Annotated in this window: 51 protein-coding genes and 1 tRNA gene (2 of these 52 running past the window's edge); 36 read left to right on the top strand and 16 right to left on the bottom strand. The window is 71.2% G+C overall.

The genetic code is table 11. The features are described from left to right. The 4 genes from lon to ABZ079_RS26630 form a co-directional block, all read left to right on the top strand. Positions 1–2013, top strand: partial view of an endopeptidase La gene (lon, locus tag ABZ079_RS26615; protein ID WP_356941966.1) — the 3' portion only. Its footprint begins 408 nt before the window's first position; 2013 of the gene's 2421 nt are visible here — the last part of the coding sequence; its start codon lies off the left edge, out of view; the stop codon is at positions 2011–2013. A gap of 140 nt (positions 2014–2153) precedes the next feature. Continuing rightward, complete coding sequence (locus tag ABZ079_RS26620) at positions 2154–3203, top strand: serine/threonine-protein kinase (protein WP_356941967.1); 1050 nt, start codon at positions 2154–2156, stop codon at positions 3201–3203. Positions 3204–3366: 163 nt separating this feature from the next. Continuing rightward, the gene (locus ABZ079_RS26625; protein WP_356941968.1) at positions 3367–3933 is read left to right on the top strand and encodes a hypothetical protein; all 567 of its coding nucleotides are present in this window, start codon (positions 3367–3369) and stop codon (positions 3931–3933) included. A 508-nt stretch (positions 3934–4441) separates the two neighbouring features. Next, on the top strand, positions 4442–5020 hold the full coding sequence (locus ABZ079_RS26630) for a hypothetical protein (protein WP_356941969.1): 579 nt from the start codon (positions 4442–4444) through the stop codon (positions 5018–5020). A gap of 81 nt (positions 5021–5101) precedes the next feature. On the opposite strand, the gene ABZ079_RS26635 is transcribed toward ABZ079_RS26630, so the two are convergent. After that, entirely contained in the window at positions 5102–7462 is a 2361-nt protein-coding gene (locus tag ABZ079_RS26635; RefSeq protein ID WP_356941970.1) for a SpoIIE family protein phosphatase, read from the bottom strand. A gap of 270 nt (positions 7463–7732) precedes the next feature. After that, entirely contained in the window at positions 7733–8557 is an 825-nt protein-coding gene (locus tag ABZ079_RS26640) for a lysozyme (protein ID WP_356941971.1), read from the bottom strand. Positions 8558–8810: 253 nt separating this feature from the next. On the opposite strand from ABZ079_RS26640, the gene ABZ079_RS26645 reads away from it, so the two are divergent. Continuing rightward, complete coding sequence (locus ABZ079_RS26645; RefSeq protein ID WP_356941972.1) at positions 8811–9302, top strand: MarR family transcriptional regulator; 492 nt, start codon at positions 8811–8813, stop codon at positions 9300–9302. A gap of 16 nt (positions 9303–9318) precedes the next feature. Here ABZ079_RS26645 and ABZ079_RS26650 read toward each other — a convergent pair whose 3' ends face one another. Then, positions 9319–10107, bottom strand: coding sequence for a protein phosphatase 2C domain-containing protein (locus ABZ079_RS26650; RefSeq protein WP_356941973.1), 789 nt, complete (start codon positions 10105–10107; stop codon positions 9319–9321). 384 nt (positions 10108–10491) lie between these two features. Between ABZ079_RS26650 and ABZ079_RS26655 the strand changes: the two genes are divergently transcribed. The 5 genes from ABZ079_RS26655 to ABZ079_RS26675 are packed head-to-tail and all read left to right on the top strand — an operon-like array spanning position 10492 to position 16304. Continuing rightward, positions 10492–13482, top strand: coding sequence for a nitrate- and nitrite sensing domain-containing protein (locus tag ABZ079_RS26655; RefSeq protein WP_356941974.1), 2991 nt, complete (start codon positions 10492–10494; stop codon positions 13480–13482). Further along, positions 13479–13982: a roadblock/LC7 domain-containing protein gene (locus ABZ079_RS26660; protein WP_356941975.1), complete on the top strand. Its 504-nt coding sequence runs from the start codon at positions 13479–13481 to the stop codon at positions 13980–13982. Before ABZ079_RS26655 ends, ABZ079_RS26660 begins: the two co-directional genes overlap by 4 nt. Beyond that, positions 13979–14386 (top strand): DUF742 domain-containing protein, encoded by a 408-nt coding sequence (locus tag ABZ079_RS26665; protein ID WP_356941976.1) that lies wholly within the window; start codon positions 13979–13981, stop codon positions 14384–14386. Before ABZ079_RS26660 ends, ABZ079_RS26665 begins: the two co-directional genes overlap by 4 nt. Then, a complete protein-coding gene (locus ABZ079_RS26670; RefSeq protein ID WP_356941977.1) occupies positions 14367–15023 on the top strand; it encodes an ATP/GTP-binding protein in 657 nt (218 codons plus the stop codon). The genes ABZ079_RS26665 and ABZ079_RS26670 overlap by 20 nt, the downstream gene beginning before the upstream one ends. A 27-nt stretch (positions 15024–15050) precedes the next feature. After that, a complete protein-coding gene (locus ABZ079_RS26675; RefSeq protein WP_356941978.1) occupies positions 15051–16304 on the top strand; it encodes a styrene monooxygenase/indole monooxygenase family protein in 1254 nt (417 codons plus the stop codon). Between the two features lie 49 nt (positions 16305–16353). On the opposite strand, the gene ABZ079_RS26680 is transcribed toward ABZ079_RS26675, so the two are convergent. The 4 genes from ABZ079_RS26680 to ABZ079_RS26695 all read right to left on the bottom strand — a co-directional run bounded on the left by ABZ079_RS26680 (position 16354) and on the right by ABZ079_RS26695 (position 19485). Further along, complete coding sequence (locus ABZ079_RS26680) at positions 16354–17406, bottom strand: NlpC/P60 family protein (RefSeq protein WP_356941979.1); 1053 nt, start codon at positions 17404–17406, stop codon at positions 16354–16356. A 112-nt stretch (positions 17407–17518) separates the two neighbouring features. Beyond that, on the bottom strand, positions 17519–17821 hold the full coding sequence (locus ABZ079_RS26685; protein ID WP_356941980.1) for a hypothetical protein: 303 nt from the start codon (positions 17819–17821) through the stop codon (positions 17519–17521). A 10-nt stretch (positions 17822–17831) separates the two neighbouring features. Continuing rightward, positions 17832–18482 (bottom strand): TetR/AcrR family transcriptional regulator, encoded by a 651-nt coding sequence (locus ABZ079_RS26690; protein WP_356941981.1) that lies wholly within the window; start codon positions 18480–18482, stop codon positions 17832–17834. A gap of 64 nt (positions 18483–18546) precedes the next feature. Continuing rightward, entirely contained in the window at positions 18547–19485 is a 939-nt protein-coding gene (locus tag ABZ079_RS26695) for a diiron oxygenase (RefSeq protein WP_356941982.1), read from the bottom strand. A 123-nt stretch (positions 19486–19608) separates the two neighbouring features. On the opposite strand from ABZ079_RS26695, the gene ABZ079_RS26700 reads away from it, so the two are divergent. Continuing rightward, positions 19609–20718, top strand: coding sequence for a ferritin-like domain-containing protein (locus ABZ079_RS26700; protein ID WP_356941983.1), 1110 nt, complete (start codon positions 19609–19611; stop codon positions 20716–20718). A gap of 59 nt (positions 20719–20777) precedes the next feature. Then, a complete protein-coding gene (locus ABZ079_RS26705) occupies positions 20778–21578 on the top strand; it encodes a hypothetical protein (RefSeq protein WP_356942024.1) in 801 nt (266 codons plus the stop codon). Here the strand turns inward: ABZ079_RS26705 and ABZ079_RS26710 are convergent. The 6 genes from ABZ079_RS26710 to ABZ079_RS26735 form a co-directional block, all read right to left on the bottom strand. Further along, a complete protein-coding gene (locus ABZ079_RS26710) occupies positions 21562–22056 on the bottom strand; it encodes a DUF3291 domain-containing protein (protein ID WP_356941984.1) in 495 nt (164 codons plus the stop codon). The genes ABZ079_RS26705 and ABZ079_RS26710 overlap by 17 nt on opposite strands. Positions 22057–22100: 44 nt before the next feature. Continuing rightward, the gene (locus ABZ079_RS26715; RefSeq protein ID WP_356942025.1) at positions 22101–23558 is read right to left on the bottom strand and encodes a penicillin-binding transpeptidase domain-containing protein; all 1458 of its coding nucleotides are present in this window, start codon (positions 23556–23558) and stop codon (positions 22101–22103) included. Between the two features lie 23 nt (positions 23559–23581). Beyond that, positions 23582–24943, bottom strand: coding sequence for an FtsW/RodA/SpoVE family cell cycle protein (locus ABZ079_RS26720; protein WP_356941985.1), 1362 nt, complete (start codon positions 24941–24943; stop codon positions 23582–23584). Between the two features lie 130 nt (positions 24944–25073). Then, on the bottom strand, positions 25074–26327 hold the full coding sequence (locus ABZ079_RS26725) for a HAMP domain-containing sensor histidine kinase (RefSeq protein WP_356941986.1): 1254 nt from the start codon (positions 26325–26327) through the stop codon (positions 25074–25076). After that, positions 26324–27064 (bottom strand): hypothetical protein, encoded by a 741-nt coding sequence (locus ABZ079_RS26730; protein ID WP_356941987.1) that lies wholly within the window; start codon positions 27062–27064, stop codon positions 26324–26326. Before ABZ079_RS26730 ends, ABZ079_RS26725 begins: the two co-directional genes overlap by 4 nt. 120 nt (positions 27065–27184) lie before the next feature. Next, positions 27185–27691, bottom strand: coding sequence for a protein phosphatase (locus ABZ079_RS26735; protein WP_356941988.1), 507 nt, complete (start codon positions 27689–27691; stop codon positions 27185–27187). A 98-nt stretch (positions 27692–27789) separates the two neighbouring features. Between ABZ079_RS26735 and ABZ079_RS26740 the strand changes: the two genes are divergently transcribed. Beyond that, positions 27790–28593, top strand: a complete 804-nt coding sequence (locus ABZ079_RS26740) for a nuclease-related domain-containing protein (protein WP_356941989.1) — start codon at positions 27790–27792, stop codon at positions 28591–28593. A gap of 1 nt (position 28594) precedes the next feature. Here ABZ079_RS26740 and ligD read toward each other — a convergent pair whose 3' ends face one another. Next, entirely contained in the window at positions 28595–29482 is an 888-nt protein-coding gene (gene ligD / locus ABZ079_RS26745) for a non-homologous end-joining DNA ligase (protein ID WP_356941990.1), read from the bottom strand. A gap of 53 nt (positions 29483–29535) precedes the next feature. Between ligD and ABZ079_RS26750 the strand changes: the two genes are divergently transcribed. Further along, positions 29536–30573, top strand: a complete 1038-nt coding sequence (locus ABZ079_RS26750) for a Ku protein (RefSeq protein WP_356941991.1) — start codon at positions 29536–29538, stop codon at positions 30571–30573. Positions 30574–30716: 143 nt separating this feature from the next. On the opposite strand, the gene ABZ079_RS26755 is transcribed toward ABZ079_RS26750, so the two are convergent. Further along, positions 30717–31967, bottom strand: a complete 1251-nt coding sequence (locus ABZ079_RS26755) for an MFS transporter (protein WP_356941992.1) — start codon at positions 31965–31967, stop codon at positions 30717–30719. 127 nt (positions 31968–32094) lie between these two features. On the opposite strand from ABZ079_RS26755, the gene ABZ079_RS26760 reads away from it, so the two are divergent. The 6 genes from ABZ079_RS26760 (at position 32095) to ABZ079_RS26785 (ending at position 38483) form a co-directional block, all read left to right on the top strand. Continuing rightward, entirely contained in the window at positions 32095–32490 is a 396-nt protein-coding gene (locus ABZ079_RS26760) for a helix-turn-helix domain-containing protein (RefSeq protein ID WP_356941993.1), read from the top strand. 187 nt (positions 32491–32677) lie between these two features. Next, positions 32678–34750, top strand: coding sequence for a TerD family protein (locus tag ABZ079_RS26765; protein ID WP_356941994.1), 2073 nt, complete (start codon positions 32678–32680; stop codon positions 34748–34750). 258 nt (positions 34751–35008) lie between these two features. After that, the gene (locus ABZ079_RS26770) at positions 35009–35923 is read left to right on the top strand and encodes a hypothetical protein (RefSeq protein ID WP_356941995.1); all 915 of its coding nucleotides are present in this window, start codon (positions 35009–35011) and stop codon (positions 35921–35923) included. A gap of 420 nt (positions 35924–36343) precedes the next feature. Continuing rightward, the gene (locus tag ABZ079_RS26775; protein ID WP_356941996.1) at positions 36344–36544 is read left to right on the top strand and encodes a hypothetical protein; all 201 of its coding nucleotides are present in this window, start codon (positions 36344–36346) and stop codon (positions 36542–36544) included. A gap of 134 nt (positions 36545–36678) precedes the next feature. Next, positions 36679–36972 carry a hypothetical protein gene (locus ABZ079_RS26780; protein ID WP_356941997.1) on the top strand — a complete coding sequence of 98 codons (294 nt, stop codon included), beginning with the start codon at positions 36679–36681 and terminating at the stop codon, positions 36970–36972. Positions 36973–37787: 815 nt separating this feature from the next. Beyond that, a complete protein-coding gene (locus tag ABZ079_RS26785) occupies positions 37788–38483 on the top strand; it encodes a hypothetical protein (protein ID WP_356941998.1) in 696 nt (231 codons plus the stop codon). Positions 38484–39003: 520 nt separating this feature from the next. Here the strand turns inward: ABZ079_RS26785 and ABZ079_RS26790 are convergent. Continuing rightward, positions 39004–39075, bottom strand: a tRNA-Arg gene (locus ABZ079_RS26790). A gap of 112 nt (positions 39076–39187) precedes the next feature. On the opposite strand from ABZ079_RS26790, the gene ABZ079_RS26795 reads away from it, so the two are divergent. From ABZ079_RS26795 to ABZ079_RS26870, 16 genes are all read left to right on the top strand, one after another. Then, the gene (locus tag ABZ079_RS26795) at positions 39188–39805 is read left to right on the top strand and encodes a response regulator (protein ID WP_356941999.1); all 618 of its coding nucleotides are present in this window, start codon (positions 39188–39190) and stop codon (positions 39803–39805) included. Positions 39806–40123: 318 nt separating this feature from the next. Further along, entirely contained in the window at positions 40124–41428 is a 1305-nt protein-coding gene (gene nrtL / locus ABZ079_RS26800; RefSeq protein WP_356942000.1) for an ArgS-related anticodon-binding protein NrtL, read from the top strand. Between the two features lie 54 nt (positions 41429–41482). Then, positions 41483–42874 carry a diaminopimelate decarboxylase gene (gene lysA / locus ABZ079_RS26805; RefSeq protein ID WP_356942001.1) on the top strand — a complete coding sequence of 464 codons (1392 nt, stop codon included), beginning with the start codon at positions 41483–41485 and terminating at the stop codon, positions 42872–42874. A 158-nt stretch (positions 42875–43032) separates the two neighbouring features. Continuing rightward, entirely contained in the window at positions 43033–44325 is a 1293-nt protein-coding gene (locus ABZ079_RS26810; RefSeq protein ID WP_356942002.1) for a homoserine dehydrogenase, read from the top strand. A gap of 6 nt (positions 44326–44331) precedes the next feature. Beyond that, positions 44332–45390 (top strand): threonine synthase, encoded by a 1059-nt coding sequence (thrC, locus tag ABZ079_RS26815; protein WP_356942003.1) that lies wholly within the window; start codon positions 44332–44334, stop codon positions 45388–45390. Between the two features lie 378 nt (positions 45391–45768). Beyond that, positions 45769–46686 carry a homoserine kinase gene (thrB, locus tag ABZ079_RS26820; RefSeq protein WP_356942004.1) on the top strand — a complete coding sequence of 306 codons (918 nt, stop codon included), beginning with the start codon at positions 45769–45771 and terminating at the stop codon, positions 46684–46686. A 404-nt stretch (positions 46687–47090) separates the two neighbouring features. Beyond that, on the top strand, positions 47091–49073 hold the full coding sequence (rho, locus tag ABZ079_RS26825) for a transcription termination factor Rho (RefSeq protein ID WP_356942005.1): 1983 nt from the start codon (positions 47091–47093) through the stop codon (positions 49071–49073). Positions 49074–49398: 325 nt separating this feature from the next. Further along, a complete protein-coding gene (locus ABZ079_RS26830; RefSeq protein WP_356942006.1) occupies positions 49399–50532 on the top strand; it encodes an LCP family protein in 1134 nt (377 codons plus the stop codon). 141 nt (positions 50533–50673) lie between these two features. After that, entirely contained in the window at positions 50674–50898 is a 225-nt protein-coding gene (gene rpmE, locus ABZ079_RS26835; protein WP_014675000.1) for a 50S ribosomal protein L31, read from the top strand. 106 nt (positions 50899–51004) lie between these two features. Further along, the gene (gene prfA / locus ABZ079_RS26840) at positions 51005–52072 is read left to right on the top strand and encodes a peptide chain release factor 1 (RefSeq protein ID WP_356942007.1); all 1068 of its coding nucleotides are present in this window, start codon (positions 51005–51007) and stop codon (positions 52070–52072) included. Between the two features lie 39 nt (positions 52073–52111). Beyond that, complete coding sequence (gene prmC, locus ABZ079_RS26845) at positions 52112–52957, top strand: peptide chain release factor N(5)-glutamine methyltransferase (RefSeq protein WP_356942008.1); 846 nt, start codon at positions 52112–52114, stop codon at positions 52955–52957. A 49-nt stretch (positions 52958–53006) separates the two neighbouring features. Further along, the gene (locus tag ABZ079_RS26850) at positions 53007–53654 is read left to right on the top strand and encodes an L-threonylcarbamoyladenylate synthase (protein ID WP_356942009.1); all 648 of its coding nucleotides are present in this window, start codon (positions 53007–53009) and stop codon (positions 53652–53654) included. After that, a complete protein-coding gene (locus ABZ079_RS26855) occupies positions 53651–54328 on the top strand; it encodes a protein-tyrosine-phosphatase (protein ID WP_356942010.1) in 678 nt (225 codons plus the stop codon). The genes ABZ079_RS26850 and ABZ079_RS26855 overlap by 4 nt, the downstream gene beginning before the upstream one ends. 193 nt (positions 54329–54521) lie before the next feature. Further along, positions 54522–55760, top strand: coding sequence for a serine hydroxymethyltransferase (gene glyA, locus ABZ079_RS26860; RefSeq protein ID WP_356942011.1), 1239 nt, complete (start codon positions 54522–54524; stop codon positions 55758–55760). 130 nt (positions 55761–55890) lie between these two features. After that, positions 55891–57258 carry an MraY family glycosyltransferase gene (locus ABZ079_RS26865; protein WP_356942012.1) on the top strand — a complete coding sequence of 456 codons (1368 nt, stop codon included), beginning with the start codon at positions 55891–55893 and terminating at the stop codon, positions 57256–57258. Positions 57259–57360: 102 nt separating this feature from the next. Continuing rightward, positions 57361–57671: the 5' portion of a class I SAM-dependent methyltransferase gene (locus ABZ079_RS26870; protein ID WP_356942013.1), read on the top strand. 358 nt of this gene lie beyond the right edge of the window; only the first 311 of its 669 coding nucleotides appear in the window; it begins with the start codon at positions 57361–57363; its stop codon lies off the right edge, out of view.

Below are 57671 nucleotides of genomic sequence, written 5' to 3' on the forward strand. Positions count from 1 at the left end.
AAGGCGCTCGCCACCGCCTGGCTGAAGAAGCGCGGCGCCTGGCAGGTCGTGGACCGCGTCCAGGCCATCGACGACGTCTCCGCGCTCGCCGACAACTCCGGTTACTCGCCGTTCCTCACCACCGAGCAGAAGGTCGAACTGCTCGAGACCGCCGACCCGGTGGCCCGACTCAAGCTCGCCACGCAGCAGCTGCGGGACCACCTCGCCGAGCAGGAGGTGGCCGAGACCATCGCCAAGGACGTCCAGGAGGGCGTCGACAAGCAGCAGCGGGAGTTCCTGCTGCGCCGTCAGCTCGAGGCCGTCCGCAAGGAGCTGCGCGAGCTGAACGGCGAGCAGGAGGGTGAGGAGTCCGACGACTACCGCTCCCGCGTGGAGGCCGCCGATCTGCCGGAGAAGGTCCGCGAGGCCGCCCTGAAGGAGGTCGACAAGCTGGAGCGGGCCTCCGACCAGTCGCCCGAGGGCTCCTGGATCCGCACCTGGCTGGACACCGTCCTGGAGATGCCGTGGAACGAGCGGACCGAGGACGCCTACGACATCCAGGGCGCCAAGGCCGTCCTCGACGCCGAGCACGCCGGACTCGAGGACGTGAAGGAGCGCATCACCGAGTACCTGGCGGTGCGCAAGCGGCGCGGCGACCGGGGTCTGGGTGTCATCGGCGGGCGGCGCGGCGGTGCCGTGCTGGCCCTCGTCGGCCCGCCCGGTGTCGGCAAGACCAGCCTCGGTGAGTCCGTCGCGCACGCGATGGGGCGCAAGTTCGTGCGGGTCGCCCTCGGCGGCGTCCGGGACGAGGCCGAGGTCCGCGGCCACCGGCGTACGTACGTCGGCGCGCTGCCCGGCCGGATCGTGCGCGCCATCAAGGAGGCCGGGTCCATGAACCCGGTGGTCCTGCTGGACGAGATCGACAAGGTGGGCTCCGATTTCCGCGGCGACCCGGCCGCGGCCCTGCTGGAGGTTCTGGACCCGGCGCAGAACCACACCTTCCGGGACCACTACCTGGAGGTCGAACTCGACCTGTCCGACGTGGTCTTCCTCGCCACCGCCAACGTCCTGGAGGCCATCCCGGAGGCTTTGGCGGACCGTATGGAGATCGTCCGCCTGGACGGCTACACCGAGGACGAGAAGGTCGTCATCGCCCGTGACCACCTGCTCCCGCGCCAGCTGGAGCGGGCCGGCCTGGACAAGGACGAGGTCACCCTCGACGAGAGCGCGCTGCGCAAGCTCGCCGGCGAGTACACCCGCGAGGCGGGCGTGCGCACCCTGGAGCGGTCCCTCGCGCGGCTGCTGCGCAAGGTCGCCGCTCAGCACGAACTGGGTGAGCGCGAGCTGCCGTTCACCGTGCGGGACGAGGACCTGCGCGGACTGATCGGGCGCCCGCACCATGTGCCCGAGTCCGCCCAGGACCCGGCCGAGCGCCGCACGGCCGTCCCCGGTGTGGCCACCGGCCTCGCGGTCACCGGCGCCGGTGGCGACGTGCTCTTCGTCGAGGCGTCCCTCGCCGACCCGGAGACCGGCGCGGCCGGCCTGACCCTGACCGGTCAGCTGGGCGACGTGATGAAGGAGTCGGCGCAGATCGCGCTGAGTTTCCTGCGTAGTCACGGCGCCGAACTGGAGCTGCCCGTGGGCGACCTGAAGGACCGGGGCGTGCACATCCACTTCCCGGCGGGCGCGGTCCCGAAGGACGGCCCGAGCGCCGGCATCACGATGACGACGGCCCTCGCGTCGCTCCTGTCCGGCCGCCTGGTCCGCACGGACGTGGCCATGACCGGCGAGGTCTCGCTGACCGGCCGGGTGCTGCCCATCGGCGGCGTGAAGCAGAAGCTGCTCGCCGCCCACCGCGCCGGGGTGACCACCGTGATCATCCCCAAGCGCAACGAGCCGGACCTGGACGACGTCCCGGCCGAGGTGCTGGACAAGCTCGACGTCCACGCCGTGACCGACGTCCGCCAGGTCCTGGAGCTGGCGCTCGCGCCCGCCACGAACGGCGCGACGCCGGAGGTTCCCGTGGCGGCGTGACGGACGTCATGGGATGAGTGAAGGCCCGGGTCCCCTGAGGGAGGCCCGGGCCTTCGCCGGCCGGGTCCCGTGCCCTGTCCCCTGTGCCCACCCGAGCCGTGAGCAGGCGCGCGCAAGGATCAGATCGATAGAATTCGGGCGTGAGCGGGCAGGGTGGCGGGCCCTCCGATCTGATCGGGAGGGAGATCGCGGGCTACCGGGTCGAGCGCGAACTCGGCCGCGGTGGCATGGCCGTCGTCTACTGCGCCAAGGACCTGCGCCTCGGCCGGACGGTCGCCCTCAAGCTGCTGGCCCCCGAGTACACCCGCAACGACGCCTTCCGCCGCCGCTTCGCCCAGGAGTCGCGGGTCGCCGCCGCCATCGACCATCCCAACATCGTCCCCGTCTTCGAGGCCGGGGAGGCCGACGGGATCCTCTACATCGCCATGTGCTTCGTCTCCGGCCTCGATCTGCGCGCCCTGATCGACCGGGAGGGCCCGCTGCCGGTGGCCACCGCGCTGCGCGTCGCGGCCCAGCTGGCGTCCGCGCTCGACGCGGCCCACGCCCGTGACCTGGTGCACCGGGACGTCAAACCCGGCAACGTCCTGGTGGCCGAGGGCGTCGACAGCGACCATCCCGAGCACGTCTACCTCACCGACTTCGGGCTGGCGAAGAAGTCCCTGTCACTCACCGGATTCACCACCGCCGGCGAGTTCGTCGGCACCCTCGACTACGTGGCGCCCGAGCGGATCGCCGGCCGCCCGGTCGACGGCAGGTCCGACCTGTACAGCCTCGCCTGTGTGGTCCACGAGACCCTCACCGGTGCCCCGCCCTTCCACTGCGCGGACCACCTCGACCTGCTCTGGGCCCACCAGTACGACCCGCCGCCCGCGCTGAGCGAGGAGCGGCCGGACATCCCGCCGGCCGCCGACGACGTCCTCAAGCGGGCCCTGGCGAAGATCCCGGACGACCGCTACGGCTCCTGCCTGGAATTCGTGGCGGCCCTGCGCGCCGCGACCGGCGAGGTCAGCCCGCGCGGCCGTACGCCGACGCTGGTGGACCCCCGGGTGGCCACCGCCTCCGCGGATCCCGCGGCGGGCCCCTGTGGCGCCCCTTGCGCGGACACCCTGCTGGACTCCGGCCCGGTGCCCGAGCCGCCCGCCTGGGCCGGACCCGTCCTCAGGGGTCCGGCCGCCGGAAAGCGCAACTGATCCGCCACCGGTCCGCGCCCTGCTAGCGGGCGCATTCCACTCCGTCAAGTCCCGAGTCCTCGGAACGTGACCGCGCCACGCCGCTCCGGCCTACTTGAAGTGCGGGCCCCACCGGAAATACCGGAAACCGAAAAGGGCCCCACGCAATGAGGAGGAGCAAACCATGAAGCGCACGAACGAGAACCGTGATGAAAACCGTACGAAGCGGGGACTGCGTCTCGCGGCGAAGGCCGCTGCGGCCGCGGCCATCGCAGGAGGAGTGATGCTGCCGGCCGTCACGGCGACGGCGGCCCCGATGCCGCAGTCGTCGGCGGTGGCCCAGGCACTGACCGGCCACGACAAGGACCATCACCACAAGGACTACAGGGATCACTGGCACTACAAGCACCACAACGAGGACCACGACAAGGGCCACCGCAACGACCACGACAAGGACCACTCGGACCACCACAAGGACCACAACAAGGGCAAGGAGACCGACAAGGGCAAGGGAGGCACCGGTGGCAACGGCGGCAACGGCGGCAACGGTGGGGTCCAGGGCGGCGACGGCGGCAACGGCGGTAAGGGCGGCACGACCGGCGGTGACGGTGGTGACGGCGGCGCCGGGGGTGTCCTGGGCGGTGCCGGCGGCAACGGCGGCGACGGCGGGACCACGGCCGGTGACGGCGGCGACGGCGGGGCCGGCGGTGTCGTAGGCGGCAACGGCGGCGACGGCGGCAACGCGGTCTGAGCGACGGAACCGGCGGCCCGGGCGGAATCAGGACGCCCGGGCCGCTCCGTCTCGCACCCATCTCCCCAGGAGAAGCCCATGTCCAGGAGTCTCTGGCGGCGAGCGGTCCGCCTCGTGGCCGCCACCCTCGCCCTCACGGCGGGCGCCGGGTGCGTCGCCCGGGCCGCGCCGGGCCCCGCGCCCCAGCAGCGGCCCCCCGCCCGCCACACCGCCCAGGCCCCGGCCGGCTCGGAGGACTGCGGCTCGGGCGGATCCGGCGGCCAGGGCGGCGACGGCGGTGAGAGCGGCCGCCCCGGTGAGCCCGGCAAGCCCGGTACACACGCCTGCGACCGGTACGCCGATCTGCCGGACAAGCCCAAGGACGCCCTCACCCTGGCCGACAAGGTCCGTGTCGTGCTGGTCCTACCTCAATGCCGACTGGTCCGCGCTGATGGTCAACGGCTGACACGAAAGAGACCGGAAAGAAACCCGGAAAACATCCACGAAAAAGACCGGAAAAGAGAGCCCCATGCATCACGACACCCGCAAGAACTCCCTGGCCGCGGCCGCCGCCATCGTTTTTTTCGCCGTCGGCGGCGCGCTGGTCCCGGCGGGCTCGGTCGTCGCGGCACCGCACGGCCGCGCCGATCCCGTCAGCGTCGCGGTGGACAAGCATCACGACCGCCACCAAGGCCACGACAACCATGACGACCGCGACGACGACCGGCACGATCGCCGTCACCGGCACCGCCACGGACACCACGACGACGATCACCGCTGGTCCGACGACGACGGCGACTGCCGGCGGGGCGACGGCGGCGACGGCGGCAACGGAGGCGACGGAACGGGCACCACCCCTGTCTGTACGGCTCCGGGCCAGAGCGGCACCGGGGGCGCGGGCGGGCGCGGCGGCCGGGGCGGCTGCGGCGGCCGGGACGGCGGCGACGGGCGCGGCGGCAACGGTGGCGGTGGCGGCGGGGCTCCCTGCCCCGAGCCGACCCCGGACCCGGCCCCGCCCGGCACGGACGGCGGGGACCATCGCCCCGACCCGGGATCCGCCCCCGAAGCTCCCGCCGGGGACGACTCCGGAGGTGTCGTCGTCAAGTGAGACCGGCCGGACCGGCCCACCGGACCAGCCGACCGCCCCGCCGCATCCCGCGGCGGGGCGGTCGGCACGCGGGTCAGGTACTCACAGCGTCGTGACCGACTGCTCCGCCCACACCGTCTTGCCGACCCGGTCGTGCCGGGTGCCCCAGTGCTCGGCGAGCTGGGCGACCAGCAGCAGACCCCGGCCACCCTCGTCGAAGATCCGGGCCCGCCGCATGTGCGGGGTGGTGCCGCTGGAGTCGTACACCTCGCTGATCAGCTTGTCGCCCTGGTGGATCAGCCGGAGCCGGATGGGTGGGCGGCCGTAGCGGATGGCGTTGGTGACGAGCTCGCTGACCATCAGCTCCGTGGTGAACGCGACCTCGTCCAGGCCCCACCCGGACAGCTGCTCGCGGGCGTGGCCGCGGGCGAGGGAGACGACGCTGGGCTCGTTGTCCAGCTCCCAGGAGGCGACCCGGTCCTGGTGCAGGGCCCGGGTACGGGCCACCAGCAGGGCGATGTCGTCGTCGGGGCGATGGGACAGCAGCTCGGAGAGCACCCGGTCGCAGACGGAGTCCAGCGACTTCGCGGGGCGGCCCAGCGCGGCGAACATCTTGTCCAGCGCCTCATCGATGTCATGCTTGCGGGCCTCGAACAACCCGTCCGTGTAGAGGGCCAGCAGACTGCCCTCGGGCAGTTCGGTCTCGACGGCCTCGAAGGGCAGCCCGCCGAGCCCGAGCGGCGGTCCCGCGGGCACGTCGAGGAAGCGGACGGTGCCGTCCGGGGTGACCACGGCCGGCGGCGGATGACCGGCCCGGGCCACGGTGCAGTGGCGCGAGACCGGGTCGTAGACCGCGTACAGGCAGGTGGTGCCGATGCCGCCGGCGGTCTCGGCGGCCGGGTCCGCGCTGCCCTCGTCGGCGGCGAGCCGCAGGACCAGGTCGTCGAGGTGGGTGAGGAGTTCATCGGCCGGCAGGTCGACGTCGGCGAGGGTGCGCACCGCCGTGCGCAGCCGGCCCATGGTCGCGGAGGCGCGGATGCCGTGGCCCACCACGTCGCCCACGACGAGCGCCACCCGGGCCCCGGACAGCGGGATCACGTCGAACCAGTCACCGCCCACACCGGCCCGGGTCGCGGCGGGAAGATAACGGGTGGCGATCTCCAGGGCCCCCTGGTCGGGCAGCGTGTGCGGCAGCAGGCTGCGTTGCAGGGCCATCGTGGTGGTGCGGGCCCGCGGGTAGGCGCGGGCCTGCTGGATGCCGGTGGCCGCCTTGGTCGTGAACTCCTCGGCGAGCCGCAGATCCTCCGGGCCGAACGGCGCCCGGTCCCGGTGGCGGCCGAAGAGGGCCACGCCGAGGGTGTCGCCCTGGGCGAGCAGCGGCACCGCGAGCAGCGACCGGGCGCCGGACGCGCGCAGCCACGAGGCGCCCGGATCCAGCGCCGCCCACTCGGCGACGGCCGGGTCCGTCGTGTCGTACAGGAGCGGACGGCCCGCCGTCAGGCAGCGCGCCGGAGGGGAGTCCGCCGGGCAGACGATCGCCTCGCCCACGCCGGTGCCGTACCCGGGCCCGTCGCCGTCCGGGACCGCGCGCAGGGCGGCGCGGCGCAGTACGACCGGGCCCGGCCGCGCGGCAGGGTCCTCGGCGCCGGTACGGGGGGAGTCGAGCAGGTCGACCGCCATGACGTCGGCCAGCCGGGGGACCGTGACCTCGCCGAGTTCCTGCGCGGCACGGGCCTGGTCCGCCACCACGCCGACGCGCGAGCCGGTCTCACCGGAGGGGCGCTGCCGTGCCGCGGAATCCTGGGCGGGCTGCTGTGTGGACAGGCAGACGGCCCGCACCCGGCCGCCGGCGTCCTTGAGGGGGGTGAGGACGGCGGCACGGCCCAGCTCCGGGCCGAGGCGGACGCGCACCTCCTGCGGCCGTCCGGACTCAAGCGCCGGCCGCATCGAGCGCTCGGTCTCCTCGCTCGCCGCACCGGGCACGATGTGGGCGAGGCGCAGCCCGCGCATCGCCGCCTCGGGCAGGGCGAGGGCGTGCTCCATCCGGCGGTTGGCGCGCACCAGCCGCAGATCCGCGTCGAAGATGGCCAGCGGGAAGGGCGACTGCAGGAACGTCCACTCCTCCAGCGGCTCGCCCCGGGGCGGCTGGGACCGGGCCGTCACGGCGCTCACCACCAGCCACTCGGTGACCCCCGTGGCCGAGGTCCGCCGGTGCGCCAGCACGCCCAGCTCCAGGCACCGGCCGTCCCGGTGCCTGAGCGGCACGGTGCCGTTCCAGCGTTCCCGCCCGGCCAGCGCCCGCCGGACCGCCGCGCCGTCGGTGGCGAGCAGCGCGGTGGCGGGCCGTCCGACGACGGCCGAGGAGTCGTAGCCGAGCAGCCGCCGGGCGCCCTCGCTCCAGTTCGTGAGGACGCCGCGCTCATCGATGGTGGCCGTGGCCGTGTACGTCGACTGTCGCTCCATCGCCGCTCATCTCGCCTTGCTCGGCAGGCTCTCCCTGACCAGCATGATCCCGGCCGGCGCGGAGCACCAACGCAGGGACGGGCGGAGAGAAGGGGGACCTGAGGAGAGGGGCGGAGAGTCTCCCTGGGCCTGTGACCCCTGCCTCGCACGACAGGGGTCACGGCGCGGGCGGCTCACCGCGGAGCCGGGCCTGCACCCGGTCCAGGGACCCGTTGCCGTGCTTGTCCGGGGTACCCCGGGGCCCCCGGCCGGGCGGGTCTCGCGCCGGCGCTAGCCGTTGGCCAGGGCCTGCACCCGGTCCAGGGCCCCGTTGAACTTGTCGTGGTCGCCGACGGTCGGGCCGGAGGAGGTGTACTGCCACATCGTGTAGTACGACCAGCCGGCCGGCAGCGTCCCCGGGTCCGAGGCGTAGCGGGCGATCCACAGGGGGTTGTTCACGGCGAAGCCGCCGTAGTTGCCGGTGCACTGGGTCCACCAGCTGGTGGCGGTGTAGATCACGGGGTACCGGCCGGTGCGCGCCTTGTAGGCGTTGATGAAGTCGGCGATCCAGCTGACCATCTGGCTCGCCGTCTTGCCGTAGCAGGCGGCGCCGTAGGGGTTCCACTCGATGTCGAGGGCGCCGGGCAGGGTCTTGCCGTCCCGGGACCAGCCGCCGCCGTGGTCGACGAAGTAGTTGGCCTGGGTGGCGCCGCTGGTGGTGTCCGGGGTCGCGAAGTGGTAGGCGCCGCGGATCATGCCCACGTTGTAGGAACCGTTGTACTGCTGGGCGAAGTACGGGTTCGTGTAGTACGTGCCCTCGGTGCCCTTCGTGTACGCCCAGCGCACTCCGCTGCTCCACAGGGTGGACCAGGCGACGTTGCCCTGGTGACCGGAGACGTCCACGCCCTCCGTCTGGGTGGCGTCACCCTTTCTGGGCGTGCCGTTCCGGCCGTCGTGCGCGAGGACGCCCATGCCCATGCGGGCGGAGCCGCGGCTGGGTGTGGTCGCGGCCTGGGCGGAGGTGAGGGGAACCGTGAGGGCGAGCGCCGCGAGCAGGGCCGTGACAAGGACGGCGAGGGGGCGCGGGCGGATGGGGACAGGTCTGTGCACGGGCATGACGTGCCTCCGGGGGAGTGAGGTGGGGAGACCGTGGCGGTGGCCGTTGAGGTGGGGGGGGGGGGGGGCCGGCACCACTGGCGTGGGCATGCCATTGGTTGCCCGATAAAGAAGCTACGCACGTAGATGACGGCGTGGGAAGGGGGTCCGGACGCCGCCGTTGGTCTACGCCTGCGAAATACTTACGGAGCTGCGGCAATGACGACAATTGACGGAAACTTTCAGGACCGCGAAACCGATCAGAGGTGCTGACGTGCACGAGGACGGAAACGGCGACGCACATCGCGTCGCCGGCCAGGTGGCGCCCAGTGGTGCAGACCAGGAATTCCTGGAACTGGAGCGCGAGTTGACCGTGCTGCTCCGGCGCGCCCGGGCCAACCAGGGCGAGATGGCCCGCGAGGTCCACCCCGACCTGGAGTCCGCCGCGTACGGACTGCTCATCCGGCTGGACGAGCTGGGCGGCCAGCGGGCCACCGAACTCGCCGCCTACATCGGCGTCGGCAAGGCCACCATGTCCCGCCAGCTGCGCGCCCTGGAGGACCTGGGCCTGATCGCCCGCCAACCCGACCCCGCCGACGGCCGCGCCTGGCTCGTCACCCTCACCGACGAGGGGCGCGGCCGGGTCGGCAAGGTCCGCGAGGCCCGCCGTGCCCGCTATGTCAGCCAGCTCGCCCACTGGGACCGCCGCGAGGTCGCGGAACTGGCCCGGCTGCTGCACCAGCTGAACGGCGTCATGGAGAGATAGACCCCTTCGTGGGGCCTCACAGCTCCACGTACACCACCGTCGCGTCGTCGTGCGTCTTGCTCCGCCCCAGGAACGCCCGCTCCTCCCGGTCCGCCGTCTCCAGCTCCCGTACCCGCTCGACCAGCGACCGGGCACCCTCCTTCGCGACCACGTCGAACAGGGCCGTCCAGTCGCCCTCCTGGAACTTCTCCGTCCAGCGGGTCGCGCCGTCCGTCAGCGCGGCCAGCGCGCGGACCTCGCGCCGGGGCAGGGTGCCGGTGACCGCGCGGGCGGCCACCGAGGGGTCGGCGGCCGCGGTGAAGAAGCCGCCCTCCTTGTTGCGCAGGGTGGCGTCCACCAGGGCGTCGGTGGCGAGCGCGGAACGGGGAAGCCGGTCCAGCCGGTCGTCCAGCACCGGGGTGACCGTGCCGTCGGTGCCCCGCAGCAGCAACGCCGAATCCGACAGCACCAGGTACTCGACCGTGTCGGCGGACCAGCGGGTCAGGACGACGGTTGCCTGAGGCGTCCGCGGGTGAGAAAGCTCACAGGTGTCCGCATGCGCCTCGGCGGTGCGCCCGATCGCCCGCTCGAGAATCTCCGGGAGCGTCAGATCTCGGCAGGAAAGGGTCAGTTCGGTCAGTGCGCCGCCGAGCCGCGCGGTGAACCAGGGAACGGAATGCAGACAGCCCGTCGTGCCGCTGGGTGGCGTCACCCCGTCCAGGACGACCACACAACCTCCCTGTCCGGAGGCGGGTAGTCCGACCCCGGCGAAGTCCTCGTTGGGGCGAACGGCGGTGCCGGGTTCCGAGACGAGATCAGTGCGCATCCGGCCAGTCTGCACCAGGCCTTCACAGGCTTCGCCGAAGGCTGGCAAGCGCCGTCGGACAAGCACGACTCCGCAGGTCAGGCGCCTGTTTTGGGGGGGATTGAGCCACTCCGGGAAGGCGTGGTGGCGAATACTGCCAAAGCCTGCCGCGTGCGTCCAACCGGCCCGCCGCACAAGAGCACCGCACGCGCCAGAGGAACTTGCCCGCCAACTCCCCTCCGATGTTCACTCCTTCGGGTGGCGGGTCAGGTGATGCGCGACCACTGCCCACCGGCGCTGGGAGGGTCGGGAACCGTACGAACCGGGTGTACGCACCACTTGGCACCGACATGGCGGGGCGCCACCCGGGCCCCTGGGTATACGAGTTCAGGATTGCGAGCACCGGTGCAGAAGAAGCGGCCTCGGCGCACAGGCAGGCAGACGGCCCCCGCGGGGACCGACCCGCAGACCCCCGTGGGCACCGGCCGCCCCACCCATGTGCGCACCCGGCTGATCGTCGCCGTCGCCGTGGTGGCCGCCGCCGTCGCGGGGGCGGGCGCGCCCGCCCTGCTCACCGCCTCCCAGGACGTCAGCGACTCCCAGGAGCTGGTGACGCTGGCCGCCCGCACCCAGGACGCGCTCTCCCTCGCCCACTCGCTCGCCGACGAGCGCGACGAGGTCACCTCCTACATCGCGGCCGGCCGCCCCAAGTCCAAGGCGCCCTCCGAGGACCGCGGCGCCCGCGTGGACCGTCAGGTCGAGGACCTGCGCGCGGACACCGACACCCCGGCGAGCCTGCGCACCGACCTCGACACCATCGCCGCCGTCCGCCGGGCCGCACTCACCGGCAAGAGCACCGCCCTCCAGGCCCACCAGGCCTACTCGGCGACGATCACCGAACTGCACCGGCTCGCCGGGCAACTGGCCGAGCAGATGCCTCCCCGGGCCGGCTCCGGCACCTACGCGCTCGCCGAGCTGGACTCCGCGGTCCAGCAGTCCGCCGCCGCCCGCGGCCTGCTGCTGGCCGCGCTGAACGTCCCGTCGAGCACCCAGACGGTGATCAGCCCCACCACCGGTCTGCCGACCAGGACCGCCACCACGACGGAGGCGGACGGGAAGCAGCGCGACGCCCTCACGGCCGTCGCCCAGCAGACCCGTCTGCGCGCCGACGCGGCCCTCGCCGACTTCCGCGGGACCGCCCCCAAGGCGGCCGTGGACTCCTACGACTCCACGGTCACCGGCCCGGAGGTCAACTCCGCCGAGAAGTACCTCGCCACGCTCACCGACCAGCCGACCCTGGCCGACAGCGAGCTGACCACCAGCACCAAGAAGCTGGACGCGGCCCTGTCCGCCCGCGTCGACCTGATGCGCGGCGCCGAGTCCGCCCTCTACGACCACCGCACCAAGGACCTCGAGAAGCTCCGGGACGACGACGTCACCGCCCTGGAGATCCGCATCGCCGTCCTCGGCACCCTGATGCTGGTGGCGATCGGTATCGCGACCGCCATGGCCCGCACCCTCACCCGCCCGCTGTCCGTCCTGCGCCGCGGCTCGGCCCGCCTCGCGGAGTCCGAGGACCCCGCGGCCCAGGAACCGATCACCTTCACCGGCCGCAACGACGAGTTCGCCCAGGTGGTCCGCTCGGTCAACGCCCTCCACACGCACGCGGTCGCCCTCCACGAGCGCGTGGCCACCCTGGAGACCGACCGCAAGCACCTGGTCGGCCAGCGGCAGAAGATGGCCGACGCCCGCGAGGACCTCCGCGCCGAACTCGCCGAGTCCGCGGCTCAGCTGGAGCGGCTGCGCACCAGCATCGGCGGCACGTTCGTCAACCTCGCGCTGCGCACGCTCGGCCTGGTCGAGCGCCAACTGGCGGTCATCGAGGGACTGGAGGAGCGCGAACAGGACCCCGAGCGCCTCGCCACGCTCTTCAAACTGGACCACTTCGCCACGGTCATGCGCCGCCACAGCGAGAACCTCCTGGTCCTCGCGGGCACGGAGCACGTCCAGCAGCACCACGGCCCGGTCCCGCTGGTCGACGTGGTCCGCGCGGCGGTCAGCGAGATCGAACGCTACGAACGCGTCCGCATCGCCGCCCTCCCGCCGCACGCCCATGTCGCGGGCTTCGCCGCCGACGACCTCTCCCATCTCCTGGCCGAACTCATGGAGAACGCCACTTCGTTCTCCCCACCGGACCTGCCCGTCGAGGTCTCCGGCTGGCTCCTGGAGTCCGGCGAGGTCATGCTGTCCGTCCAGGACGAGGGCATCGGCATGGCGAGCGACCGCCTGGACCGCCTCAACTCGCGCCTCGCCGACTTCGACCCCGAGTCCCCCTACGACCAGGAGGGCGAGGACGGCCTCGGGCTCGGCCTCTACGTCGTCGCCCGCCTCGCCCACCGCCACGGCGTCCGCGTCCAGCTGCGCGAGCAGAAGCAGGGCGGCATCGCCGCGGTCGTGGTCCTGCCCGCGCCGCTGCTCGCCGAGGCCCCGCCCGCCGCCCTCCCGTCCCAGACCACGCTCCCGGGTGGCACGGCCACCTTCTCGCTCCCCGGCGCCCACGCCGAGGTCAACTCCAACGTGCTCCACGGCCGCACGAAGGACGGCGACCCCTTGGTCGCCCTGGCGGAGAAGGCCGTACGGGGCGCCTCCGACGACCCGACGCGCAACCGGAACACGGACGCCCCCGACACCCCGACCGCCCACACCACCCGGGACGCCTCCGACGCCTCGCCCGAGCACACGGCCCAGGACGCCTCCGAGGCCTTGGCTGAGGAAGGGCCGCAGGGCACGGACGCCGGCTGGGCCGGGCCGGCGGTACGGGACACCGCCGACGCCTCGGCCGAGCAGGTGGAGAAGGACACGGCCGACAGCCCGTTGGACCAAGCCGTGCACGAGCAGGCCGGGTCGGGCGCCGAGCGGGCGGAGACCCGCCCGAAGGCCCCGTTGGAGACCCACGCCGAGACGACGATGGAGCTGCTGCTCCCGGATCCGCCGGCGCAGCCCACGGACGGCATGCCCCGCATCCCGGCGGCCGCCGGCGGCGAGGACGCCCCACAGGGGCCACCCGCACCCGACGGTGAAGGCCGCATGGATGGCGTGGGGGGGAACGACCACGCCGAAGGCGAAGCCGAGGCGGAGGACCAGGTCACCAGCAAGGGCCTCCCCAAGCGCACACCCAAGATCACCGAACCCGCCGCACCGCCCCGCCCGCGCAGCGGAAGCATCGACGCCGACGCCCTGCGCCGCAGGCTCGGCGGCTTCCGCCGAGGCGCGGAGGCCGGCTACCGCGACGTGGAGACGGAGATCGCCGAACAGACGGCCGGCCACCAACGGCCGACGAGCTACGCACACGCCGAAGAAGCCACGGGGGGCACAGCCGAGGAGGCAAGCAGTTGACCGCGCCCAGTACCTACGGACTGAGCAGTGAAGCCCGCAACCTGCACTGGCTGCTGACCAACCTGGTCGAGGAAGTACCCGGCATCCAGTCCGTCGCCGTGGTCTCCTCCGACGGTCTGCTCCTGCTCTCGTCCGACCCGGGCCGCACGGAGGAGGCCCGCCAGGCCCGCGGAGTCAAGCACGGCGGCCCCCGCGGCTCCTCCGCCGACCTCGCCACCATCGTCTCCGGCATCGCCAGCCTCACCGTCGGCGCCGCGAAGCTGATGGAGTTCGGCGGGGTCAAGCACTCGATGGTCGCGATGGAGGAGGGCAGCCTGTTCGTGATGTCGATCAGCGACGGCTCGCTGCTCGGCGTACACGGTTCCGCCGAGTGCGACATGAGCGTGGTGGCGTACCACATGGCCCTGTTCGTGGGCCGCGCCGGCCATGTCCTCACCCCGGAACTCCGGTCGGAACTGCGGCAGTCGCTGGAGTCCTCGTCGACCGGGAGCGCCCGATGAGCGGCACGCCGAAACTCCCGGTCCGCGGCGGCGGCCGCAAACCGGCCCGCGTCCGCCCGTACTCGCTCACCGGCGGCCGTACCCGCTTCGGCCACGTCCTCCTCGTGGAGACGTTCGTGGCCGCGCTGGAGGCCCCCGCGGAGCGCAGGGAACTGACGAACGGCTCCCTCACCACCCGGGTCATGCCGGAGATGCGGGCCATCGTCGAACTGTGCCGCCGTATGCGAACGGTGGCCGAGATCGCCGCGCTGCTGAAGATGCCGCTCGGCGTGGTCCGCGTGCTCCTGAGCGACCTCGCGGACCAGGGAAAGATCCGTGTGTACGGCACCGGAACCGGTCATGGCACCGGCCGCCCGGACCGCGCTCTGCTGGAAAGGGTGCTGAGTGGACTCCGTCGTCTCTGACGCCGCCTCCGCCGTCGGAGGCAACCCCCTCGCCGCCGGATACGCCGAGCCCGACGAGGACCTGAAGTCCTGGCAGACGGACCGCACCCGGGCCCCCATCGCCACGAAGATCGTGGTGGCCGGGGGCTTCGGCGTCGGCAAGACCACGCTGGTCACCTCCGTCTCGGAGATCACGCCCCTGCAGACCGAGGCGCTGATGACCGAGGCCAGCGAGGGCACCGACGACCTGTCCGCCACGCCGGGCAAGCTCACCACCACCGTGGCCATGGACTTCGGCCGCATCACGCTCGACGACGACCTGGTGCTCTACCTGTTCGGCACGCCGGGCCAGCAGCGGTTCTGGTTCATGTGGGACGACCTGGTGCGTGGCGCGATCGGCGCCGTCGTCATGGCCGACACCCGCCGTCTGAAGGACTGCTTCCCGGCGCTGGACTACTTCGAGAGCTGCGGACTGCCGTACGTCGTCGCGGTCAACCACTTCGACGGCAGCGAGCGGTTCGAGCCGGAGGACGTACGGGAGGCGCTGACGATACCCGCGCACATCCCTGTCATGATCATGGACGCGCGGCGGCGGATCTCGGTCATCGAGACCCTCCTGGCCCTGGTGGCCCACGCGCTCGACGAAACCCCCGAGTAGTCCTCACCCGTAGGAGACACCACCCGCATGCGGAAGATACTCGTCGTCGGAGCCGGCCAGTCCGGACTCCAGCTCGCCCTCGGCCTGCAGTCGCACGGCTACGAGGTCACCCTGATGTCGAACCGGACCGCGGACGAGATCCGCTCCGGCCGGGTCATGTCGACGCAGTGCATGTTCGACACGGCCCTGCAGCACGAGCGTGATCTCCAGCTGAACTTCTGGGAGTCCCAGGCCCCGAAGATCGAAGGACTCGGTGTCTCGGTGGCGGCCCCCGGTTCGCACGACCCGGGCCCCACCCAGCGGGCCATCGACTGGGTGGGCAGGCTGGACGGGTACGCGCAGTCGGTCGACCAGCGGGTGAAGATGGCCGGCTGGATGGAGACCTTCGCGCAGCGCGGCGGCCAGCTGGTCATCCACGGCGCGGCGGTCGGCGACCTCGACTACTTCTCCCGCACCTACGACCTCGTCCTGGTCGCGGCGGGCAAGGGCGAGCTGGTGTCGATGTTCGCCCGTGACCCGGAGCGCTCCCCGTACACCGAGCCGCAGCGCGCCCTCGCGGTGGCGTATGTCCACGGGCTCGGCCCGCGCCCGGAGCACCCGGAGTTCGACGCGGTCCGCTGCAACCTGGTCCCCGGGGTCGGCGAGCTGTTCATCATGCCGACCTTCACGACCTCCGGCCGCGCCGACATCCTGTTCTGGGAGGGCATACCCGGCGGCCCGCTCGACGTCTTCAACGGCGTCAAGGACCCGGCGGAGCACCTCTCCCTGACCCTGGAACTCATGGAGAGGTTCACGCCCTGGGAGTACGCGCGGGCGACGAAGGTGGAACTGACGGACGCCGGTGGCACGCTGGCCGGCCGGTACGCGCCGACCGTCCGCAATCCCGTCGGCCGCCTGCCCGGCGGCGGTCTGGTCCTGGGTGTGGCCGACGTGGTCGTCGCCAACGACCCGATCACCGGACAGGGCTCCAACTCCGCGTCCAAGTGCGCGGCCGCCTACCTCGCGTCGATCCTGGAGCGGGGGGACAAGCCGTTCGACGAGGAGTGGATGCGGAGTACGTTCGACCGGTACTGGGCCACGGCCCAGCATGTCACCAAGTGGACGAACGCGATGCTGGCGCCGCCGCCGGAGCACGTCCTGAACCTCATCGGGGCCGCGGGGCAGCTGCAGCCGGTGGCTGATCGTTTCGCCAACGCCTTCGACGATCCGGCGGACTTCGAGAACTTCTTCTACGACCCGGAGAAGACCCAGGCCTACCTGGCTTCGGTTTCCGGGGCCTGATCGCCGTGGGGCGTGGGGCGTGGGGCGCCGGCGGCCGCGGATCCGCCGGTCAGACAGGGCCCCGCGTCCCAAGGGGGTCATCCGGGCGTACCGCGCCGAGCACCGGATAGGACGCCAGAGGTGAGACCTTGACGTTCTCCCCAGGGCGTGGCGCCTGTACCACCCTGCCGCCGCCCACGTACATCGCCACGTGGGTCGCCTCGGGGAAGTAGATGACCAGGTCGCCCGGGCGGAGTTCGTTCAGCGGGACCCGCTTGAGCTGTTTCCACTGCTCCTGACTGGTGCGGGGGATCGGTGTGCCCGCATGCTCCCAGGCCTGGGAGGTCAGGCCCGAGCAGTCGTACGCCGAAGGGCCCTGCGCGCCCCACTGGTACGGCTTGCCGAGCTGGTCCATGGCGTAGCGGACGGCCCGGTCGCCCTCGGTGGAGGCGGGGCGATCGGCGGGGAGGGCACCGGCGGTGGTGAGTTTCCGCTGGGCCTCGGTGACTCCCTGCTGTTCCAGACGGGCGACCGCGGCGAGCTGGGCGGGTGTGAGGGAGGCCAGCAGGCGTTCGACGTCCCCCAGCTTGGCCTGGACCGCGTCGCGCTGCTTCTTCTGCCGGCCGGCGAGGGTGAGCTGGGTGTCGAGCGCCTTGCGGGCCGCCCGCGCCAGGGTGTCCCGCCGCTTCTCCGTGGCGGTCAGCCGGGCCACCGCCCGGGCCCGCTCGCGCGTCAGCTCGCCGATGACATGCCCCTCGTCCAGCGCGTGCTGCGGGTCCCGGGCCAGGAGCAGGCGGATGTAGGGGCCGAGGCCGGTGCTGTTCTGGTACTGCTGCCGGGCCAGGCGGCCGGCGTCGGTCCGGCTGTCCCGCAGGGCGAGGCGGGTACGGGCCAGTTCGCCGTCGAGGCGGGCCACCGTGGCGCGCTGCTGCTTCAGCTTCTCCGCGGTGGCGTTGTAGGTCTCGGTGGCCTGTTCGGTCTGCCGGTAGATCTGCTGAAGGTCCGTCAGCAGCTGTGCGACGGAACGCTGCGGTTCCGGTGCGGCCACGGCGGGTACGGGCGCGAGGACGGCCTGGGCCGCCACCGCTGCCGTACAGGCCAGGCGCAGAAGTCTTCCTGACACGCCATCACCTCCGATGCGGGGAGAGCGGAGTCTCCGACTCCCATCACAAAGTGATAATCAGACGTGTCGGTGCGGGGTGTCCGCGAAGCCTGCGCGGTTCGGCGCAAGCCTTTCACCCGTCCGGGTCGCCCGGCTTGCCGGACGGCGTGGTGTCCGGCCTGGACCAGGGCCACCTGAGCTTGCCGCCGGAGGTGTCGTCGGGGTCGTACCGGTACTTCCACCCCTGGACCAGCCCCAGCCGCCGGCTGTGCCCTCGGGGCACGCGGCGGTAGACGAGCACCGTCGGCGGGCCGCCTTCCGGGTCGGGGACGGGGATGCGGTACGTCTTCGGTGGGTGCCCGGTGGGGCCGAGCAGGACGGGCAGTACGCGCCCGTCCATCGGGCCGCCCTCGAAGGGGGTGTGCTGACTCTTCACGGCTCCAGTCTCAGCCTTCCTCGGCGAGTGCGCCGACAAGGACGGCCGTCTGCGGGTCACGGCCCGCGGTGACGGTGAGGACGGCCACGAACTGCTCCACCAGCCAGTCCCGCAGCTCCTCCACCGGGGGCTGCTTGTCCTCGTCCAGCCACATCAGCGAGGCCGCCTCCACGGCCGTGATCCACATCCGGACGGTCATGCGCAGGCGGGGGCCGGGGTCGGTGACGCCGAGGTGGCTGAAGATGTGCTCGGCGGCGGCCCGGCGCACCCCGTCCACGATGGCGGTCGTCCGGGACGTCTCCACCACGCTGCCGCCCTGCAGCAACGCGCTGAAGCCGGTGTCGTGTCCGTCCACGAAGGCCAGATAGCGGTCCAGGGCGCGGGACAGCCGGGGCAGCAGCGGGCCCTCGCGGGCCTCGTCGAAGCACTGCTGGAGCTCCTCGGCGGCGGAGCGCAGCGCGGCCTCGTACAGCTGCTGCTTGCCGCCGGGGAAGTACCGGTACACCAGCGGACGCGAGACCCCGGCCGCCTCCGCCACGTCGTCCAGCGACACGTCCTCGGGAGCGCGGTGCGCGAAGAGCGACAGGGCGGCGTCGAGGAGCTGGCTGCGACGCTCCTCGACACTGAGCCGACGGTAGGCGGGGGTGGCGGCCGGGGTCATAAGCCGCAGCCTAGTCGCCGCGGGGGTGCGGGTCGCCGGCGGCGGGACGAACCCGCAGCCTGCGTCAAGCCAGCAGCCCCGAGGACCTCCACAGCCGCCGGCCGACACCTCGCAGCACCCCGATGTCGTCCAGGAAGTCCGTCAGCCGCCTCGCGCCCGTCTGCATGACCTCCCGCCGGTGGGCACTCGCCTTCACCTGCGCCATGGCCTCCCGCCTGTCGAGGCCGACGTTCGTGTACACGGCGGGGTTGACGAAGGCGACCGAGAACACCCGCGCGAACTCCCCGGAGGTCACCCGGGTGAACTCCTGGGACCACCTGGGGGCGGTCACCATCTGGCGCCGCAGCTCCTCGCGCGCGTACCGGACATGGCGCGCCTCCTCGGCCACGTGGATGCGCGTGACGCCCCGGATCAGGGGCTGGACCCGCTCGTCGGGGAAGGTCAGCCGCTGCATCCAGTCCAGGACCTCCTCGCCGAGCAGCGTGGCGGTGAAGGAGCCGGGAGTCGTCGAGACGGTCTTGAACAGGCGGCCCAGGTTCTGGTGGGCGCGGCTGACGGGGTACCACGGGGTGCCGCCGTGCGAGATCAGCCGCGCGAACATCTTCGAGTGCCGGCACTCGTCCTCGATCTCGGTGAGCGCGTACCGCACGTGCGCGCTCGTCGCCGCCTTGTCGTAGATGTGCCGGACGAGCAGCTGCATGAGGATGATCTCGAACCAGATGCCGAGCGAGGCGAGCGCCGCCGCCTCGTGCCGGGAGAGCAGGAGGCGCTGTTCCTCGCTCATCCGCCTCCACATCGGGGTGTCGTACAGCGACACGAGCTCCGGCGGCCAGAACCACTTGCCCTCCTCGAAGGGCGCGTCCCAGTCCAGCTCCTTGTCCGGGTCGAAGGAGTGCTTGGCGGAGGAGGCAAGCAGCCGTTCGGCCACCTGCTCCCGGTCCTTGAGCAGGCCGAGCGCGTCGCGCAGACCGTCCAGCGCGTCCGCTTCCGTCAGGGTCGTCATGGCTCCCTCACCTCGTTACCCGGGGGTAGTCGTCCTGCCACTTATGAGACTGCCTGTCAGCAAGCTCGTCAATCCCTTGCGCATGACTTGTTGACTCCGCGTCTACGTGTGAGCCTGCGAGGTATGCCGACCCATGACCTGTACGCCAACGATCCCGGAGACTCCCCCTGGCAGGTGCCCGCGAGCGGCGCGGCCCGGTTCAGCTGGGAGTACGACGACGGCCGCGAACGACTGCTCGCCCTGTACCAGAAGGGCAAGGACAAGCAGTGGGACGGGAACAAGCGCATCGACTGGGACCTGGAGGTCGACCCGTACGACGCGCTCGGCACCCCCGAGGAGGCGATGTCCCTGTACGGCACGGAGTACTGGGACAAGCTCACCGAGAAGGACAAGGGGGAGCTGCGCCGGCACTACGCCTCCTGGCAGTTCAGCCAGTTCCTGCACGGCGAGCAGGGCGCGATGATCTGCGCGGCGCGGATCGTGGAGTCGGTTCCCGACCTGGACGCCAAGTTCTACTCCGCGACCCAGACGATGGACGAGGCCCGGCACGCGGAGATCTACGGCCGGTTCCTGCACGAGAAGATCGGGCTGGTCTACCCGATCAACGACAACCTCCAGTCCCTCCTCGGCGACACCCTGCGCGACAGTCGCTGGGACATGCCGTACCTGGGGATGCAGGTACTGATCGAGGGCCTCGCGCTGGCCGCGTTCGGCATGATCCGGGACACCACGAACAAGCCGCTGCCCCGGCAGATCCTGACGTACGTCATGCAGGACGAGGCCCGGCACGTGGCCTTCGGCCGGATGGCGCTCCGGGACTACTACAGGCAGCTCACCGACGCCGAGCGGCGCGAGCGCGAGGAGTTCGTCATCGAGGGCTGCTACCTGATGCGCGACCGGCTGCGCGGGGTGGAGGTGCTGGAGAACTTCGGCATCCCCAAGGCCGAGGCGGAGGCGCTGAGTGAGCGCTCGGAGTTCCTCCGGCTGTTCCGCAGGCTGCTGTTCAGCCGCATCGTGCCCTGCGTCAAGGACATCGGCCTGTGGGGCAAACGGCTGCAGCAGGCCTATGTCGACATGGGCGTCTTCGAGATGGGCGACTCCAACCTGGACCTGCTGATGGCGCAGGACGAGGAACTGGCGGAGCAGCTGGACGCCGAGCGGTTCGCCGCGGAGGAGCGGGAGCGGGTGGCCGAGGTGCGGGAGGCGATCGACTCGGCGGCGGAGGAGGCCTGACCGGAACGGGGTGCGGTGCCGGCGCCCTCACCCGCGTGCAGTAGCGTGCTGGCGTGTCCATGCCTCCGCCGCAGCATCCGAACCAGCCGCAACCCCCGTACGGGCAGCAGCCCCCGCAGGCCGCCCCGGGCCCGTACGGCTCCCCGTACCCCCAGCAGCAGCCGTACCCTCCCCAAGCGCCCCACCCCCAGCAGCCCTACCCCGCCTGGGGCACGCCGCCCATGGCCCCGCCCCCGAAGAAGCGCCGGGTCGGCCTGGTGCTCGGGATCGTGGGCGGTGTGATCGCGGCGGGCGTCGCGGTGCTCATCCTGATCGGGACGCTGGCCGAGAGCGGCTTCCCCGAGGCCGAGAACAAGCTCACCCTCCCCAAGACCCTGGTCGACGGGAAGTACGAACTCGGCCAGGACCTCTCCGGCTCCGAGGGCCAGAAGATCGAGAGTGAGGCCGACGGGGCCTGGGACGCCAAGGACATCCATGGCGTGGTCGGCAGCTACACCCTCGGTGGCGACGAGAACAAGGGCACCCTGGTGATCTCGGGCATGTACGGCCGGTTCAAGAACACCAAGGCGGCCCGCCGGAACATGATGAAGGGCGCCGCCGAGGGTGACGGCGCCACGGTCGCCGTACCGGCGAAGGACTTCGACCTGGACGTCACGATCAGCTGCCAGGTGCTGACCCAGAACCAGCTCGGCACCAAGATCACCTTGCCCATGTGTGCCTGGGCCGACGGCAACACGGGCGCCACGGTGGCCGAGGTGACCACGGAGGGCGTGTCGCAGGACCCGTCGGAGGTGGACCTCGAGGCGCTCGCGCGGCAGACCCTCAAGATCCGCTCCGAGACGGTCAAGCCGATCGGCTGACCGTCACCGCCTCCCCGGCCTCCTCGGGCGGGAAGGACGCCCGCAGCGTGAAGGCGTACGGCGTCGCGCCGTGCGCCCTCAGGTGCAGCAGCCGGTCCTCCGCCTCGGCGACCGTCGGGCGGTGACCGGCCGGCACCCACCACAGGACGGTCACCGCCTCCTCGAGCCGCTCGAACCACTCCCTGCGCCGGGACAGCAGATCCCGGTGCAAGCCCTGGTACATGAACGCGGTGAGCGCGTCGGTGTCCCGCCACACCGACATGTTGACGATCAGCCACTCGTCACCGAGGACGGGAATATCGGTCGCGTTGCCGGAGTCGCTCTGCAGGCGCCAGACGAAGCCGTCCGAGGCGTCCGCCACCGCGTTCACGGGGTCGAGGGCGTCGACGAAGTCCTTCAACTCGGGGGAGTGCAGGGGAAACCTGAGCCGGGCGATGTTGACCTGGGCGAGTTCGTGGGCGGGTGCCGTATCCGTCATGACCGAAAGGTAGGGCGGCCCCGCCGGCTTCCGGCACCCTCGTCTCACAGACCGAGAACCGCCCGCATCACCTCCTGCGCGATCGGTGCCGCGTCCCCGCCGCCGCTGATCTCGCCCCGGTTCGCGGAGGCGTCCTCCACCACCACCGCGACCGCCACCCCCGGCTCCATGGCAGCGTCGGCCTGCGCCCAGGAGACGAACCAGGCGTACGGCACACCGGAGTTGCCCACCCCGTGCTGGGCGGTGCCGGTCTTGCCGCCGACCGTGGCGCCGGGAATGGCCGCCCGGGTGCCCGTGCCCTTCTCGACCACATCGGTCATCAGCTCCTTCAGCCGGGTGGCCGTGGACGGCCGCATCACCTGCCGCGCGGGATGCGCCCCCGGCCCGGCGACCGTCTCGCCGCCCCGCCGGGTGGTCCGCTCCACCAGGTACGGCGACCGCAGCCGGCCGTCGCCCGCGACGGCCGCCGCGACCATCGCCATCTGCAACGGCGTGGCCCGCGTGTTGTACTGCCCGATCGACGACAGCGCCAGCTGCGCCTTGTCCACGTGCCGGTCGAAGGTGCTGGGCGAGACGGAGAAGGGAACGCGCAGGCCGGTGTCGTTGAACCCGAACGCCCCTGCCATGGCCGCCATGTCCCGTACCCCCACGTCCACGCCCAGCTTGGCGAAGACCGTGTTGCAGGACCACTCGAAGGCCGTCCGCAGCGAGGCGTTCCCACAGCCGTCGGCCTCGTTGGTCAGCCGGGTCGTGGTGCCCGGCAGCCGGTACGGGTCGGGGGAGCTGGTCGGCGCGTCCGGATCGGCGACCACGCCCGCGTCCAGCGCCGCCGCCGCCGTGACCACCTTGAACGTCGACCCCGGCGGGTACGTCTGCCGCACCGCCCGGTTGAGCATCGGTTTCTCCGGGTCGTGGTTGAGCCGCGCCCACGCCGAGGCCACCGCCTCCCCGTTGCCGGACAGCGCCGAGGGGTCGTACGACGGGCTGGTCACCAGCGCCAGGATGCGGCCCGTGGCCGGCTCGATCGCGGCCACCGCGCCCTTGCGCCCGGCGAGCCCCCGGTACGCCGCCTCCTGTGCCTTCCGGTGCAGGGTCGTGACGACGTCGCCGCCCGGACTCCGCTTGCGCGTCACGTCGTTCCACAGGGGGAGCGGCGACAGCATCGGATCGGTGCCGGAGAGCACGCCGTCCGCCGCGTGCTCCAGGAAGGCGGTGCCGTACGTCTGTGAGGCGAAGCCGGTGACCGGCGCGTACAACGGACCGTCCCGGTAGGCGCGTTCGTAGCGCAGCTGCTCACCGGTGTCCACGGATCCGGTGACCGGCTCGCCGCCGACCAGGATGTCGCCGCGCGGCTGCTGGTAACGGGCGATCGTGGCACGGCGGTTGGCCGGGTTGTCGTCGTAGACACGGGACTGCACGAGCTGCACCCGGGCGGCGTTGACCAGCAGGGCCGCCAGCAGCAGGGCGCAGAACGCGCAGGCGTGCCGGATGTACCGGGCCATCGGCCGGCCGCCGGCGTAGTCGGTCACGGAGCCTCCCGCCCGTCGTACTGGCTGCGTGCCGAGTCGCTCACCCGGATCAGCAGCGCCACGATCGCCCAGTTGGTGACCACGGAGGAGCCGCCCTGAGCGAGGAACGGCATCGCCATGCCGGTCAGCGGGATCAGCCCGGTGACCCCGCCCGCGATCACGAACACCTGCAGCGCGACGATCGAGGCCAGCCCGACCGCGAGGAGCCGGCCGAACGGCTCGCGCAGGGCGAGCCCCGCCCGGTAGCCGCGCTCCACGAGCAGGGCGTACAGCAGGATGATCGCCGCGAGCCCCGCCAGGCCCAGCTCCTCGCCCGCGGTGGCCAGGATGAAGTCCGACTTGGTGGCGAAGCCGATGAGGATGGAGTGCCCGAGCCCGAGCCCGGTGCCGAGGAACCCGCCTGCCGCGAAGGCGAACAGGGACTGGGCGAGCTGGTTCGGGCCCTGCCCGGCCTCGATGGTGGCGAAGGGGTGCAGCCAGTCCTCGATCCGGCCGCCCACGTGCGGCTCGAGACGGCCGACGGCGAAGGCACCGAGCACGGCCAGCACCAACCCGACCGCGATCCAGCCGGTGCGCCCGGTGGCGACGTACAGCAGCACCACGAAGAGGCCGAAGAACAGCAGCGAGGTGCCGAGGTCGCGTTCCAGGACCAGCACGCCGACGCTCACCAGCCAGATCGTCACGATCGGGCCGAGCACCCGCCCGGTCGGGAACTGCATCCACCACACCCGGCGGCCCGTGTACGCCAGGGCGTTGCGGTTGTCCGCCAGATAGGCGGCGAAGAAGACGGCGAGCAGCACCTTCGCGAACTCGCCCGGCTGGATGGAGAACCCGGCGATCCGGATCCAGATGCGGGCGCCGTTGACCGCCGGGAAGAGGATCGGCAGCAGCAGGAGCGCCAGCGCCGCGACCACGCACACGTAGGAGTAGCGCTGGAGCAACCGGTGGTCGCGCAGGATCAGGACGACGGCGATGAACAGCCCCACCCCCAGCGTGGACCACACCAGTTGGGTGGGGGCGGCCCGGTCGCCCGGGGTCTCCAGGTCCAGCCGGTAGATCAGCACCAGGCCGAGGCCGTTGAGCAGCACGCCGATCGGCAACGGCAGCGGGTCGGCGTACGGCGCCCGGACACGGACCGCGAGATGCGCGAACAGGGCGAGGACGCCGAGTCCGGCGCCGTAGCCGACGGCACCGGGCGGGACGGTGCCGGTTCGCGCCAGCCCCACCGCGCAGTAGCCGTACACGGACAGCAGGACGGCCAGCACGATCAGGGCGAGTTCGATGCCTCGGCGCCGGGGGAGGCGTACGGCGGGTGCGGGAGCCTGGGCCGCCGCCACAGTGGTTCCGGCCTTCGTCATGCCCGGAACCTATCCAAATAGGGCGTCTTGTGTGCCGTGCCCGTCAGCACCAGCGTGGCGTGGGTCCGATGGCGCCGATGGGATCGCCACATCGGGAGGGGCACTCTCCGGCGCCCGCCACCGTGGTTCCTCAGGGGCCCGGGGCCGTGTGCGGCAACGTCAGGGTCGCCACCGCGCCCCCGTCCACCGCGTTTCCGAAGAACAGCCGCGCCCCCAGCACCTCCGCCTGCCCCGACGCGATGGTCAGACCGAGCCCGTGCCCCGTGGCACCGCCCTCGGTACGGAACCTTTGCGGCCCGTGCGCCACCAGGTACTCCGGAAAGCCGCCCCCGTGATCCCGCACGGTCACCACAGGCCCGTCCACCGTCAGCACCACCGGACGCCGTCCGTGCTTGTGCGCGTTGGCCACCAGATTGCCCAGCACCCGCTCCAGCCGCCGCCGGTCGGTCTCCACCCGCGCGTCCCGCACGATCCGCACCTCGGTGTCCGTGCCGGATGCCCGGACCACCCGCCCGGCCAGCGCCCCCAGTTCCTCGGTGTCCACCTCCAGCCGCTCCCGGCCGGTCTCCAGCCGGGAGATCTCCAGCAGGTCCTCGGTGAGCGTGCGCAGCGCCGCCACCCGGTCCTGGACCAGCTCCGTCGGCCGGCCCGGCGGGAGCAGCTCGGCCGCCGCGTGCAGCCCGGTCAGCGGGGTGCGCAGCTCGTGCGCCACGTCCGCGGTGAACCGCTGCTCGCTCAGCAGTTTGCTCTGCAGGGACGAGGCCATGGTGTCCAGGGCCGCCGCCACCGCGGCCACCTCGTCCGGCGGGCGCGTCGGGTCCTTCGTACGGGGGTCGTTCACCCGGGCGTCCAGGTCGCCGGCGCTGATCCGCCGGGCCACGCGCGCGGTGCCGTGCAGCCGCCGGGTCACCCGGGTCACCGCGAACACGCCGACCAGCACGGTCGCCCCGATCGCGAGCCCGGAGGACCACAGGATCGCGTTGTCGAGCCCGGCGATGGTGCGGGACTGCTGCGAGTAGTCGACCTCCACGGCGAGCGCCCGGTGCCCGGCGGCCGGGCCCGCCGCCCACATGGTCGGGCGTCCCTGGTGCGTCGAGACCATCGTGCCGCGCTTACCGCGCGCCGCCAGCGCCCGCAGCGGCGCGGGCAGCCCCTCGGGGTCCACTCCGGTGCCGGGCAGCAGCCGGTCCCCGGCCTCGTACGCCTCCGTGGCGTCCGCGAGCCGGGACAGCGCGAGGTGGCGGGCCTGGCCGACGGTCTGGTTGGTCACCGAGACGTGCACCAGGACGCCGAGCAGCGCGGCCAGCGCACAGCACATCACCGTGATGAACGCGGCCGCCTTCACGGCGAGCGCCCCGGCCCACTGAGGCAGCACGAGCCTCATCGCGCGCCCGCGGAGGAACTGGCCGCCGGGGACGGGGACGGGGACGGCGTCTTGCCGCGCCGGCCGTCTCCGACGTGCAGGTACTCGTCGCGGGAGAACGCCATGGCACGCTGCTCCGGGTCCCATACCCAGGTGGTGCGGTACTCGTAGCCGGAGATGTCGGCCGGGGAGCGCTCGATCAGCGCCCGGCCGGCCAGCTCCACCCCGATGATCGCGTCGTTGTCGGCCAGCACCTGCACCAGCGCGTGCTTCTCGACGGTGTAGACCCGCACCGCAGTCTGATTGGTCGGGTAGAGCCGGAAGCCGAGAGTCAGATCCGCCCGGCCGTCTCCGGTGAGGTCCCGGTAGTACGGCTTCAGCAGCGGGCAGCGCGCCTCGTCCCCGCCCGTGCGGCAGTTCTCCATCCGGTCCACCGTCGCGTGGTAGGCGCCCTTGGAGCCGTAGTCGTCGGGATGCGCCGTGATCTCCGCTTCGACGACGTCCACCGGGTCGACCTTCCGGATGTCGTCACCGGGGACCGTCACCCCCTTGACGGTCGCCCGGGTCGCCACGTCGTACGGGTAGGCCGGACTGGACGCCGGCCTGAGGTCAGGCCAGAGCCGGACGGGGCTGACGGCGGTCGGGGTGGCTCCGGCCCCCCGCAGCCCGCCGGTGTCCCCGCAGGCCGTCGCCGTCGCCGACAGCAGGGCGACGGCGGTCAGGGCGAGCGCGGTACGCGGGGGACGACGGGCTGGCACGGTGCTCCTGGGCGTCGGGGTCGGTCCCCCTCCACCTTGATTCAGGGGATTCGCGGGGAAGTGTTCTCAGATTCTCGGGGAGGTCCCTTTTGCGCATCCGGTGGCGCGCTGGGAGAGAGGCTACTCGGCCAGCTCCTCCAGCAGCCGCACGGTGGGCAGGCCCGCCCGGAGATACTCCACGAACAGCTGGTTGTGCAACGCCCACGCCGAGCGCCGGGCACGGATCAGCTGGATCGCCTCGTCGGGCGCGTGCCCGCGCTGAACCAGGGCGTGCACGATGACCAGACCCGAGCGGTTGTATCCGTGGTGGCAGCGCACGAGCACCCGGCGGCCCGCGTCCAGCGTCTCGTTCACCGCGCGGGCCAGCCGCATCACCCCGGCGAGCTGCGTGCCGTCCAGCGGACCGTCCGGAATCGGCCACACATGGTGCTCCACACCCGCGTCGGGCCCGTACCCCGACAGCCGCAGCAGCGACTGCACCACATCGAACTCGTCGCGCACGACGGCCAGCTCCAGCCGCCCCGAACGGCCCCGGAACTCGTGCCCGCCCATCCACAGGCCGGGCACGATCTCGCTCCACGGGCGCTCCGGAGCCGGTACGTCGGGCCGCTCTCCGCTGGTCCGCAACGGCGCCTCCCCAACTCCCTCACAAGGCCGCCCTCCAAGGTAACCGGTCTTGCCCCGGGAGCACCCCGCCTGTTCCCATGGACGAGGGGTGATGGCGCATGAGCGGACTGCGCGTGGTGCCGGCCTATCGGCACGGCCGGGAGCGGCTGTACGTCTGCCGCCCGGACGGAAGCAGTGTCGCCTGGTACGACCGTGAGACGGGCCGGGTCAACCTGCTCGGCGAGGACGGCCGGGACGACGTACTCGCGGCCCTGAAACCGTTCCTGACCGGCTCGGTGACCGTGGGCCCGCCACCGGTCCCGACTCCGGCGGAACTCGCCCGGCTGACCCTGCACCCGGACGACGACCTGGCGCCCAACCGCCCCGGCGAAGCCCTGCTGATCGCCCTCGACCGCGCCCCCGGCCCGGCCCACCGGCTGCGCCCCGATCCGCGCCGGCACGCCCTTGCCGCCGAGCAGACCGTCGGCGATGCGCTGGACCGGCTGGAGGGCGCCGGCTGGCACACCCTGCACTCCATACCGCTCCCCGGCGGTGACCGCATCCACCACCTGCTGATCGGCCCGGGCGGCCTGTTCGCCGTATACGCCCTGTACGCCCGCAAGACCCGGGTCCTGGTCACCGACCCGACGGTCGCCCTCGGCCGCCGCGAGGGCGAGCCGGTGCTGCGTCGCCTGCGCGCCGACGCGGACCGCGCCTCCTACGCCCTGACCGCCGAGGTCCACCCCGTCCTGGCCCTGGTGGGCCCGGCCCAGCTGACCGTGACCGCCGAGCCGCGGGGGGTGCGGATCCTGCAGGACCCGGAGCTGGGTGGTCTGGCCCGTCTCGGCGGGGTGCTGAAACCGGCCGACGTGGAGGCGCTGCACGCGATGGCGCGGGACCGGAACACCTGGGGGAGGGTGTAGCTCAGGGCAGGGGTGCCGCCTTGCCGGGGTCCAGCAGGGGAGCCATCAGGTCGCCCAGATCCTGCAGCCGCGGGGCGATGTCGTCGGCCTGGAACTCCAGCCGGCCGGGGCTGTGGCAGTCCTCGACCTCCTGCCAGGTCACCGGTGCGGACACCAGGGGAGCGCGGCGGGCGCGCAGGGTGTAGGGCGTGGCCGTCGTCTTGCGGGCCGCGTTCTGGCTCCAGTCCACGAAGACCTTCCCCGGCCTGAGGCTCTTCGTCATCCGGTGCACCACCAGCCGGGGCATCGCCCGCTCCGCCTCCACCGCCAGCGCCTTCGCGTACTCGGACGTCCGTTCGGACGAACTGCCGCGCACCGCCGCCAGCAGATGCAGCCCCTTCGACCCGGCCGTCTTCGGGTGCGCCTCGATCCCGTCCGCCGCCAGCCGCTCCCGCAGCCACAGGGCGACCTCGCAGCAGTGGACGATGGTCGCGGGCGCGCCCGGGTCGAGGTCGAAGACCAGCCGGTCGGCCTCGTCCGGGCTCTGCACCAGCCACTGGTGGGTGTGGAACTCGGTGACCAGGTTCGCCGCCCAGACCAGACTCGGCAGGTCCTGCACCACCACCATCCGGGCCGGCCCCTCGGCGGACGACCGCGGAACCGCGGAGGTCGTGACCCAGTCGGGCGTACCCGGCGGCACGTTCTTGGAGAAGAACCGCTGTCCTTCCGGGCCGTCCGGATAGCGCAGAAAGGACACCGCGCGGTCGCGCAGATGCGGCAGCAGGGCGCCGGCGGTCGTCGCGTAGTAGTGCAGCAACTCTCCCTTGGTGAAGCCGGTCTCCGGATAGAGCACCTTCTCCAGGTTGCTGAGCGCGACCCGCCGCCCCTCCACCTCCGTGATAGGCGTCATAAGATGACAATCCCAGACAAACCGGAAAAAACGGGAAAGGAAGGGTGCGGCACGTGCGATCGATCTGGAACGGCGCCATCTCCTTCGGTCTCGTCAGCATCCCGATCAAGCTGGTGAGCGCGACGGAGAGCCACTCGATCACCTTCCGCCAGATCCACATCGAGGACAACGGCCGCATCCGCTACCGCAAGGTGTGCGAACTGGAGGAGCGCGAGGTCAGCCAGGCCGAGATCGGCAAGGGATACGAGGACGCGGACGGCTCGATCATCCCGATCAGCGACGAGGACCTGTCCCACCTGCCCATCCCCACCGCCCGCACGATCGAGATCGTCGCCTTCGTACCGGCCGACCGGATCGACCCGCTCCAGATGGGATCGGCCTACTACCTCGCGGCCGGCGGTGCCCCCGCCGCCAAGCCGTACACCCTCCTCCGTGAGGCCCTCAAGCGCAGCAACAAGGTCGCCATCGCCAAGTACGCGCTGCGCGGCCGGGAGCGCCTCGGCATGCTGCGCGTGGTCGGCGACGCCATCGCCATGCACGGACTGCTCTGGCCGGACGAGGTGCGCGCCCCCGAAGGCGTGGCCCCGGACGTCGACGTCACCATCCGCGACAAGGAACTCGACCTCGCGGACGCCCTGATGGACACGCTCGGCGAGGTCGACCTGGAGGACCTGCACGACGAGTACCGGGAGGCGCTGGAGGAGGTCATCGCGGCGAAGGCCTCCGGCGAGGCGCCGCCGGAGGCGCCCGCGCCGGCGGCGGGGGGCCAGGTTCTGGACCTGATGGCGGCGCTGGAGAACAGCGTGCGGGCGGCCCGGGAGTCGCGTGGTGCGCAGCCCGCCGCCGGCGAGGCCGAGGTCAGGCCCCTGCCGCGAGGGCGGGCGGCGCCCAAGGAGGCGGGGGGCAAGAAGTCCACGAAGGCGGCTGCCGCCGAGAAGACGGCGACGGCGAGGAAGTCGACGTCCAAGACGGCCGGGGGAACCAAGAAGAACGCGGCGGCGAAGACGACGGCCAAGTCGGCTGCGAAGAGTGCGGCGCCCGCGAAGAAGACCGCGGCGAAGAAGACGGCGTCGCGCAAGTGGTCGGCTTGAGGGGGCGGGGGCGGGATGCGGTCGTTCACCGGCTGCGGATGCGTCGTGACCGGTCGCGCCCGCGCGGCGGAGCGCAGGATGGACACCGCCCCGCGCCCCCTGCCCCCTGCCCCCTGATGCCCTTCGCCGCCGGGGGCCGTACCTCAGCGTGCCGTGTCCTGCGGTATCCGCCCGCGGCCGGCCACGAGCGCGAGCCCGCCCCCGGCGATCGCCAGAGCCGCCAAGGCCGTGCCGAAGGCCGTCGTGCCCGTGGTCAGGCCGACGGCGTCGCTGAGGTAGCCGGCGGAGACCGGGAGCAGACCGGCGGGGAGATAACCGCCGACGTTGAGCGCCGCGTTGGCCTCGGCGAGCCGGGCCCCGGGCACAGTCGAGTTCAGAAGGGAAAGGCCGCCCAGCTGGCCCATGCCCTGGCCCGCCCCGGCCAGCGGCGCGGCGGCGGCCAGCGCCGGGACCGAGCCGGTGTGTACGGCGGTCACGAGCGCGAGCATGCCGAGCGCGGTGGTGGCGGCACCGGTGACCAGGACCGTGCGCCGGCGCAGGCGCCGTACGGCGAACTGCACACCCGTCGCGCTGAGGAACATCGCGAACGCCAGTGCTCCCGAGACGACGCGGCTGCCGGTGCCCAGCAGCCCTGACAGCAGCGAGGGCCCGAGCGACAGCACGAAGGACGTGGCGGTGATGCCGGGGGCGAAGACGGCGATGCCCAGGGCGAGCTGCCAGCCGGCGCCGCGCGGCACACCCGGCACTCGCGCCCAGGCCCCGCCTCCGGCCGCGGTCGGGGTGAGCCGTCGTAGCGGCATCCGCAGCACCACCGCGACAGCCGTGGCGAGCAGCCCCGCCTCCACCGCGAACACGGTGACCGTGGGCGCCGGCAGCGTCTCGGACAGCACCCCGGCGAGCAGCGGCCCCAGCCCCGCGCCGAACACCATCGCGCAGGAGGCGAGCAGCGCGGCGAGACGGCGGCGTCCGGGCCCGGCCACGTCCGTCACCGCGGCCATGCCCGCCGAGACCACGGCCCCGACGGCGATCCCGGTGCACAGCCGGGCGACGATCAGCGCGACCACGCCGCCCGCGGTCGCGAAGACCAGACAGGACACGAGGGCCAGCCCCAGCGCGGGCAGCAGGACGGGTTTGCGGCCGAGGCGGTCGGAGACGACGCCGGACACCAGCAGGGAGCCCAGCAACCCGGCGATGTAGCAGGCGAAGACGACGGTCAGGGTGCCTTTGGTGAACCCCATCTCACGCTGCCACAGCACATAGAGCGGGGTGGCCGCGTTGGACAGCACGAACACGGCGGTCACGGGCCAGGCGGCGAGCCACACCCAGCGGACCGGCACCTCACCGGCCCGCCGGCCGCACTCCGTTCCGGCGGTACGTACATCTGTTCCTGTCACGGCACAGTCCTCCCCGAGCGTCAGTACGATCCGAGTCGTACTAGTACGTGCGGAGTCGAACTTAGCACGTAGTACGATCAGACTCGTACAAGAAGTCATGGCGAGAAGATCGTGGGAAGGAGCCGCAGTGACCCCGAACCAGGGCGCCGGAGCGGACACGAGGCAGCCCATCAAGGTCCTGCCGGAACCCGCCGGCCTACCTGATCCGCTGCCCGAACCGGCCGTCGACGACCTGCGCCTGGAGACGGTGCTGGGCGCGCTCAGTGACCCGCTGCGGCTGCGGATCGTGCGCAGACTGCTCCTGGACTCGGAGGAGTTCGACCACACCTGCGGCTGGTTCGGCCTGGACCGCCCCAAGTCCTCGCTGACCCACCACTTCCGGGCACTGCGCGAGGCGGGGATCACCCGGCAGCGCCAGTACGGCCTGGAGCGCCGCAGCCACGTCCGGGTCGCCGACCTGAACGCCCGCTTCCCCGGCCTGCTGGACCTGGTGGCCGCGTGGACCCCGCCTGACGGGGGCTGAACCGGCGCATGCCCGCCCGGGACGACCCCTGGAAGTACCGGCGATGACCTCCACTCGCCCTCCGGCATGCTCGGTGGGCACTACGGTTACCTGTGTGCGGCGCGTCACACCGCGTCGCGTGTCCGGCGGCTGGGACAGGGATGCCACTGTGCCCGGCCTGCGTCAGTTGGGGGGCATTGTGCAGGAAATGATCAAGGGCTCGAATGTGGCTCTGACAGCCCTGAGCGAGAACGTCGGCTCGGTCATCGTCAGTTTGGGCTGGGGGAGCCCGACCGGCGAAGGCGACGCGGACGTCTCCGTTCTCTTGCTGGACGTGAACGGCAAGGTTCGCGACGACACCGACTTCTACTTCTACAACAACCCGGTCGCGGCGGACGGAAGCGTGCACGTCCTGGGCAAGACGCCGACGGCGGACGGAAACGAGGACCGGATCAGCTTCGACCTGACCGCGGTCCCGGCGGACGTCGACCGGATAGTCGTGGCCGCCAGCCGGTACGGCGGAGCCAGCTTCGGTGAACTCGAAGACGTGCGGCTGACGTTGGCCGACGGCGCCGGTGAAGCACTCCTCCGCTTCGCCATCGACGGCGTCGACTCGGTCAGCGCCGTCATCTTCGGTGAGCTGTACCGGCGGGGAGAGGAGTGGAAGTTCCGCGCGGTCGGCCAGGGCTATGACACCGGACTCGCCGGTCTGGCGACGGACTTCGGTGTCGACATCGAGGACGACGCGGCGGCGGAGACCCGGGAGAACCCGGCGGCCGACGATCAGTCGGACCTCACGGACGCCAGGGACCTCGCTGACCGTACGGACCTCACGGACCCCGCCTCGGCGTCGGCCGGCGAGCCGAGTGCACCAGGAACGCTGGGAGCCGTCCCCTCTCCCCGTCGGCCCGACGAGGGCGGCGCGCCACGCACGCCGACCGCTCGACCCCGCACCGCGAAGAAGAAGGTCACCCTGCCCAAGGCGGGCGAGAAGTCCCTGGCGGAGAACGAGTCCTGGAGGGAAGCCCGGCTCTTCCCGGCACCGGCGCTCAAGAGCGACAGGGAACGCGAAACGCGCGCGACCTCGGTGCTGCTGTCAGTGATGGCACAGGTGCCGGAGTTCGGCAGGAGGCTCACCGCGGCGTTCGGCGCGCCGGCGGGCCGCATGGAGACCTTCACCGAGGTCACCCTGCCGCACGGCGACACACCACGACGCCCCGACGGGGTGATCCGCGTCGAGCGGGCCGGCAAGCTGTGGACCGCACTGGTCGAGACGAAGACCAACGGCAACGCCCTCAAGGCCGATCAGGTGCAGGCATACATGGACATCGCCGCGCGCCGCGGCTATGAGGCCGTGATCACGCTGTCGAACGACGTCGCGCTGGAGGGCAGCCCGCTCGTCCACATGAAGATCGACGGACGACGCAAGCACAAGGTCGCCCTCTGGCACCTCTCCTGGGCGGAAGTCGCCCACCAGGCACAGATGCTGATCCGGCACGAGGGGGTCGGCAACCTCGCACACGCCTGGCTCCTCCAGGAACTGCTGCATTACCTGCAGCACGAGAACTCCGGCTGCCACGGCTTCCAGAACATGGGCCCGGCCTGGGTACCCGTACGCAACGGCATCGACGACGAAACCCTGTGCCAGGGAGATCCCCGCGCACTGGAGGTCGTCGAAAGCTGGGAGCGGCTGATCCGCCAGGTGTGCCTCGGGCTGGGCGGCGAACTGGGCCAGAAGGTACTGCCCGTCCAGCGCGCCAAGCGGGGAACGGACCCGGGAGCACGCCGGAGCCGTCTCGCCGATCAGCTCTGTCTCGACGGAAGACTGCAGGCGGAGGTGCGCATCGAGGGGACGCCCGGCGTCCTGGCCGTCAACGCGGATCTGCGTACCGGAAAACTGCGCACCTCCATCGAGATCCCGGCACCCGGGCAGGGCTACCCCCTGTCCTGGGCCAAACGACTCGTCCGGTGCCTGGCCGAGGCGCCGGCGGACCTCCACATCGAGACCCTCGTCGAGGGGGAGACCGGTGGCCCCCGGGGCACGCTGGAACGGCTCCGTCCCGAGCCGGCCGACATGCTGCCCAAGGACGGCAACATCCGCATCACCGGCTTCCGCCTGTCCTTGCTCAAGGGCATGGGCAGCAGCCGCGGCAACGCCGAGTCCGGCTTCATCCGCAGCGTCGACGACGCGGTACACCGCTTCTACACCACCGTGTTGATCCATCTCGACCGTGCGACGCCCCGCCGGGCCGCGTCCAAGGAGGAGACGGCAACGGCCTGAGGCGCCTCGCCCTGGCCGCAAACCGCAACCGCCCCCGCGGTCCCCAGGCCCCTGGACCTCCCCAGGGGCCTTCCCGCACCCACCGGCCCGGTCGCCCACCAGTCGCCAAGGCTGAACCCCGCATCCCCACTTGGACGCGTTCTGGGCAACCCCTACTGTCCACTTGAGGAACGGTTGACCGTCGCATCCCCACAGATGTGGAAAGGGTGCGGTGTGTGCAGATCGCAGGAGCACGCGATCCTACTGGTCCTCTGTGAGTTGGCGGGAAACGGAGAACCGCTGACGCGATGGGCGGCCGCCACGAAAGCGGAGACGGAGGCCGAGGAGGCGGAAACCGAGGAGGAGGCCGAGGCCTGGGTCAGCCTGTTCCTGGATTTGGGTTGGCAGCCCACGCCCGGCGAACCGATCGCCCTGTCTACGGCTCACCGCCACGTACTGGTCCAACTCCGCCTTCTCGCCGCGCTGGCCACGCCCCAGCCCACCGGTGATCCGGTTGATCCGGTGCACTGGACGGGAACCCCGCGCACGCCGAATCTCACCACCGAGGGCCTGTCCGCTCCGCATTCCACGCTCGACGGCCTGCTGACCATCGCCTGCGGCGCGGTACAACTGGCCACGGGGCTGCATCTGCTGGGCGGCATCGCGGCGATACTGCACGGCGCCGGCCGGCTCGCGGCACCCGATTCACCGTTCACCAAGGCGATGAGGACGGTCCGCAAGGCGCTGACGCCGGACATCACCGTGATCCAGGAGAGCGTGACGATGATGGCACCCCTCCCGGACAACGACCGCTCGGGCCTGCGGGACACCCTGTGCCTGGCCGCTCACGAGATCACCGGCCTTGACCTCGCCGCGCTCAAGCACCAGCTCTTCGCCCCCGAGCAACCGGCAATCGAGGAACAGCCCCCGACCGGGCTTTCCGAACCGGACGCCGCTCTTGCCGCCATGGACGTGGACACGAGCGAGATCCGGGCGCGGATCCGAAACAGCCGCCGACGCGTCACCGTGAAGCGCCAACGGGAGGAGAAGCCGGACCCGTTCTCCGAACCGGGACTGTCCGACGACTCGATCAGACTGCCGCCACCGCACCCGCGGCACGAAATCCAGGAGCCCGGAATCACCCTGAGTCCCGACCGCCCGAACGGGCACGGAATCGACGAGCCGGGCTTCTGAGGCCCGGCCGTGCCCCGCCGCCGACGGCAACCCGCAGCCGTGGCACGCGGCAACTCGCGCGAGATGCCAGGCAACAAACAGGACGATACGATCGTAAAAGCGTCACACACCACGACGTGCTCCGGAAGATTGAGACGGGATGCAGCGTCCAGGTGGGGTGACACATGCACGGCGTGACGGAGCGGGACTTGCCTCCTTCTCATCGGAGTCCTGTGCCACCGCTGCCAAGGGTGACGGAGCCGTCACGTCCCACTGGCATCGGTAGCGTCCAAGGCAGGTTGAATGATGAACCGGACTCGTCGTCTCGCAGCACTCACGTTCCTGGTCGCCCCCGCGCTCGCGGCGGGCCCCGCGCTTGCCGCACACGCCTCGACAGCCACCGCGCCCGGCGTCGGGTCCCGCGCGGCGTGCCATGTCGAAATGGAGTCGAACGGCAACTACCACCTGTGGGGTGTCGGTTTCGGGGGCCACACGAAGGTGACCTACTCGGGATCGACCTCGGGCACCGTCTCCACGGACAAGTCGGGAAGGTTCGACATCGGCGGTCTCAGCGGAAGCAAGTTCGTCGTCAAGTCGGGCGACGGCAAGACCCAGGTCACCTGCACCATGGTCCACCACTGAGGGGTCCGCATACTTCGGCGGTTCCAGGTCAGGGCCGGGCGTCCGAGCCGGAAGGCGCCGTTCGGATCACCCACGGCGGCCCTTCAGGTTGCTGCCGAGGACGAACCCGGAACCCACCCGTGAGGAGCTTGGCGATGTACGCTGCAGTCCGCCGGTACGAAGGGGTGACCGATCCGGCCGAAGCGGGACGCCTCGTGAACGAGGGGTTCGTGCCACTCATGCGGCAGGTATCCGGCTTCGTGGCCTACTACTGGCTCGATGCCGGGGACGGAGTGATGGTCTCGACCAGCGTCTTCCAGGACCGAGCCGGTGCCGAGGAATCCATCTCGAAGGCAGCGGACTTCGTTCGGGACAACCTTGCGTCACTGCTGCCCAACCCTCCCCAGGTCATCGCCGGGGAGGTCGTGGCTTCCGCATGGCAGGGTTAGCACTGGCCGCATGAGATGACGTCAGAGGACCTTTGGTGCGGCTCAGTTCCCGGCCTCTGCTGGTCCTCGCTCCCCTGCTTGTGATCCACAGCCCTGTGCTCTCGTGCCCCTTCCGCAAGTTCACGCGCTGCCGCACCGGGGCCGGCCGTGACTGACTCCAGCCCCGGTCGCGGCGAGGGCGTTGGCGGGGCGGCGGAAGCGGTCGGCCATGCGCGCCTCGCTCCCCGCCAAGCCGCCGGTAGCGGTCGGCCCAGAGCTGGACCGGGCCGGCGAGACCGGGAAGCGTTCGGCGGCTCGGCGCCGAAGGCAGCCGTCTCCACACCGAACCGAAGGCTCCCCCCGTGCAAGACCTCTCGGCCGAGAGCAGTCCGTGGCCAATGAGCCGGGCGTACCCGTATCCCACCCACAAAGTGGGCACCTCGGCGCCAGCTCGCGGCCTCAACCAGACACCCACGATCGGCAACAACGGCTACTGGCGCATCTACCTGCCCGCAACGCACTGAGCCCACGGTTCGACTGGAGAGCAGTGATCAAGCGCGTGGGCTTCTACCAGGAGTTCAACGACCAGGGTGAGCCGTCGGCTTCCGCTTTCGCCCCCTCCCTTCGTGATGCCGTCAGGGCCGCCGGGGAGTGGGACGAGGACCGGATGGTCGCGTTGGATCGCCGGCGCCGATTTCGGTGCTCAGCCCGCCGCGGTCCCGGCTACGGCGAGTTTAGTCAGGACGAGTGAACGCAACTGGCTGGGTGATGGTTCTGCTAACCATATGGAGCACTGCAACGGGTTGAGGGCTGCGATCTTGGCCAAGGTTGAGAGCATGGTCGACAGCGATGACGCAGAGACGACGTCCCGGAGGAGTCGTTTCGACGCCGTGCACAAGTGGGCCGCTACAGCCGCAGGTGTAGTCGCCCTAGCCTTTTCGCTATATAACTTCGCTGAACTTCAAAAGAAACCTGAAATTGATCTGGCGCTTCCTCATCTCATGCGCATTGGTCTAGTGGGTAAGGACACCCATTTCTATCTTCAGCCGACAGTGTCCACCAGAGTCAAGACCCAGGATGTTGAGGTCATCCGTGACGCACGCTTCCAACTGACGCCCATCGGCTCGATTTCGTCTTCGAAAAGACCGGTGTTCTACTGGAAAGAGGTCGGCACATGGAACTTCGACCCCGCTGCTGAATGGATCTCGTATAGATGGTCTGGTGATCCCGCCCCATTCCTCGTCAGTCAGGAAAAACCTCAGCAGCCGATCTTCTTGTTCCAGGCGGATGGCTGGAGCTTCCAGCCTGGCCGGTATGAGGGGTCACTTCAGCTGAATCGATCAGGGAATCACAGTGCACTGACCAAGAATTTCTGCTTGGTTATTTCGAAAAAAGCTGTTGATGAAATCCGCGGCGGAGCAAGTCGGGAGGACATCTTTTATTGGCGCAATGACATGCCCAAGGCCATGTCCTCCAGTGAATATTCAGGCTGCTACGTTAGGGAAGCGGAGTGGCGGGGCCAGGCCGAATGATTGGGGATCGCATCAGTGGGAGATGTCAAGTTCCGTGTCCTTGTTCAAGTTGCACGTGCGGTGGCGTTCAGGGGGCATAGAGATCACGTCTTGCTTGCTGCACTCTGTCGTCGCGGTCCCGCACGGGTTGTTGATCAGCATGCTTTTGGCGCTTTTGACTGGCGAACTCGTTGAACATCGTCCCGCCCAGAGTTCCTCCAGCGGTGATCAGCCAACCGCCACAGCGGATAGATCCATGAGTCCCGCCAACTCGTCTGTTCGCCTGTCTGGAGCCGGCGACTAATGGCGGCCTCGACAGCTCCCTCCGCCAGCCTGGCGTCCCCGCCGAAGCGGGCCTACAGGCCAGAACGACGATAGCGAGGTGCTGGCCTGCTCGGCTCAGATCAGGCTCATCACCTGCGGCGATGGTCCAAGATTCCCGTCATACGGCCACTCCGGGCCGCATACGCCTGCACAAACGCGAAGACCCCGGCCTCAGCGTTTCCGCTGGTGACGGGGTCTTTGGGCACCTCATGCTGGGTGCCCCCGGCAGGATTCGAACCTGCGCACACGGCTCCGGAGGCCGTTGCTCTATCCCCTGAGCTACGGGGGCGTGTCGGCTGCTGAGCTGCTCGCTCGCGGCGACGGATAGAACACTAGCAGGTCCGGCGGGGTGATCAGGAACCCGTTTCCCCGGGTGAGCGGATGCGGGCCCCCTGTACGGGGTGGAAGTGGGGAAAACCCGGACGCGGTGGCCGGTCCCGACCTACTCTCGAGTTGTGCCAGGCGCGTCGGGCCGGGTGCTTGTTGTGGACGACAACAAGGTCATCCGGCAGCTGATCAGGGTCAATCTCGAGCTGGAAGGGCTCGAGGTCGTGACCGCGGCCGATGGTGCCGAGTGTCTGGATGTCGTACACCAGGTGCGGCCCGATGTCGTGACGCTCGACGTCGTCATGCCCCGGTTGGACGGGCTGCGCACCGCCGCGCGGCTCCGCGCCGATCCCCGCACGCACCACCTCCCCCTCGCGATCATCAGTGCGTGTACGCAGTACGAGGTCGAGACCGGCCTCGACGTCGGCGTGGACGCCTTTCTCAGCAAGCCCTTCGAACCGGCCGAACTCGTGCGGCTCGTGAAGCGATTGATCGAGTGCCGGACCGGAGACGGGGGCCAGGGGCATCGTGGCGAAGCGCTCAGTGGAGAAGCGCGGGCGGGTGAAGGGCGTGCAGGGGAAGAGCGTGGTGAAGGGGGCAGCGGTCCCGACCGCGGTGGGGGCGGTGACGGGGAAGGGGACGATGACGGGGTCGCCGACGAGGTGCCGGGCGGGATCTCCTTCGGCGGATAGGGCCGGGCCCTTGGTCGGCGGGTGTCGGGTCTGTTCGTGGCGTCGCCGGGGTCGGTTCTCGTGTGGCCGGCAGTGTCGGGTCTCCGGCGCCGGCGCCGCCGGCGTGCGTCGCCCTTGGCCGTCGGCCTCGGGTCTTCTGCAGCCTGTCAGGGTCGTGTTGTCGTGGCCTTCCGCCTCGGGTCTCCTGGGCCGCCGGGCTCGGATTTTCTGCGGCCGGATGGCCTGGTCCGAGGTGGGCGGAACCCGGGAGCGTCCACCGTGCGTCCGCAGGCTGAACCGCCTCGCCTACCCACCCCCCTCCTCCCCTACGCTTGTCCCGTGACCCCCGTCGAGCTCTCCCGCACCGTGCTGCGCGCGGTGCGTCGTGCTGTCGATGACGGGGAGCTGAGGGTGACCGTGCCCGAACGGGCCGTGGTGACCGAGCCAGGTCCCGGGGGATGCGGGGACTACGCCACCAACATCGCCCTCCAGCTCGCCCGGCCGGCCGGGCAAACGCCGCGGCGGGTCGCCGAGATCCTGCGGCCTCGTCTCGTCGGCGCCGACGGCATCCGGGACGTCGTCGTCACCGGGCCCGGGTTCCTCAACATCAGCCTCGATGCGCAGGCCGACCTCGTCACCGGTCTGGTGCGGGAGATCCGGGCCCTCGGCGCGGCGTACGGGCACGGTGACGCCCTCGCCGGGCAGGTCGTCGCGCTGCGCGTGCCGTATGAGGTCCGGGCCGAGGTCGTCGCCGACGCGGTGGTGCGGATCGTGGCCAGCCAGGGCGGGCGGGCCTCCGTCGAACACGGCTCGCCTGCCACCCTACGGCCTGTGCCGGCCCCCGAAGACCCCGCACCGCTCGGCCCCGACGCCGCCCGGTGGGCCCTCCTCCACCCCGCCCCGCACGACCGGCCCCGGATCAGCGCCGATCACCTGGTCCAGCGGGAGAGCAACCCCCTTTTCCGCGTCCGGTACGCCCACGCCCGCATCCGCTCCCTCAGCCGCAACGCCACCCGCCTCGGCTTCACCGCCGAGCCCGGCCCCGTCGCCCTCCGTGAGGCGCACCTGCCTGTCGGCGCTCGGATGCGTGCCGGGGCCCACACGCACGTCGATGCCACCAGCCTGGACGTCGATGCCGTCGATGCGGGGGTTCACGCCGGCTCCGCCTCCCTGGACGTCGATGCCGTCGATGCCGGGGCTCACGCCGGTGCCACCCCCCTGCTCACCGCCGCCGACGTCAACGGCAACGGCAACGCCAACCGCCCCTACCTGGCCGCCTCCGGAACCCCCACCGCCACCCCCGCGCCCCCCGCAACCCCCCTCGTAGACCGCGGCACCCACACGCCCCCCGGCGCCGCCCCCCGCACCGCCTCCCACCCCGGCGTCCGCGAGCTCCTCACGTCCCTCGCCGACCACCCCCGTGTCCTCGCCGCGGCCGCCACCCACCGTGCCCCGGACCGGCTTGCCCGGCATCTCGTCACCGTCGCCGATGCCGTGCTGCCCTTCCTGCCCTGCGTGCTTCCCCGTGGCGAGGAGAAACCCTCGGCCACCCACCGCGCCCGGCTGGCCCTCGCCGAAGCCGCCGGGACGGTGCTGGCCGGTGGCCTCTCCCTGCTCGGTATCGACGCACCCGAACACCTCTGAGGGCCGGAGAAGACATGGGCCCCGGAGAGACACAGAGAGTCTGAGAGTCACGTCATGAGCCGTTCCGCGCACCCCGCCGGACCCCGCCACGCCGACGTCCTTCCCGAGGGGCACTACTCCGCGCCGCCCACGGACCTCAACGCCCTCGACCGGAAGGTGTGGGCCCAGACGGTCACGCGCAACGCCGACGGCGTCCTCAGCGTCGGCGGGATCGACGTCGCGCGGCTCGCCGAGGAGTTCGGCACCCCCGCCTACATCCTCGACGAGACCGACTTCCGGGCCCGGGCACGCGCCTGGCGTACCGCCTTCGGCACCGACGCCGACGTGTTCTACGCCGGCAAGGCCTTCCTCTCGCGTGCCGTCGTGCGGTGGCTGAACGAGGAGGGGCTGAATCTCGACGTGTGCTCCGGCGGCGAGCTGGCCACCGCCCTCTCCGCCGGTATGCCCGTCGAGCGCATCGCCTTCCACGGCAACAACAAGTCCGTCGGCGAGATCACCAGGGCCGTCGAAGCCGGCGTCGGGCGCATCGTGCTCGACTCCTTCCAGGAGATCGTGCGGGTCGCGCACATCGCGGAGTCCCTCGGGAAGCGGCAGAAGGTCCAGATCCGGATCACCGTGGGGGTGGAGGCTCACACGCACGAGTTCATCGCCACCGCTCACGAGGACCAGAAGTTCGGCATTCCGCTGGCCGGCGGGCAGGCCGCCGAGGCCGTACGGCGGGCCCTGCGGCTCGACGGGCTCGAACTGATCGGGATCCATTCGCACATCGGGTCGCAGATCTTCGACATGTCCGGGTTCGAGGTCGCCGCTCACCGCGTGGTCGGGCTGCTCAAGGAGATCCGCGACGAGCACGGCGTGGAGCTGCCGGAGATCGACCTGGGGGGTGGGCTCGGGATCGCCTACACCGGCGACGACGACCCCCGCGAGCCGCACGAGATCGCCAAGGCGCTCACCGAGATCGTCAGCCGTGAGTGCGAGGCCGCCAAGCTGCGCGCCCCGCGCATCTCCGTCGAGCCCGGGCGCGCCATCGTGGGCCCCACCGCCTTCACCCTGTACGAGGTCGGCACCGTCAAGCCCCTCGACGGGCTGCGCACGTACGTCTCCGTCGACGGCGGTATGTCCGACAACATCCGCACCGCGCTATACGACGCCGAGTACAGCGTCGCGCTCGCCTCCCGCACCTCCGACGCCGAGCCCATGCTCGCCCGTGTCGTCGGCAAGCACTGCGAGAGCGGGGACATCGTGGTCAAGGACGCGTTCCTGCCCGCGGACCTGGCACCCGGTGACCTCATCGCCGTACCGGCCACCGGTGCCTACTGCCGGTCCATGGCCAGCAACTACAACCACGTGCTCCGGCCGCCCGTCGTCGCCGTGAAGGACGGGGAGGCCCGGGTCATCGTCCGCCGGGAGACTGAGGACGATCTCCTGCGTCTCGACGTCGGGTGACGCGGGGCCGGGGTGCGAAAACCCGGGGGTGGAAGATCTACGGTCTTCCACCCCTGCACAAATGAAATAGATGTCTCACGATCCGGACGAAGGGTAGAAACTCCCGTCCGGTGAGTGAGACTGGTCCAACCGTAGACGGTATGAGGAAACGAGGTCGGATGATGCGTACGCGTCCGCTGAAGGTGGCGCTGCTGGGCTGTGGAGTGGTCGGCTCAGAGGTGGCGCGCATCATGACGACGCACGCCGACGACCTCGCCGCCAGGATCGGCGCCCCGGTCGAGCTCGCCGGGGTCGCCGTACGGCGTCCGAGCAAGGTGCGCGAGGGCATCGATCCCGCCCTCGTCACCACCGACGCCACCGCCCTCGTCAAACGCGGCGACATCGACGTCGTCGTGGAGGTCATCGGCGGGATCGAGCCGGCGCGGGCCCTCATCACCACCGCCTTCGAGTACGGCGCCTCCGTCGTCTCCGCCAACAAGGCGCTGCTCGCCCAGGACGGGGCCGCCCTGCACGCCGCCGCCGAGGAGCACGGCAGGGACCTGTACTACGAGGCCGCCGTCGCCGGTGCCATCCCACTGATCCGGCCGCTGCGCGAGTCCCTCGCCGGGGACAAGGTCAACCGGGTGCTCGGCATCGTCAACGGCACGACCAACTTCATCCTCGACAAGATGGACTCCACGGGGGCGGGTTACCAGGAGGCCCTCGACGAGGCCACTGCGCTCGGGTACGCCGAGGCCGACCCGACCGCCGACGTCGAGGGGTTCGACGCCGCCGCCAAGGCCGCCATCCTCGCCGGCATCGCCTTCCACACGCGCGTGCGGTTCGACGACGTCTACCGCGAGGGCATGACCGAGGTCACCGCCGCCGACTTCCGCTCGGCCAAGGAGATGGGCTGCACCATCAAGCTGCTCGCCATCTGCGAGCGCTCGAAGGACGGTGCGTCGGTCACCGCGCGCGTGCATCCGGCGATGATCCCGCTCAGCCACCCGCTCGCCTCCGTGCGCGGCGCGTACAACGCCGTCTTCGTGGAGTCCGACGCGGCCGGGCAGCTGATGTTCTACGGTCCCGGCGCCGGCGGTGCGCCCACCGCCTCCGCCGTCCTCGGTGACCTCGTCGCCGTGTGCCGCAACCGGCTGAGCGGCTCGACGGGGCCCGGTGAGTCGGCGTACGCCGCGCTGACCGTGTCGCCGATGGGCGAGGTCGTCACGCGGTACCACATCAGCCTTGACGTCGCGGACAAACCGGGCGTACTCGCCCAGGTCGCGACCGTGTTCGCCGAGCACGGGGTGTCCATCGACACCGTTCGCCAGCAGGGCAAGGACGGCGAGGCCTCCCTCGTCGTCGTCACCCACCGTGCGTCCGACGCCGCCCTGAACGGGACCGTCGAGGCGCTGCGCAAGCTCGACACCGTGCGGGGTGTCGCCAGCATCATGCGGGTTGAAGGAGAGTAACCAGCAATGACCCACCAGTGGCGCGGAATCATCGAGGAGTACCGGGACAGGCTGCCGGTATCCGACACCACGCCGGTCGTGACGCTCCGCGAGGGCGGCACGCCCCTCGTGCCCGCGCAGGTGCTCTCCGAGCGCACGGGCTGCGAGGTCCACCTGAAGGTGGAGGGCGCCAACCCCACCGGGTCCTTCAAGGACCGCGGCATGACCATGGCCATCAGCAAGGCCAAGGAGGAGGGGGCGAAGGCCGTCATCTGCGCCTCCACCGGCAACACCTCCGCCAGCGCGGCCGCGTACGGCGTGCGGGCCGGCATGGTCTCCGCCGTGCTCGTGCCGCAGGGCAAGATCGCCCTCGGCAAGATGGGCCAGGCCCTCGTGCACGGCGCCAAGATCCTCCAGGTCGACGGCAACTTCGACGACTGCCTCACGCTCGCTCGGGAACTGAGCGAGAACTACCCTGTGGCGCTGGTGAATTCGGTCAACCCGGTGCGTATCGAGGGTCAGAAGACGGCTGCCTTCGAGATCGTGGACATGCTCGGCGACGCGCCCGACATCCACGTCCTCCCGGTCGGCAACGCGGGCAACATCACGGCCTACTGGAAGGGCTACCGGGAGTACGCCGCCGACGGCATCGCCTCCAGTACCCCTCGGATGTGGGGCTTCCAGGCCTCCGGCAGTGCCCCGATCGTGCGCGGCGAGGTCGTCAAGGACCCGTCGACCATCGCCACCGCCATCCGCATCGGCAACCCGGCCTCCTGGCAGTACGCCCTGGCCGCGCGGGACGAGTCCGGCGGTGTCATCGACGAGGTGACGGACCGTGAAATCCTGCGTGCCTACCGCCTGTTGGCCGCGCAGGAGGGCGTCTTCGTGGAGCCCGCCTCCGCCGCCTCCGTGGCCGGTCTGCTCAAGGCCGCCGAGCAGGGCAAGGTCGACCCGGGGCAGCGGATCGTGTGCACCGTCACCGGCAACGGCCTGAAGGACCCCGACTGGGCGGTCGCCGGCGCCCCGCAGCCGGTCACCGTCCCCGTCGACGCGGCCACGGCGGCCGAGCGCCTCGGCCTCGCCTGAGCATCCGGGACCCGGGCCTTCCCCGGAACAGGAAGGCCCGGGTTCTCCCACATGAGTCCCGGGTCCTTCCCGGACCGGGACCCCGGGCCCTCCTCGTGGCGGGGAGCCCCGGGTCCTCCCGGACAGGGAGCACATGAGGCTTACGACACGCATCGTGCGCCTCCTGTGCGCCCTATGTCGCCACAGAACCTTCCTTCGATAGGCTGTACCGAACCCGCCCACCGCGTATGCCCTCGCGTGTGGCACGGTGCCGCGTCGTCTCCGCGGTCCGACGGGTCTTCGTACGTCATCGGATGTCCACCGAACTTCGGTCGAATGTCCATCGAGTCCATCGAGTGTCATTCGACCGCCACGCAGCTCAAGGAGAGTCAACGAGCGATGGCCGGTCCAGCGTTCCGCGCCGCCGCCGTCCGGGTGCGCGTTCCCGCCACCAGCGCCAACCTCGGTCCGGGCTTCGACGCCCTGGGCCTCGCGCTGGGGCTCTACGACGACGTGGTCGTCCGGGTGGCCGACTCCGGGCTGCACATCGACATCGCGGGTGAGGGCGGCGAGACCCTGCCCCGGGACGAACGCCATCTGCTCGTCCGTTCCCTGCGCACCGCCTTCGACCTGCTGGGCGGACAGCCCCGCGGCCTGGAGATCGTCTGCGCCAACCGCATTCCGCACGGCCGTGGCCTCGGCTCCTCCTCGGCCGCCATCTGCGCCGGCATCGTCGCCGCCCGCGCGGTGACCATAGGCGGCGAGGCCCGGCTCGACGATGCCGCGCTGCTGGAGCTGGCCACCGAGATCGAGGGTCACCCGGACAACGTGGCGGCCTGTCTGCTCGGTGGCTTCACCCTGTCCTGGATGGAGTCCGGCGCCGCCCGGGCGATCAGGATGGAGCCGAACCATTCCATCGTTCCGGTGGTTTTCGTGCCCGGAAAGCCGGTCCTGACCGAGACCGCGCGCGGCCTCCTGCCGCGCACCGTGCCGCACGTCGACGCCGCCGCCAACGCGGGCCGCGCCGCCCTGCTCGTCGAGGCCCTCACCCGGCGCCCCGAGCTGCTGCTGCCCGCCACCGAGGACCGCCTCCACCAGGAGTACCGCGCCCCGGCCATGCCGGAGAGCGCCGCGCTGGTGGAGCGGCTGCGGGCCGACGGCATCCCGGCCGTGATCTCGGGTGCCGGGCCCACCGTCATGGCTCTCACCGACGCCGGCACCGCCGACAAGGTGGAGGCCCTGGCCGGCGCCGACTGGGCCGCCAACCGGCTGAGCCTGGACGTGCGGGGAGCGAGCGTGCTGCCGCTTGCGACCTGACACACGGTTGCCGGATTTGGAGAGGGGGAATGTTTGTTGGATCCGGTAGTGTTAACCTCAAGTCTGCACCCGACCCCACCATGGCGAGGTGCCTCGTGTCCCCGTCCGGGACAGACATTCTTCCGGGAGCCTCCCACGCCACTCCGTGTTCCGTGCGCCGTACCTGGGCAGTACGTCGCATGCGGGCACTGAGCGGGCCGCCGGGCACGCTCCGGAACAGGCGCTACCACGCCACGTGACACTCGGTGCCACGGCTCGCGGAAGCGCCATCCAGCAAATTCTCTTCCGCCGCTTTGGGCGGACCACCGCCCCGGCACGGTTCACAGAAGACAGGACCGTAGCCGGACAGCACAACCGGTCGCCGAGCCAGACAGGCCGACGTCCGCTCCAGGGAAGGACCCTTCGTGAGCGACACCACCGATCTGATGGGCGCACGTGTCGAGGAGACCGCTGCCGCGCCCGCCACGGACGCCTCCGCGCCTACCACCGGTGCCGGCTCCCGGCGGCGCCGCGGTACCGGCCTCGACGGCATGGTGCTGGCCGAGCTGCAGCAGGTCGCCTCGGGCCTCGGCATCAGGGGTACCGCGCGTATGCGCAAGAGCCAGCTGATCGAGGTCATCAAGGAGGCCCAGGCCGGCGGGGGCGCAGCCCCCAAGGCCGAGGCCGCCGCCGAGACCAAGCCCAAGCGCCGGGCCACCTCCAAGGCCCGTACGGGTGAGGACGCGGAGAAGAAGGCCGAGGCCAAGAGCGAGGCCCCCGCCGAGAAGGCCGTGGCCCAGCAGCAGATCGAGATTCCCGGCCAGCCGGCCAGTGACGACGCCCCGACCGAGCGCCGTCGCCGTCGCGCCACCGCGGAGGCGGGCAGCCCCACCGCGAACGGCGCCGAGACCATCGCCGCCGAGGCGAAGAGCGAGCCCAAGGCCGAGACGCCGGCCCCGCAGCAGGGCGAGGCCAAGGGCGACGCCGGTGACGGCGAGGGCCGTGGCCGCCGCGACCGCCGGGAGCGCGGCCGCGACCGCGACCGCCGTGGCAAGGGCGACGAGCAGCAGGGCCAGGGCGGCGGCCGCCAGGACCGTCAGCAGCAGGGCCAGCAGCAGGGCGGCGGCCGTCAGGACCGCGACCGGGACCGCCAGCAGCAGGACGACGACGACTTCGAGGGCGGCCGCCGGGGCCGTCGCGGCCGCTACCGGGACCGCCGCGGCCGCCGGGGCCGCGACGAGATCGCCGAGCCGCAGCTCGCCGAGGACGACGTCCTGATCCCCGTCGCGGGCATCCTGGACATCCTCGACAACTACGCCTTCATCCGGACCTCCGGCTACCTGCCGGGCCCGAACGACGTCTACGTCTCCCTCGCCCAGGTCCGCAAGAACGGCCTGCGCAAGGGTGACCACGTCACCGGTGCGGTCCGGCAGCCCAAGGAGGGCGAGCGCCGCGAGAAGTTCAACGCGCTGGTCCGCCTCGACTCCGTCAACGGCATGGCGCCCGAACACGGCCGCGGCCGCCCGGAGTTCAACAAGCTGACCCCGCTCTACCCGCAGGACCGCCTCCGCCTGGAGACGGACCCGGGCGTGCTCACCACTCGCATTATCGACCTGGTCTCGCCGATCGGTAAGGGCCAGCGCGGTCTGATCGTGGCCCCGCCGAAGACCGGTAAGACCATGATCATGCAGGCGGTCGCCAACGCGATCACGCACAACAACCCCGAGTGCCACCTGATGGTCGTCCTCGTCGACGAGCGTCCGGAAGAGGTCACCGACATGCAGCGGTCGGTCAAGGGCGAGGTCATCTCCTCGACCTTCGACCGCCCGGCCGAGGACCACACCACGGTCGCCGAGCTGGCCATCGAGCGCGCCAAGCGTCTGGTGGAGCTGGGCCACGACGTCGTCGTGCTGCTCGACTCCATCACGCGTCTGGGCCGTGCCTACAACCTGGCCGCGCCCGCCTCGGGCCGCATCCTGTCCGGTGGTGTCGACTCGACCGCGCTGTACCCGCCGAAGCGCTTCTTCGGTGCGGCCCGGAACATCGAGGACGGCGGTTCGCTGACCATCCTCGCCACCGCCCTGGTGGACACCGGGTCCCGCATGGACGAGGTGATCTTCGAGGAGTTCAAGGGCACCGGCAACATGGAGCTCAAGCTCGACCGGAAGCTCGCCGACAAGCGCATCTTCCCGGCGGTGGACGTCGACGCGTCCGGCACCCGTAAGGAAGAGATCCTGCTCGGCAACGAGGAGCTGGCCGTCGTCTGGAAGCTCCGCCGGGTCCTGCACGCGCTGGACCAGCAGCAGGCGATCGAGCTGCTTCTCGACAAGATGAAGCAGACGAAGTCGAACGTCGAGTTCCTGATGCAGATCCAGAAGACGACGCCGACCCCGGGCAACGGGGACTGAGCGAACGCCGGATCGAGGCCGCCCCCCGTCCTTCAGGGACGGGGGGCGGCCTTCCGCGTTCCCGGCGAGATCTCTGCCACACGGGGCTCGGTCGGCGACGACTTCGGGTCGTACGGCCGTGTCGGCGGAAAACGCAGGTGAGCGGGGTTCGGCCCGATGGCGCGGTTACGGAGCGTGTCCATCGCCGCACGCGGTGAGCACCCTGCGTTGTGCAACCCTTTCCCGAGTTTCCCCGTCTGACCTGGCGGAGCGACGATGGGACGGTGACGACCGCGCCTGACCCTGAAAAACAGGGGGTAACCGACCGACGAGACCTGGGAGCGATGTGTCCGCCGAGAGCACGCCGGAGTCCGGCATAGCGGAGCCGGCCGAGACCGGCCCCCGCCGCGGTGGCAGGGGCCGCCGCCGCAAGCCCCGCAGCGGGAGCCGTAAGGCCCTGCTCGCCACGGCCTGGACGGCGGCGGGCGTGGTCGTGCTGGGGGGCACCGGCGCCGGATACCTGTACTTCAAGCTCAACGGCAACCTCCAGAGCGTCGACATCAACCAGGCCCTCGGCAACGACCGGCCCACGAAGATCGACAACGGCTCCCAGAACATCCTGGTCCTCGGCTCGGACACGCGCTCCGGCAAGAACAAGAAGCTCGGCGGCGGCACCGACGACGGCAGCGCCCGCTCCGACACGGCGATGATCGTCCACGTCTACGAGGGCCACAAGAAGGCCGGCGTGGTCTCGATCCCGCGGGACACCCTCGTCGACCGCCCCCGGTGCACCGACCCCCAGGGCACCACCCACCCCGCCGCGTCCGGCGTGATGTTCAACGAGGCGTACTCGACCGGCGGCGCGGCCTGCGCGGTGAAGACCGTCGAGTCGATCACCGGCATCCGCATGGACCACTACCTGGAGGTCGACTTCGAGGGCTTCCAGCAGCTCATCGACGACCTCGGCGGGGTCCGGGTCACCACGACCAAGAGGATCGACGACCCGCGGAGCCACCTGAATTTGGAGGCCGGCCCCCACACCCTCGACGGCCGGCAGGCCCTCGGCCTGGTCCGCACCCGGCACGGCGTGGGCGACGGCTCCGACCTGGGCCGCATCCAGCTCCAGCAGGCGTTCATCAAGGCACTGATCGACCAGGTCAAGCACGTCGGCGTCTTCACCAACCCCAAGAAGCTGTACGACATCGCCGACACCGCCACCAAGGCCGTCACCACCGACTCCGACCTCGGCTCGGTCGACTCCCTGATCGACTTCGCCAACGGCCTCAAGGGCATCGGCTCGTCCCACATGAAGATGGTCACGATGCCGGTCCAGTACGACCCGGCCAACCCCAACCGCGTCCTTCTGGCGAAGGCCAAGGCCCAGCTGGTCTGGACGGCCCTGAAGAACGACAAGCCGATCCCGGCAGCGGCCACGAAGGGCACGGCCGCAGGAGACGCCGAAGGCGTGGTGGCCCCCTGAGGGGCTACCCCGGAATAGAACAACCGCACCCCCGGTTTGGGTGGATGGCACCAGTCCTGGCAGACTGGTACGTCGGCTCCGGTTCACGCTCCCGCACCCCGCGGCGGCGACCCGGCGCCCTCCCGAAACCTAGGAGACACCTTGAAGCGCGACATCCACCCCGCGTACGTCGAGACGCAGGTCAGCTGCACCTGTGGCGCGTCGTTCACCACCCGTAGCACCATCGAGTCCGGCACCATTCGGGCCGAGGTCTGCTCCGAGTGCCACCCGTTCTACACGGGCAAGCAGAAGATCCTCGACACCGGTGGCCGTGTGGCCCGCTTCGAGGCCCGCTTCGGCAAGGCTGCCGCCGGCTCCAAGAAGTAGCGAGCCCCATTTCGCCGGTCCACGGTCACGCCCCAGCCGGGGTGTGCCCGGGACCGGCGTTTTTGGTCGCCCGTCCTTCCCCTCACCGCAGTACAGGAGCCGAAAGATGTTCGAGGCCGTCGAGGAACTCGTCGCCGAGCACGCCGACCTGGAGAAGAAGCTCGCCGACCCGTCGGTCCACTCCGACCAGGCGAACGCGCGCAAGCTGAACAAGCGCTACGCCGAGCTGACCCCGATCGTCGCCACGTACCGCTCCTGGAAGCAGACCGGCGACGACATCGAGACCGCGCGCGAACTCGGCGCCGACGATCCCGAGTTCGCCGCCGAGGTCAAGGATCTGGAGAAGCAGCGCGAGGAGCTGACCGAGAAGCTGCGTCTGCTGCTCGTCCCGCGCGACCCGAGTGACGACAAGGACGTCATCCTGGAGATCAAGGCGGGCGCCGGCGGCGACGAGTCCGCCCTGTTCGCCGGTGATCTGCTGCGCATGTACCTGCGCTACGCCGAGCGCATCGGCTGGAAGACCGAGATCATCGACGCCACCGAGTCCGAGCTGGGCGGCTACAAGGACGTCCAGGTCGCCGTGAAGGCCCGCGGGCAGATCGAGCCCGGCCAGGGCGTCTGGGCGCGGCTGAAGTACGAGGGCGGTGTGCACCGCGTGCAGCGTGTGCCGGCCACCGAGTCCCAGGGCCGTATCCACACCTCCGCCGCCGGTGTCCTCGTCACCCCGGAAGCCGAGGAGGTGGACGTGGAGATCAACCCGAACGACCTGCGTATCGACGTCTACCGCTCCTCCGGCCCGGGCGGCCAGTCCGTCAACACCACCGACTCCGCGGTGCGCATCACGCACCTCCCCACCGGAGTCGTCGCCTCCTGCCAGAACGAGAAGAGCCAGCTGCAGAACAAGGAGCAGGCGATGCGTATCCTGCGCTCCAGGCTGCTCGCAGCTGCGCAGGAGGAGGCGGAGAGGGAGGCCGCCGACGCCCGCCGCAGCCAGGTCCGTACCGTCGACCGCTCCGAGAAGATCCGCACCTACAACTTCCCGGAGAACCGCATCTCGGACCACCGCGTCGGCTTCAAGGCCTACAACCTGGACCAGGTCCTGGATGGCGAACTCGACGCGGTGATCCAGGCCTGCGTCGACGCCGACTCGGCGGCCAAGCTGGCGGCCGCCTAAGAGGCGTACGCACGCACGAGTACGACACGGAGGACTTGCGTGAACCTGCTGCTCGCGGAGGTGGCCCAGGCCACCCAGCGGCTGGCCGACGCCGGCGTGCCCTCGCCGCGCAACGACGCGGAGGAGCTCGCCGCGTTCGTGCACGGTGTGAAGCGGGGCGAACTGCACTCCGTGAAGGATTCGGACTTCGACGCCCGGTACTGGGAGGTCATCGCCCGGCGTGAGCAGCGCGAGCCGCTGCAGCACATCACCGGCCGGGCCTACTTCCGGTACCTGGAGCTGCAGGTCGGGCCGGGGGTGTTCGTGCCCCGGCCGGAGACCGAGTCCGTGGTCGGCTGGGCCATAGACGCCGTACGCGCCATGGACGTGGTCGGACCGTGCATCGTCGACCTGTGCACCGGCTCCGGCGCCATCGCGCTCGCCCTCGCCCAGGAGGTCCCGCGCTCGCGTGTGCACGCCGTTGAGCTGTCCGAGGACGCTCTGGTGTGGACCCGCAAGAACGTGGCGGGGTCGAGGGTCGATCTGCGGCAGGGCGACGCGCTGACCGCCTTCCCCGACCTCGACGGCCAGGTAGACCTGGTCATCTCCAACCCGCCGTACATCCCGCTCACCGAGTGGGAGTACGTGGCCCCGGAGGCCCGCGACTACGACCCGGAGCTGGCGCTGTTCTCCGGTGAGGACGGCCTCGACCTGATCCGCGGCCTCGAGCGCACCGCGCACCGGCTGCTGCGCCCGGGTGGCGTCGTCGTCATCGAGCACGCCGACACCCAGGGCGGACAGGTGCCGTGGATCTTCACCGAGGAACGGGGCTGGGCCGACGCGGCCGACCACCCCGACCTCAACAACCGCCCCCGGTTCGCGACCGCCCGCAAGGCGCTGCCGTGACCGTCCCGACTTTCACCCCGCAGTACGTGTACGAGGAGGCCCGCTAGACATGGCACGGCGATACGACACCAACGACGCGACCGACCGCGTGACGGGTCTGCGCGAGGCCGCGTCCGCCGTCCGCCGGGGCGAGCTGGTGGTCCTGCCGACCGACACGGTGTACGGCATCGGCGCCGACGCGTTCTCCTCGGAGGCCGTCGCCGACCTGCTCGCCGCCAAGGGCCGGGGCCGCAACATGCCCACCCCTGTCCTCATCGGCTCCCCCAACACGCTGCACGGGCTCGTCACGGACTTCTCGGAGCTGGCCTGGGAGCTGGTCGACGCGTTCTGGCCGGGTGCCCTGACACTGGTCGCCAAGCACCAGCCGTCGCTGCAGTGGGACCTCGGCGACACCCGGGGCACGGTTGCCGTGCGCATGCCGCTGCACCCGGTCGCCATCGAGCTGCTCAACGAGGTCGGCCCCATGGCCGTATCCTCGGCGAACCTCACCGGCCACCCGGCGCCGGAGAACTGCGACGCCGCCCAGGAGATGCTCGCCGACTCCGTCTCCGTCTACCTGGACGGCGGCCCCACCCCCGGCAACGTGCCGTCGTCCATCGTGGACGTCTCCCGCGAGGTGCCGCTGCTGCTGCGCGAGGGCGCGATCTCCCCGGACGAGCTGCGCAAGGTCGTACCCGACCTCGAGGTGGCGAATTGACGGCCCCTGAAGCGGGGCGTGGCATAGGCACCGGGGAGCGTGTCGCGGAGGAGACGACGACCTTCGGCTTTCCGCGCGACAGCTTCCGCATCCTCCACGTCAGCACCGGCAACGTGTGCCGGTCGCCCATCACCGAGCGGCTGACCCGCCATTTCGTGGCCGAGCGACTCGGGGTACTCGGCGGCGGGCTGATCGTGGAGAGCGCGGGCACCTGGGGCCACGAGGGCGCGCCCATGGAGGCCAACGCGGAGACCGTGCTGGCCGAGTTCGGCGCGGACGCCTCCGGGTTCGTCGGCCGGGAGCTGCTCGACGAGCACGTCATCATGGCCGACCTCGTCCTGACCGCCACCCGCGACCACCGCGCCCAGGTCATCTCCATGGGCCATTCGGCGGGCCTGCGCACCTTCACCCTGAAGGAGTTCACCCGCCTGGTCCGGGCGATAGACCCGGCCACCCTGCCGCCGTTGGAGGACGGCGTGGTGGCGCGTGCCCGGGCCCTGGTACGGGCGGCGGCGGCGCTACGCGGGTGGCTGCTGGCCCCGACCGCGGAGGCGGACGAGGTGTACGACCCGTACGGCGCGCCGTTGCCGTTCTTCCGGTCGGTGGGGGACGAGATACACCAGGCGCTGGATCCGGTGGTGACGGCGTTGACGGGGGTTCCGGCGCGGACGTAGTACCGGCGCGCCTGCAGACGCGGGGCTGTGCCGGCACGCGGCTCCGCCGCGAGGGCGCGATCAGCCACGACGAACCCGCAGCCGCCCTCACCGCAGAACCGCCCGAGCTCTCGTGCGGCTCCGTTACCGGGCGCCCCGCACCTCCCCGGCCTACATTGGAGCTACGCCACCGCCGACCGCCCGGGAGCCCGCCATGTCGGTCACCCACACCCTCGAGACCGACGTCCTGCGGCATCAGGACCCGGAGCTCGCCGACATCCTGCTGGGAGAGCTCGCGCGGCAGTCGACGACGCTCCAGCTCATCGCCGCCGAGAACTTCACCTCGCCCGCCGTTCTCGCGGCCCTGGGCTCGGCGCTGGCCAACAAGTACGCCGAGGGCTACCCCGGCGCCCGGCACCACGGCGGCTGCGAACTCGTGGACGCCGCCGAGCGCCTCGCCGTCGATCGCGCCAAGGCCCTCTTCGGCGCCGAGCACGCCAACGTCCAGTCCCACTCCGGCTCCTCGGCCGTCCTGGCCGCCTACGCGGCCCTGCTGCGCCCCGGCGACACCGTCCTCGCCCTCGGGCTGCCCTACGGCGGCCATCTCACCCATGGCTCGCCGGCCAACTTCTCCGGCCGCTGGTTCGACTTCGTCGGCTACGGCGTCGACGCCGAGACCGGGCTGATCGACCACGACCAGGTGCGCCACCTGGCCCGCAACCACCGGCCGAAGGCCATCGTGTGCGGTTCGATCGCCTATCCCCGCCACATCGACTACGCCTTCTTCCGCGAGGTCGCCGACGAGGTCGGGGCCTATCTGATCGCGGACGCCGCGCATCCGATCGGGCTGGTCGCCGGGGGAGCGGCGCCCAACCCGGTGCCGTACGCCGACATCGTGTGCGCGACCACCCACAAGGTGCTGCGCGGCCCGCGCGGCGGGATGATCCTGTGCGGTGCCGAGCTGGCCGAGCGCGTCGACCGGGCCGTGTTCCCCTTCACCCAGGGCGGCGCCCAGATGCACACCATCGCCGCCAAGGCCGTCGCGTTCGGCGAGGCGGCGACACCGGCTTTCGCCGCGTACGCCCATCAGGTGGTCGCCAACGCGCACGTGCTCGCCGGCCACCTGGCCGCGGAGGGGCTGGTGGTCACCACCGGCGGCACGGACACCCACCTGATCACCGCGGACCCGGCACCGCTCGGTGTGGACGGCCGCACCGCGCGCGGCCGGCTCCTCGCGGCCGGGCTGGTGATGGACTGCTGTGCGCTGCCGCACGGCGACGGCCGCGGGCTGCGGCTGGGCACGGCCGCGGTGACCACCCAGGGCATGGGCGAGGAACAGATGGTGCGGATCGCCATGCTCTGCGGCAAGGTGCTGCGCGGTGAGATCGACGGGGCACAGGCACGCGTGGACGTGCGCGAGCTCGCCGGTCTGTTCCCGCCGTATCCGGGGTGAGGCGGTAGTGGACGCACCTGCCTGCACGGCCGCACGCGCAACCATCGCCGGTACCCGGCAGTCCTCATACATGTGCCCGCGGCGCTAGGGTGGGAGGCCGAGATGGCCAGTGAGACTAGTGGGGAAGCCCGTGCGTGAATACCTGCTGACGCTCTGCGTCACGGTCGCGGTGACGTATCTGCTGACAGGGCCGGTACGGAAGTTCGCGATCGTGGCCGGGGCGATGCCGGAGATCCGGGCCCGTGACGTGCACCGGGAGCCCACTCCGCGCCTCGGCGGTATCGCGATGTTCTTCGGCCTGTGCGCGGGCCTGCTGGTCGCGGACCATCTCACCAACCTCAACGAGGTCTTCGCCAAGTCGAACGAGCCACGGGCACTGCTCTCCGGAGCCGCCCTGATCTGGCTGATCGGCGTCCTGGACGACAAGTTCGAGATCGACGCCCTGATCAAGCTGGGCGGTCAGATGATCGCCGCGGCCGTGATGGTCATGCAGGGTCTGACGATCCTGTGGCTGCCCATCCCCGGCGTCGGCAACGTGGCCCTGACCCAGTGGCAGGGCACGCTGCTCACGGTCGCCCTGGTCGTCATCACGATCAACGCGGTGAACTTCGTGGACGGCCTGGACGGTCTCGCGGCCGGCATGGTGTGCATCGCGGCCGCCGCGTTCTTCCTGTACGCGTACCGGATCTGGTACTCGTACGGCATCGAGGCCGCTGCTCCGGGCACGCTGTTCGCGGCCATCCTCATGGGCATGTGCCTGGGCTTCCTGCCGCACAACATGCACCCGGCGCGCATCTTCATGGGCGACTCCGGCTCGATGCTGATCGGTCTGGTGCTGGCGGCGGGCGCGATCTCCATCACCGGCCAGCTCGACCCGGACGCGCTCAATCTGTACGCGGGGTCCGAGAAGGCGGCCGTTCACCAGACGGTCCCGGTCTACATCCCGCTGCTGCTGCCGCTGACCATCATCGCCGTGCCGGCCGCCGACCTGGTCCTGGCGATCGTCCGCCGCACCTGGCGCGGGCAGTCCCCGTTCGCCGCGGACCGCGGCCACCTGCACCACCGCCTGCTGGAGATCGGCCACTCGCACAGCCGGGCCGTACTGATCATGTACTTCTGGTCGGCGCTGATCGGTTTCGGTGCGCTGGCGTACTCGGTCAACTCGGCGTCGATGTGGATCGTGCTCGGTGTGGTCTTCCTCAGCGCCGTCGGCCTGATCCTGCTGTTGCTCCCGCGCTTCAGGCCGCGCGTGCCGGTGTGGGCCCAGCGGTTCGTGCCGCCGCGGTACCGGCGCCGCGGCATCACCGCTGTCGCCCCCGACTCGGCCACTCCCGCCATGGTGACCTCGGCGCCCCACGAGGCGTGCGGCACCGGTGAGCCCGGCGAGGCTCCTCAGCACGCGGCGGTCGCGGTGCGGATGCGCACCGCCAACGGTTCCACCGCGGTCGGCCACCGTGCGCGGCTGCGTGACGGTCGGGAAGCCGAGACCTCCCGCTGACATGGAGCCGCCGGCCGGAACCTTCGGCCGGCCACGGTGAATTAGGGTGCCGAATTCGGCCGCCCCTTGCGTCACAATCCACACCACCACTATGTTGAGGTGGTGGCTGATCAAATTGTTAATGCACCAGGATTAATCCCATATGTGCGCGACGTGTCATTGCGTGAAGACGAGACATTGCGGGATCTGCGGGAACTGACCGGTGAGCTGCCCATGGGCTCGGCCATGCAGGTAATGGCCGAGGAGGGACAGCTGCTCGGCTTCCTGGTAGGCCTCACGGAGGCACGGAACGTGCTGGAGATCGGCACCTTCACCGGATACAGCACCCTGTGCATGGCCCGCGCCCTGCCACCCGGTGGGCGCCTCGTCACCTGCGACATCAGTGACAGGTGGCCCGACATCGGGCGGGAGTA

It is taken from the genome of Streptomyces sp. NPDC006314 (assembly GCF_040613075.1).
Lineage (GTDB): Bacteria > Actinomycetota > Actinomycetes > Streptomycetales > Streptomycetaceae > Streptomyces.

What these genes read in the sequence shown, in the direction of transcription:
- ABZ079_RS26625 (WP_356941968.1), top strand. Translation starts at nt 3,367, where the DNA reads ATGAAGCGCACGAACGAGAACCGTGATGAAAACCGTACGAAGCGGGGA.
- ABZ079_RS26630 (WP_356941969.1), top strand. Translation starts at nt 4,442, where the DNA reads ATGCATCACGACACCCGCAAGAACTCCCTGGCCGCGGCCGCCGCCATC.
- ABZ079_RS26635 (WP_356941970.1), bottom strand. Translation starts at nt 7,462, where the DNA reads ATGGAGCGACAGTCGACGTACACGGCCACGGCCACCATCGATGAGCGC.
- ABZ079_RS26640 (WP_356941971.1), bottom strand. Translation starts at nt 8,557, where the DNA reads ATGCCCGTGCACAGACCTGTCCCCATCCGCCCGCGCCCCCTCGCCGTC.
- ABZ079_RS26650 (WP_356941973.1), bottom strand. Translation starts at nt 10,107, where the DNA reads ATGCGCACTGATCTCGTCTCGGAACCCGGCACCGCCGTTCGCCCCAAC.
- ABZ079_RS26665 (WP_356941976.1), top strand. Translation starts at nt 13,979, where the DNA reads ATGAGCGGCACGCCGAAACTCCCGGTCCGCGGCGGCGGCCGCAAACCG.
- ABZ079_RS26675 (WP_356941978.1), top strand. Translation starts at nt 15,051, where the DNA reads ATGCGGAAGATACTCGTCGTCGGAGCCGGCCAGTCCGGACTCCAGCTC.
- ABZ079_RS26690 (WP_356941981.1), bottom strand. Translation starts at nt 18,482, where the DNA reads ATGACCCCGGCCGCCACCCCCGCCTACCGTCGGCTCAGTGTCGAGGAG.
- ABZ079_RS26695 (WP_356941982.1), bottom strand. Translation starts at nt 19,485, where the DNA reads ATGACGACCCTGACGGAAGCGGACGCGCTGGACGGTCTGCGCGACGCG.
- ABZ079_RS26700 (WP_356941983.1), top strand. Translation starts at nt 19,609, where the DNA reads ATGCCGACCCATGACCTGTACGCCAACGATCCCGGAGACTCCCCCTGG.
- ABZ079_RS26705 (WP_356942024.1), top strand. Translation starts at nt 20,778, where the DNA reads ATGCCTCCGCCGCAGCATCCGAACCAGCCGCAACCCCCGTACGGGCAG.
- ABZ079_RS26710 (WP_356941984.1), bottom strand. Translation starts at nt 22,056, where the DNA reads ATGACGGATACGGCACCCGCCCACGAACTCGCCCAGGTCAACATCGCC.
- ABZ079_RS26715 (WP_356942025.1), bottom strand. Translation starts at nt 23,558, where the DNA reads ATGGCCCGGTACATCCGGCACGCCTGCGCGTTCTGCGCCCTGCTGCTG.
- ABZ079_RS26720 (WP_356941985.1), bottom strand. Translation starts at nt 24,943, where the DNA reads ATGACGAAGGCCGGAACCACTGTGGCGGCGGCCCAGGCTCCCGCACCC.
- ABZ079_RS26725 (WP_356941986.1), bottom strand. Translation starts at nt 26,327, where the DNA reads ATGAGGCTCGTGCTGCCTCAGTGGGCCGGGGCGCTCGCCGTGAAGGCG.
- ABZ079_RS26740 (WP_356941989.1), top strand. Translation starts at nt 27,790, where the DNA reads ATGAGCGGACTGCGCGTGGTGCCGGCCTATCGGCACGGCCGGGAGCGG.
- ligD (WP_356941990.1), bottom strand. Translation starts at nt 29,482, where the DNA reads ATGACGCCTATCACGGAGGTGGAGGGGCGGCGGGTCGCGCTCAGCAAC.
- ABZ079_RS26765 (WP_356941994.1), top strand. Translation starts at nt 32,678, where the DNA reads ATGATCAAGGGCTCGAATGTGGCTCTGACAGCCCTGAGCGAGAACGTC.
- ABZ079_RS26775 (WP_356941996.1), top strand. Translation starts at nt 36,344, where the DNA reads ATGGAGTCGAACGGCAACTACCACCTGTGGGGTGTCGGTTTCGGGGGC.
- ABZ079_RS26780 (WP_356941997.1), top strand. Translation starts at nt 36,679, where the DNA reads ATGTACGCTGCAGTCCGCCGGTACGAAGGGGTGACCGATCCGGCCGAA.
- ABZ079_RS26785 (WP_356941998.1), top strand. Translation starts at nt 37,788, where the DNA reads ATGGTCGACAGCGATGACGCAGAGACGACGTCCCGGAGGAGTCGTTTC.
- lysA (WP_356942001.1), top strand. Translation starts at nt 41,483, where the DNA reads ATGAGCCGTTCCGCGCACCCCGCCGGACCCCGCCACGCCGACGTCCTT.
- ABZ079_RS26810 (WP_356942002.1), top strand. Translation starts at nt 43,033, where the DNA reads ATGATGCGTACGCGTCCGCTGAAGGTGGCGCTGCTGGGCTGTGGAGTG.
- thrC (WP_356942003.1), top strand. Translation starts at nt 44,332, where the DNA reads ATGACCCACCAGTGGCGCGGAATCATCGAGGAGTACCGGGACAGGCTG.
- thrB (WP_356942004.1), top strand. Translation starts at nt 45,769, where the DNA reads ATGGCCGGTCCAGCGTTCCGCGCCGCCGCCGTCCGGGTGCGCGTTCCC.
- prfA (WP_356942007.1), top strand. Translation starts at nt 51,005, where the DNA reads ATGTTCGAGGCCGTCGAGGAACTCGTCGCCGAGCACGCCGACCTGGAG.
- ABZ079_RS26850 (WP_356942009.1), top strand. Translation starts at nt 53,007, where the DNA reads ATGGCACGGCGATACGACACCAACGACGCGACCGACCGCGTGACGGGT.
- glyA (WP_356942011.1), top strand. Translation starts at nt 54,522, where the DNA reads ATGTCGGTCACCCACACCCTCGAGACCGACGTCCTGCGGCATCAGGAC.